General features: G+C 65.3%; 54 protein-coding genes (2 of these 54 cut by a window edge). 29 read left to right on the top strand and 25 right to left on the bottom strand.

Annotated features, from left to right (window positions below):
- A protein-coding gene (locus ACK6C6_RS23605) for a GNAT family N-acetyltransferase (protein ID WP_409269585.1) crosses the window boundary here: on the top strand, positions 1–253 show its 3' portion. 269 nt of this gene lie to the left of the window's left edge; 253 of the gene's 522 nt are visible here — the last part of the coding sequence; the start codon falls outside the window, past its left edge; the stop codon is at positions 251–253.
- Positions 254–301: 48 nt separating this feature from the next.
- Here ACK6C6_RS23605 and ACK6C6_RS23600 read toward each other — a convergent pair whose 3' ends face one another.
- Complete coding sequence (locus tag ACK6C6_RS23600) at positions 302–1,861, bottom strand: S8 family serine peptidase (protein ID WP_409269584.1); 1,560 nt, start codon at positions 1,859–1,861, stop codon at positions 302–304.
- Positions 1,862–2,221: 360 nt separating this feature from the next.
- Here ACK6C6_RS23600 and ACK6C6_RS23595 point away from each other — a divergent pair, with 360 nt between their 5' ends.
- Complete coding sequence (locus ACK6C6_RS23595; protein ID WP_209589604.1) at positions 2,222–3,328, top strand: S-(hydroxymethyl)glutathione dehydrogenase/class III alcohol dehydrogenase; 1,107 nt, start codon at positions 2,222–2,224, stop codon at positions 3,326–3,328.
- Positions 3,329–3,674: 346 nt separating this feature from the next.
- Positions 3,675–5,495 carry a M56 family metallopeptidase gene (locus ACK6C6_RS23590; RefSeq protein ID WP_409269583.1) on the top strand — a complete coding sequence of 607 codons (1,821 nt, stop codon included), beginning with the start codon at positions 3,675–3,677 and terminating at the stop codon, positions 5,493–5,495.
- A 107-nt stretch (positions 5,496–5,602) separates the two neighbouring features.
- Here the strand turns inward: ACK6C6_RS23590 and ACK6C6_RS23585 are convergent, their stop codons facing one another.
- Complete coding sequence (locus tag ACK6C6_RS23585; RefSeq protein WP_081925909.1) at positions 5,603–6,151, bottom strand: SRPBCC family protein; 549 nt, start codon at positions 6,149–6,151, stop codon at positions 5,603–5,605.
- A 184-nt stretch (positions 6,152–6,335) separates the two neighbouring features.
- Between ACK6C6_RS23585 and ACK6C6_RS23580 the strand changes: the two genes are divergently transcribed.
- Positions 6,336–6,776 (top strand): GFA family protein, encoded by a 441-nt coding sequence (locus ACK6C6_RS23580; RefSeq protein ID WP_409269582.1) that lies wholly within the window; start codon positions 6,336–6,338, stop codon positions 6,774–6,776.
- A gap of 28 nt (positions 6,777–6,804) precedes the next feature.
- Here the strand turns inward: ACK6C6_RS23580 and ACK6C6_RS23575 are convergent, their stop codons facing one another.
- The gene (locus ACK6C6_RS23575) at positions 6,805–7,302 is read right to left on the bottom strand and encodes a hemerythrin domain-containing protein (RefSeq protein ID WP_409269580.1); all 498 of its coding nucleotides are present in this window, start codon (positions 7,300–7,302) and stop codon (positions 6,805–6,807) included.
- Between the two features lie 130 nt (positions 7,303–7,432).
- Between ACK6C6_RS23575 and ACK6C6_RS23570 the strand changes: the two genes are divergently transcribed.
- Positions 7,433–9,745, top strand: coding sequence for a UvrD-helicase domain-containing protein (locus ACK6C6_RS23570; RefSeq protein WP_036210549.1), 2,313 nt, complete (start codon positions 7,433–7,435; stop codon positions 9,743–9,745).
- 122 nt (positions 9,746–9,867) lie between these two features.
- Here the strand turns inward: ACK6C6_RS23570 and ACK6C6_RS23565 are convergent, their stop codons facing one another.
- Genes ACK6C6_RS23565 through ACK6C6_RS23555 form a run of 3 tightly spaced genes read right to left on the bottom strand, consistent with a single transcriptional unit; the run spans position 9,868 to position 12,150 of the window.
- Positions 9,868–10,653: a BPSS1780 family membrane protein gene (locus tag ACK6C6_RS23565; protein WP_409269579.1), complete on the bottom strand. Its 786-nt coding sequence runs from the start codon at positions 10,651–10,653 to the stop codon at positions 9,868–9,870.
- Positions 10,650–11,609, bottom strand: a complete 960-nt coding sequence (locus ACK6C6_RS23560; protein WP_409269578.1) for a homoserine kinase — start codon at positions 11,607–11,609, stop codon at positions 10,650–10,652. Before ACK6C6_RS23560 ends, ACK6C6_RS23565 begins: the two co-directional genes overlap by 4 nt.
- Before the next feature lie 52 nt (positions 11,610–11,661).
- Complete coding sequence (locus ACK6C6_RS23555; RefSeq protein WP_409269718.1) at positions 11,662–12,150, bottom strand: hypothetical protein; 489 nt, start codon at positions 12,148–12,150, stop codon at positions 11,662–11,664.
- A 146-nt stretch (positions 12,151–12,296) separates the two neighbouring features.
- On the opposite strand from ACK6C6_RS23555, the gene polA reads away from it, so the two are divergent.
- Both polA and ACK6C6_RS23545 read left to right on the top strand, forming a co-directional pair.
- A complete protein-coding gene (gene polA / locus ACK6C6_RS23550; protein WP_409269576.1) occupies positions 12,297–15,071 on the top strand; it encodes a DNA polymerase I in 2,775 nt (924 codons plus the stop codon).
- A gap of 25 nt (positions 15,072–15,096) precedes the next feature.
- Entirely contained in the window at positions 15,097–16,083 is a 987-nt protein-coding gene (locus ACK6C6_RS23545) for an aldo/keto reductase (protein ID WP_409269575.1), read from the top strand.
- 26 nt (positions 16,084–16,109) lie between these two features.
- Here ACK6C6_RS23545 and ACK6C6_RS23540 read toward each other — a convergent pair whose 3' ends face one another.
- Positions 16,110–16,529 carry a hypothetical protein gene (locus ACK6C6_RS23540; RefSeq protein ID WP_409269573.1) on the bottom strand — a complete coding sequence of 140 codons (420 nt, stop codon included), beginning with the start codon at positions 16,527–16,529 and terminating at the stop codon, positions 16,110–16,112.
- Positions 16,530–16,691: 162 nt separating this feature from the next.
- On the opposite strand from ACK6C6_RS23540, the gene ACK6C6_RS23535 reads away from it, so the two are divergent.
- The 7 genes from ACK6C6_RS23535 (at position 16,692) to ACK6C6_RS23505 (ending at position 24,304) form a co-directional block, all read left to right on the top strand.
- A complete protein-coding gene (locus ACK6C6_RS23535; RefSeq protein WP_409269572.1) occupies positions 16,692–17,831 on the top strand; it encodes a DUF5700 domain-containing putative Zn-dependent protease in 1,140 nt (379 codons plus the stop codon).
- Between the two features lie 46 nt (positions 17,832–17,877).
- Positions 17,878–18,531, top strand: a complete 654-nt coding sequence (udk, locus tag ACK6C6_RS23530; RefSeq protein ID WP_409269571.1) for a uridine kinase — start codon at positions 17,878–17,880, stop codon at positions 18,529–18,531.
- A gap of 160 nt (positions 18,532–18,691) precedes the next feature.
- Positions 18,692–19,894 (top strand): DUF4382 domain-containing protein, encoded by a 1,203-nt coding sequence (locus tag ACK6C6_RS23525; RefSeq protein WP_409269570.1) that lies wholly within the window; start codon positions 18,692–18,694, stop codon positions 19,892–19,894.
- 74 nt (positions 19,895–19,968) lie between these two features.
- A complete protein-coding gene (locus ACK6C6_RS23520; RefSeq protein WP_409269569.1) occupies positions 19,969–20,853 on the top strand; it encodes a dienelactone hydrolase family protein in 885 nt (294 codons plus the stop codon).
- A 113-nt stretch (positions 20,854–20,966) separates the two neighbouring features.
- Positions 20,967–21,704, top strand: a complete 738-nt coding sequence (locus tag ACK6C6_RS23515) for a ZIP family metal transporter (RefSeq protein ID WP_229413098.1) — start codon at positions 20,967–20,969, stop codon at positions 21,702–21,704.
- A gap of 129 nt (positions 21,705–21,833) precedes the next feature.
- Positions 21,834–23,918 (top strand): TonB-dependent receptor domain-containing protein, encoded by a 2,085-nt coding sequence (locus ACK6C6_RS23510; protein ID WP_409269566.1) that lies wholly within the window; start codon positions 21,834–21,836, stop codon positions 23,916–23,918.
- A complete protein-coding gene (locus tag ACK6C6_RS23505) occupies positions 23,918–24,304 on the top strand; it encodes a MerC domain-containing protein (protein WP_409269565.1) in 387 nt (128 codons plus the stop codon). Before ACK6C6_RS23510 ends, ACK6C6_RS23505 begins: the two co-directional genes overlap by 1 nt.
- Before the next feature lie 4 nt (positions 24,305–24,308).
- Here the strand turns inward: ACK6C6_RS23505 and ACK6C6_RS23500 are convergent, their stop codons facing one another.
- The 5 genes from ACK6C6_RS23500 to ACK6C6_RS23480 are packed head-to-tail and all read right to left on the bottom strand — an operon-like array spanning position 24,309 to position 28,210.
- Complete coding sequence (locus ACK6C6_RS23500; RefSeq protein ID WP_027865755.1) at positions 24,309–24,686, bottom strand: Fur family transcriptional regulator; 378 nt, start codon at positions 24,684–24,686, stop codon at positions 24,309–24,311.
- Between the two features lie 6 nt (positions 24,687–24,692).
- Entirely contained in the window at positions 24,693–25,277 is a 585-nt protein-coding gene (locus ACK6C6_RS23495) for a hypothetical protein (protein ID WP_209589589.1), read from the bottom strand.
- A gap of 16 nt (positions 25,278–25,293) precedes the next feature.
- A complete protein-coding gene (locus ACK6C6_RS23490) occupies positions 25,294–26,160 on the bottom strand; it encodes a sulfurtransferase (protein WP_409269563.1) in 867 nt (288 codons plus the stop codon).
- An 8-nt stretch (positions 26,161–26,168) separates the two neighbouring features.
- Positions 26,169–27,095 carry a DMT family transporter gene (locus ACK6C6_RS23485; RefSeq protein ID WP_409269562.1) on the bottom strand — a complete coding sequence of 309 codons (927 nt, stop codon included), beginning with the start codon at positions 27,093–27,095 and terminating at the stop codon, positions 26,169–26,171.
- Positions 27,096–27,109: 14 nt separating this feature from the next.
- Complete coding sequence (locus ACK6C6_RS23480; RefSeq protein ID WP_292038076.1) at positions 27,110–28,210, bottom strand: aromatic ring-hydroxylating dioxygenase subunit alpha; 1,101 nt, start codon at positions 28,208–28,210, stop codon at positions 27,110–27,112.
- A 337-nt stretch (positions 28,211–28,547) separates the two neighbouring features.
- Between ACK6C6_RS23480 and ACK6C6_RS23475 the strand changes: the two genes are divergently transcribed.
- The 3 genes from ACK6C6_RS23475 to dxs are packed head-to-tail and all read left to right on the top strand — an operon-like array spanning position 28,548 to position 31,552.
- Positions 28,548–28,793 carry an exodeoxyribonuclease VII small subunit gene (locus tag ACK6C6_RS23475; protein WP_027865751.1) on the top strand — a complete coding sequence of 82 codons (246 nt, stop codon included), beginning with the start codon at positions 28,548–28,550 and terminating at the stop codon, positions 28,791–28,793.
- The gene (locus ACK6C6_RS23470; RefSeq protein ID WP_409269561.1) at positions 28,790–29,680 is read left to right on the top strand and encodes a polyprenyl synthetase family protein; all 891 of its coding nucleotides are present in this window, start codon (positions 28,790–28,792) and stop codon (positions 29,678–29,680) included. The genes ACK6C6_RS23475 and ACK6C6_RS23470 overlap by 4 nt, the downstream gene beginning before the upstream one ends.
- Positions 29,681–31,552, top strand: coding sequence for a 1-deoxy-D-xylulose-5-phosphate synthase (dxs, locus tag ACK6C6_RS23465; RefSeq protein WP_209589583.1), 1,872 nt, complete (start codon positions 29,681–29,683; stop codon positions 31,550–31,552). It begins immediately after the preceding gene.
- A gap of 134 nt (positions 31,553–31,686) precedes the next feature.
- Here the strand turns inward: dxs and ACK6C6_RS23460 are convergent, their stop codons facing one another.
- Together ACK6C6_RS23460 and ACK6C6_RS23455 are read right to left on the bottom strand one after the other, a co-directional pair.
- Positions 31,687–32,385 carry a 2OG-Fe(II) oxygenase gene (locus ACK6C6_RS23460; protein WP_409269560.1) on the bottom strand — a complete coding sequence of 233 codons (699 nt, stop codon included), beginning with the start codon at positions 32,383–32,385 and terminating at the stop codon, positions 31,687–31,689.
- A gap of 16 nt (positions 32,386–32,401) precedes the next feature.
- Positions 32,402–32,956, bottom strand: coding sequence for a cob(I)yrinic acid a,c-diamide adenosyltransferase (locus ACK6C6_RS23455; RefSeq protein ID WP_027865747.1), 555 nt, complete (start codon positions 32,954–32,956; stop codon positions 32,402–32,404).
- A gap of 102 nt (positions 32,957–33,058) precedes the next feature.
- Here ACK6C6_RS23455 and ACK6C6_RS23450 point away from each other — a divergent pair, with 102 nt between their 5' ends.
- The 5 genes from ACK6C6_RS23450 to ACK6C6_RS23430 all read left to right on the top strand — a co-directional run bounded on the left by ACK6C6_RS23450 (position 33,059) and on the right by ACK6C6_RS23430 (position 39,356).
- A complete protein-coding gene (locus ACK6C6_RS23450; RefSeq protein ID WP_409269558.1) occupies positions 33,059–34,540 on the top strand; it encodes an FAD-linked oxidase C-terminal domain-containing protein in 1,482 nt (493 codons plus the stop codon).
- Between the two features lie 3 nt (positions 34,541–34,543).
- Positions 34,544–35,590 (top strand): glycolate oxidase subunit GlcE, encoded by a 1,047-nt coding sequence (gene glcE / locus ACK6C6_RS23445; protein ID WP_409269557.1) that lies wholly within the window; start codon positions 34,544–34,546, stop codon positions 35,588–35,590.
- 1 nt (position 35,591) lies between these two features.
- Positions 35,592–36,818 carry a glycolate oxidase subunit GlcF gene (gene glcF / locus ACK6C6_RS23440; protein ID WP_409269555.1) on the top strand — a complete coding sequence of 409 codons (1,227 nt, stop codon included), beginning with the start codon at positions 35,592–35,594 and terminating at the stop codon, positions 36,816–36,818.
- A gap of 78 nt (positions 36,819–36,896) precedes the next feature.
- Positions 36,897–37,211, top strand: coding sequence for a hypothetical protein (locus tag ACK6C6_RS23435; protein WP_409269554.1), 315 nt, complete (start codon positions 36,897–36,899; stop codon positions 37,209–37,211).
- A 96-nt stretch (positions 37,212–37,307) separates the two neighbouring features.
- Positions 37,308–39,356: a glycoside hydrolase family 97 protein gene (locus tag ACK6C6_RS23430; RefSeq protein WP_409269552.1), complete on the top strand. Its 2,049-nt coding sequence runs from the start codon at positions 37,308–37,310 to the stop codon at positions 39,354–39,356.
- Between the two features lie 130 nt (positions 39,357–39,486).
- On the opposite strand, the gene ACK6C6_RS23425 is transcribed toward ACK6C6_RS23430, so the two are convergent.
- Positions 39,487–39,966 (bottom strand): glutathione peroxidase, encoded by a 480-nt coding sequence (locus ACK6C6_RS23425; RefSeq protein WP_409269551.1) that lies wholly within the window; start codon positions 39,964–39,966, stop codon positions 39,487–39,489.
- A 158-nt stretch (positions 39,967–40,124) separates the two neighbouring features.
- On the opposite strand from ACK6C6_RS23425, the gene ACK6C6_RS23420 reads away from it, so the two are divergent.
- Positions 40,125–42,440, top strand: a complete 2,316-nt coding sequence (locus ACK6C6_RS23420; RefSeq protein ID WP_409269550.1) for a TonB-dependent receptor domain-containing protein — start codon at positions 40,125–40,127, stop codon at positions 42,438–42,440.
- An 88-nt stretch (positions 42,441–42,528) separates the two neighbouring features.
- Positions 42,529–43,215, top strand: a complete 687-nt coding sequence (locus tag ACK6C6_RS23415; RefSeq protein WP_409269549.1) for a pentapeptide repeat-containing protein — start codon at positions 42,529–42,531, stop codon at positions 43,213–43,215.
- A 13-nt stretch (positions 43,216–43,228) separates the two neighbouring features.
- On the opposite strand, the gene ACK6C6_RS23410 is transcribed toward ACK6C6_RS23415, so the two are convergent.
- From ACK6C6_RS23410 to ACK6C6_RS23390, 5 genes are all read right to left on the bottom strand, one after another.
- Entirely contained in the window at positions 43,229–43,858 is a 630-nt protein-coding gene (locus ACK6C6_RS23410; protein WP_409269548.1) for a hypothetical protein, read from the bottom strand.
- A gap of 109 nt (positions 43,859–43,967) precedes the next feature.
- Positions 43,968–45,650 (bottom strand): methyl-accepting chemotaxis protein, encoded by a 1,683-nt coding sequence (locus ACK6C6_RS23405; RefSeq protein WP_409269547.1) that lies wholly within the window; start codon positions 45,648–45,650, stop codon positions 43,968–43,970.
- 21 nt (positions 45,651–45,671) lie between these two features.
- A complete protein-coding gene (locus ACK6C6_RS23400; protein ID WP_409269546.1) occupies positions 45,672–46,136 on the bottom strand; it encodes a chemotaxis protein CheW in 465 nt (154 codons plus the stop codon).
- Positions 46,137–46,356: 220 nt separating this feature from the next.
- Positions 46,357–47,493, bottom strand: coding sequence for a PilT/PilU family type 4a pilus ATPase (locus ACK6C6_RS23395; RefSeq protein ID WP_409269545.1), 1,137 nt, complete (start codon positions 47,491–47,493; stop codon positions 46,357–46,359).
- 19 nt (positions 47,494–47,512) lie between these two features.
- A complete protein-coding gene (locus ACK6C6_RS23390) occupies positions 47,513–48,556 on the bottom strand; it encodes a type IV pilus twitching motility protein PilT (protein WP_027866974.1) in 1,044 nt (347 codons plus the stop codon).
- A 55-nt stretch (positions 48,557–48,611) separates the two neighbouring features.
- Here ACK6C6_RS23390 and ACK6C6_RS23385 point away from each other — a divergent pair, with 55 nt between their 5' ends.
- Both ACK6C6_RS23385 and proC read left to right on the top strand, forming a co-directional pair.
- Positions 48,612–49,316, top strand: a complete 705-nt coding sequence (locus ACK6C6_RS23385; RefSeq protein WP_209587821.1) for a YggS family pyridoxal phosphate-dependent enzyme — start codon at positions 48,612–48,614, stop codon at positions 49,314–49,316.
- Between the two features lie 11 nt (positions 49,317–49,327).
- Positions 49,328–50,158 carry a pyrroline-5-carboxylate reductase gene (gene proC / locus ACK6C6_RS23380; protein ID WP_409269544.1) on the top strand — a complete coding sequence of 277 codons (831 nt, stop codon included), beginning with the start codon at positions 49,328–49,330 and terminating at the stop codon, positions 50,156–50,158.
- Between the two features lie 111 nt (positions 50,159–50,269).
- Here the strand turns inward: proC and ACK6C6_RS23375 are convergent, their stop codons facing one another.
- From ACK6C6_RS23375 to ubiA, 4 genes are read right to left on the bottom strand one after another with little or no spacing between them, the layout of a single operon-like run.
- The gene (locus ACK6C6_RS23375) at positions 50,270–50,572 is read right to left on the bottom strand and encodes a hypothetical protein (RefSeq protein WP_409269543.1); all 303 of its coding nucleotides are present in this window, start codon (positions 50,570–50,572) and stop codon (positions 50,270–50,272) included.
- Positions 50,562–50,939, bottom strand: coding sequence for a phage holin family protein (locus ACK6C6_RS23370; protein WP_036210648.1), 378 nt, complete (start codon positions 50,937–50,939; stop codon positions 50,562–50,564). Before ACK6C6_RS23370 ends, ACK6C6_RS23375 begins: the two co-directional genes overlap by 11 nt.
- Before the next feature lies 1 nt (position 50,940).
- Positions 50,941–51,261: a YqjD family protein gene (locus tag ACK6C6_RS23365; protein ID WP_051996413.1), complete on the bottom strand. Its 321-nt coding sequence runs from the start codon at positions 51,259–51,261 to the stop codon at positions 50,941–50,943.
- 43 nt (positions 51,262–51,304) lie between these two features.
- Entirely contained in the window at positions 51,305–52,159 is an 855-nt protein-coding gene (ubiA, locus tag ACK6C6_RS23360) for a 4-hydroxybenzoate octaprenyltransferase (RefSeq protein WP_209587825.1), read from the bottom strand.
- A gap of 206 nt (positions 52,160–52,365) precedes the next feature.
- Here ubiA and ACK6C6_RS23355 point away from each other — a divergent pair, with 206 nt between their 5' ends.
- The 3 genes from ACK6C6_RS23355 to ACK6C6_RS23345 all read left to right on the top strand — a co-directional run bounded on the left by ACK6C6_RS23355 (position 52,366) and on the right by ACK6C6_RS23345 (position 55,023).
- A complete protein-coding gene (locus tag ACK6C6_RS23355; protein ID WP_409269542.1) occupies positions 52,366–53,880 on the top strand; it encodes a PhoX family protein in 1,515 nt (504 codons plus the stop codon).
- A gap of 28 nt (positions 53,881–53,908) precedes the next feature.
- The gene (locus ACK6C6_RS23350; protein WP_409269540.1) at positions 53,909–54,478 is read left to right on the top strand and encodes a PEP-CTERM sorting domain-containing protein; all 570 of its coding nucleotides are present in this window, start codon (positions 53,909–53,911) and stop codon (positions 54,476–54,478) included.
- 71 nt (positions 54,479–54,549) lie between these two features.
- Entirely contained in the window at positions 54,550–55,023 is a 474-nt protein-coding gene (locus ACK6C6_RS23345; protein ID WP_409269539.1) for a YaiI/YqxD family protein, read from the top strand.
- 12 nt (positions 55,024–55,035) lie between these two features.
- Here the strand turns inward: ACK6C6_RS23345 and ACK6C6_RS23340 are convergent, their stop codons facing one another.
- A protein-coding gene (locus ACK6C6_RS23340; RefSeq protein WP_209587829.1) for a hydrogen peroxide-inducible genes activator crosses the window boundary here: on the bottom strand, positions 55,036–55,088 show its 3' portion. It continues 889 nt past the right edge of the window; only the last 53 of its 942 coding nucleotides appear in the window; its start codon lies off the right edge, out of view; the stop codon is at positions 55,036–55,038.

Raw genomic sequence — 55,088 nt, 5'->3', positions numbered from 1 at the left:
TTTGTTCCAGATGTGGGTGGCGCCGGAATGGCGCGGCCGCGGCGTGGCGGCGGCCTTGCTGATTGATGCGCTCGGCTGGGCGAGAACGCGCGGAACCCGGGTCGTGCACCTAGGCGTGAACAGCGAGAATGCAGGCGCGCTCAGGCTGTACGAGCGTGCCGGCTTCCACCCGATCGGCGAGCCCTATTTGATGCGGGAGGGCGCCGCGCACATGGAACAGGAAATGCGCCTGCTTCTGGGCGGCGCAGCATAAAAAAATGGGACGCCCGGAGGCGTCCCATTGTCATTGCAGCGCCAGGGCTTAGTTACCGCAGCCCAGCGAAGCGATGCGGTCGCGTGCGGCCTTGGCCTGCACCAGGCCGAAGCCGTACTTGGTGTCGCGGCCGGCGGTGCCCAGGTCGAGCGCGCTCTTGGTGAGCGAAGCGCGCATCTGCGCGGCGGTACAGGTCGGGAAGTAGCTCCACACCAGGGCGGCGACGGCCGACACGTGCGGGGTCGCCATCGAGGTGCCGTCGAAGTAGGCGTAGTTGCTGGCGCGGATGCCGACCGTCGCGCTCTGGCCCAGCTGCTGCTTCATCGCCGCGCCTTCGGTATCGGTCGCGGTGACCGACGGGATGTTGGTCACGGTGGTGCCCAGGGTGCCGCCGAAGGCGCCTGCCACGTTGTTGTACACCACGGCGCCGACGCCGCCGCTGTTCTGGCAATTCGAGACCTTGGTGGCGAAGTCCACGGTGCCGCGCTGGATCAGGCAGACCTTGCCCGAGACGGCGGTGTTGACCTTGTCGCCGATGCCGAAGTCGGCCAGCGGTGCGGTGGCGGTCTTGACCGGCGAGCCTTCCATCGCGCCCGGGGCGTAGGTGCTGCTGCCGACGGTCAGGACGGCTTCCTGGCCGGTGCCCATCGGCACGGTCGACAGGACGCTGACGCCGGGACCGGCCAGTTCGACGCTGCTGTTGTACTGCGAGAAGGTGGCCCACTGCTTGTTCTCGTCGACCGCGCCGACCATGATCACGCTGGCGTAGCCGGCAGGATAGGAAACCACCGTATTGCCGTCGTTACCGGCCGCAGCCAGGCTCAGGACTCCTTTGGAATACAGGGTGTCGAAAGCTTTCTGTTCGGTGGTGCTCTTGCGCCCGCCGCCCAGCGACATGCTGATCACGTTGGCGCCGGCGGCGCCGCACTTGTTGGCGGCCGAGGCCAGGGTCGAGGAATAGGCCCAGCCATCCTTGCCGAACACCTTCACGATGTGCAGCTTGAGCTGCTTGTTGGCGGCCACGCCGACCACGCCGCCCGCGTTGTTGATGGCGGCGATGGTGCCGGCCACGTGGGTGCCGTGGCTGTTCTCGTCGGTGTACCACCAGCCGGTGCCGGCGTCGTATTCGCCGGTGACCGGGTTGGCCGACAGGTCTTCATGGTTGCGGTCGTAGCCCGAGTCGATGATGCAGACCTTGCGGTTGGCGGCGCTGGCGTCCGACAGCAGGTCGGCCTGCACCTGCTTGATGCCGTAAGGGACCAGCTGGCCCGATGCGTACGGGGTGCCGGTCGACGGCGAGGTAAGCGCGAAGGGCTTGCGGATCACGTCTTCTTCGATGTATTCGACGTTCGGGTTGTTCTCCAGTCCTTTCAGCGCGACCGCCGGGACCTCGATGGCCATGGCGTTCATGCCGAAGATTTCGTGCTTGACCGAGCCCTTGGACGCTGCCACCACCGACTTCACCTTGGCAGCGGCACCCGGCTTGAAGGCGACGATGACGCGGGTGGTGTCGGGAGCTGCGGCCTGCGCGTTGCCGAAGACGCCGGCAGCGACCAGGGCTGCCAGGCAAACGCGAAGGGAGGATGCGCGAGTGTTTTTGTCTACCATGTATCTTCTCCGTTTGAAAACAAAGTTATTGCGCCTTTGCTCTGTAGGCTTCGTGCGCTGTTGTGCCACCTCATGGGTGGTGAAATTAGTGTATTTCAAAAGCTTGTATATATGCATACCGAGTTCAACTGTGCGCAGGCAACACTTGATCAGGCACAGCTCGCTACCGATTGTCCATACAAGCCGTCTGTACAACGTGGTATCGTTTCTCCCAAATATCCGCAGCAAACGCACCGTCTGAACCATCCAGCGTGCGCAAACGCCATGGCGCGCCACGCGCATGCCCACTCCTTGTTATCATTTCAAACTTTACGGCGTTGCAATCCGGCGGCGTCCGACGCTCGGTTCAGGAAGGAAAACATGAAGACCAAGGCTGCAGTTGCATGGAAGGCGGGCCATCCGCTCACGATCGAAGAAGTCGAACTCGAAGGCCCGAAGGCCGGCGAGGTGCTGGTCGAGGTCAAGGCGACCGGCATCTGCCACACCGACTACTACACGCTGTCCGGCGCCGATCCGGAAGGCCTGTTCCCGGCCATCCTCGGCCATGAAGGCGCGGGCGTGGTGGTGGACGTCGGCCCGGGCGTCACCAGCCTGCGCAAGGACGACCACGTCATTCCGCTGTACACCCCGGAATGCCGCCAGTGCAAGTTCTGCCTGTCGCAGAAAACCAACCTGTGCCAGGCGATCCGCTCCACGCAAGGCCGCGGCCTGATGCCTGATGCGACTTCGCGCTTCTCGCTGGACGGCAAGCCGCTCTACCACTACATGGGCACCTCGACCTTCTCGAACTACATCGTGGTGCCGGAGATCGCGCTGGCCAAGGTGCGTTCGGACGCGCCCTTCGACAAGATCTGCTACATCGGTTGCGGCGTCACCACCGGCATCGGCGCGGTGATCTTCACGGCGAAAGTGGAGGCGGGCGCCAACGTGGTCGTGTTCGGCCTGGGCGGCATCGGCCTGAACGTGATCCAGGCGGCCAAGATGGTGGGCGCCGACAAGATCATCGGCGTGGACCTGAACCCGGAACGCGAAGCCATGGCGCGCAAGTTCGGCATGACCCACTTCATCAATCCGACCAAGGTCGAGAACGTGGTCGATGCGATCGTCCAGCTGACCGACGGCGGCGCCGACTACAGCTTCGAATGCGTCGGCAACGTCACCACCATGCGCCAGGCGCTGGAGTGCTGCCACAAGGGCTGGGGCCAGTCGATCATCATCGGCGTGGCGGCGGCCGGCCAGGAAATCTCGACCCGTCCGTTCCAGCTGGTGACGGGCCGTGTGTGGAAGGGCTCCGCCTTCGGCGGCGCGCGCGGCCGCACCGACGTGCCGAAGATCGTCGACTGGTACATGGAAAACAAGATCAACATCGACGACCTGATCACCCACCACCTGCCGCTCGAGCGCATCAACGAAGGCTTCGACCTGATGAAGTCGGGCGAGTCGATCCGCTCGGTCGTGGTCTTCTGATACCCGCCGTCCGGCATCCTCGACGCGGCCTCCGGGCCGCGTTTTTTTATTTTTACACCGGGGTCAGGTCTGACATTTGGACACGAACTCGAGCATGAATGCGTTGTATTGCTCAGCTTGTGTCCGAATGTCAGACCTGACCCCCGGCTGCGTTCGGCCTCCGGGCCGCGTTTTTTCATTCTGCCCCGCCATTTCGGCCGCCTGTCGCACCGGGCTGGCCCTCATCCCCGCACACGCCTAGAGTAACTGCATCGCCGGACAGGTCCGGTCCAAAGTAGAAAAAAAGTTCTAGACATTTTTATCTAGAACTTTTAATCTAGTTGCTAACGATGAGGGGACACACCCGATGGACGAATGGTTCGGTACGGCGGCAAGCAGCCTGGCCTGGGCGCTGATCGATTTCCTGTGGCAGGGCCTGCTGGTCGGCTGGGTGGCCGCGCTGCTGCTGGCGCTGATGCGCAAGGCGCGGCCGCAGGCGCGCTACCTGGTGGCTTGCGGCGCGCTGCTGCTGTGCGCGGCCCTGCCGCTGGCCGGAATGGTCGCGCGCATGGCCGAGGCGGACGCCGGCGCGGCCAGTTCCGCCCTGCCCGTGGCAGCGGCGAGCGCGGTGGCGGGCGCCGTGTCGGCGCTGCCGGTGGCCGCCATCGATGCCGGCAAGTTCGCAGGCTGGGAATCCGTCCTGCAGGAGCGCCTGCCGCTGGTGCTGCTGCTCTGGGCGCTGGGCGCCGGCCTGCTGGCCCTGCGCATGGTGCTCGGGCTGGCCTGGGTGCGCCGGCGGACCCGGGCGGGGCAGTACCGGCTCGACCCCGCCTGGCAGGCGCGGCTCGACAGGATGGCGCGGGGCATGGGCATCGCCCGCCGCGTCACCCTGGGACTGGTCGACGACCTGGCCAGTCCAGTGACGGCCGGCTGGTGGCGCCCGGTGGTGCTGGTGCCGGCAGCGCTGGTGTCGGGCATGCCGCCGCAGCTGCTGGAAGCGCTGCTGGCGCACGAACTGGCGCACGTGCGCCGCTGTGACTACGTAGTGAATTTGATCCAGAGCGCGATCGAGATCCTGCTGTTCTACCACCCGGCCGTGTGGTGGCTGTCGAACCGGATCCGCGAAGAGCGTGAACAGATTGCAGATGATGTAGCCGCAAGCACGCTCGGCGAACCGCGGCGCCTGGCACTTGCATTGTCCGAACTGGACCTGTTCCAGTTCACCCCGCAACTTGCCCCAGCAGCACATGGAGGAAATCTTATGTCCCGCATCAAACGCCTGGTTCGTCCCGAAACCGAACCGCTGAACTGGAAGCTGGCGCTTCCGATCCTGGGCCTGGCCACCGCGGCAGTCTTCTATTCCTGGTCGGCGCCGGCCCATGCCGAGGCCGAGCAGCCGGCCCCGGCCCCAGCCCCGCGTGCCGAGCCCGCGCCCCGTCCGCAAGCCGCGCCGGCCGAGCGCCGCGTGGTGCGCAAGGACGGCAGGGAAGAGCCTTATGCCGTGGTGCGCGCCAACGACAAGAACACGAGCATGACCGGCAGCAGCGACGACTGGGACGACATCAAGGAAGCCAAGCGGCGCATTGGCGGCGACTTCCTGTGGTTCCGCGAGGGCGGCCAGGCCTGGTACATCCAGGATGCCGGCGTGCTGGCGAAGGTCGATGCCGCCTGGGCGCCGATGAACCGGCTGGGGGCGCAGATGGACGTGTACGGCAAGGAGATGGACGTGCACGGCAAGAAGATGGATGCGCTCGGCAAGGACATGGACGTAGCGGCGCGCGGCTTCAAGCCGGACGAGGGCAAGCTGCGCGCGGTCGAGGAGCGCATGGAAGCGCTGGGCGAAGAAATGGAGAAGCTCGGCAAGCAGCTGGGCGCGACCGACAGCGTCAAGGAGCGCGAGCGCATCCAGGGCCGCATGAGCGAAGTCGGCCAGCAGATGTCGGCGGCGGGGCAGGAGATCAGCCAGCTGCACAACGGGCCGGGCATGCGCGAGGCGCAGAAGTCGATGGACGCGATCGGGCGCCGCATGAGCGAAGCCGGCAAGCCGATGGATGCGATCGGCAAGAAGATGGGCGCGCTCGGCAAGGAGATGGAGCGCGAGAGCAAGGCGGCCGACAAGACGGTGCGCGCCCTGATCCGCGAAGCGCGCGAGAAGGGGCTGGCAAAGCCAGTGCCGCAGGCGGGCTGACAATCAAGAAAACGGCCTGCCGCTCGGAGCGACAGGCCGCAATTTTACCAACTGGTCAAAAAACGCCGGTGTGCTGCCTCAGCAGCGTAGCGGCGCCGCGACCGGTCTTACTGCTGCGCGATCTTGCCGCGCCATGCACCGGTTTCCGAGCCGCGCTTCTCCAGCAGTTCCTTGAAGTTCTGCAGGTTGCCACGCAGTTCCATGCGAACGGCGCCCATGGCGTCGCCGACGGATTCGATCGCGTTTTCCGGTTCATAGTCCATTTGAACCATGACGCGGCAGCAGTTGTCCGAGATCTTGTGGAAGGTAGCGACACCGCCGTTCTTCACGCCGGTGACGCTGCGCCAGGCGATGCGCTTGTCCGGGATCTGTTCGGTGATTTCGGCATCCCACTCCTTCTCTTCGCCGGCCACGTTGGCGCGCCAGTGCAGGTGCTTGTCGTCGAGCTGGCGGATTTCCTTGACGCTCTTCATGAACTGCGGGAAGTCCTCGAACTGCGTCCACTGGTTATACGCGGTCTTGACCGGAACGTTGATCTCGATGGATTCCGAGACCGACGAGCTGGCGCCATAGCCGCTGCGGTTTTGCTTGAGTTTTTTGGACAGCATCATGCCGCCGACGGCAAGTGCGGCAACGGTAACTACGCGGTTCAGCATAAGTATTCTCCTTTGGCTGGGAAGCCGCTCGCATCTGCAAAATGTTGGCCCGAAACAAGGGATGCGAGACTGATTGCTTCGTAAGGTAATGGTCTGACGGGCCACGCGAACTGTCGCGAATCTCTCGTTAAAATAAGCGAAAAGACAATTGGGCGGCGCGCGAAACGATGGGGCGCTTATACTGATGAGTCTGTTGTTGGCCGCCAGAAAGGAGACCAGGATGAACTTGCAGGGAGGATGTTTCTGCGGTGCAGTTCGGTACACGGTAAGGGGCGAAATTTTCAACAGCACACTGTGTCACTGCACTGATTGCCGTCGGGTATCGGGCGCGCCCGCCCTGGCCTGGTTCAGCGCGCGCCGCGCCGACTTCCGCTTCACGCATGGGGAGCCGCAGCGCTTCGCTTCGAGCGAACACGTGCTGCGCAGTTTTTGCCCGCAGTGCGGCACCACCCTCACTTTCGAAGACGCCCGCTGGCCGGAAGAACTGGACATCGCCAGCGCCAGCCTCGACGACCCCGAACAGGCGCCGCCAGGCGACCACACTTTCGTGCGCAGCCGCCTGAGCTGGATGAAACTGGACGACGGCCTGCCCGCGTACCCGACGACACGGTCGGCCGGAAAATAGCAGCCGCCATATCGCCGGGCCTGCAGCCCTAGCGCCGCCGGATGCTGCCGTCGCTGATCTGGGCCTGCGTGTGCACCAGGTTGGCCTCGAAGGATTGCATCTGCAGGCCAACCGCCGTCAGGTCCATGCCCGAGCTTTCGATGCGCGGGAACAGCTCGTTCTCCTCTTGCTGGATGTGGGCTGTGACGGCTGTGATCAGTTCGCGCATCAGGGTGTCGCTGTGGCTGTCGTCGAGCGACATGCCCTCCAGCGTCGCGACCAGGTCGTCCACCTTCAGGTGGTCCTGCTCGAAGTGGCTGATCAGGGATGCGTCGATGTTGCGCACCGCCGGGTAGACGATCGATTCCTCCAGCCGCGAGTGCATGTGCAGGGCCTGCAGGATCTGGGTCCCGGCCTGCTTCTTCACTTCCTGGCTGTCGCTGTTGAGATACTTGTCGGCCAGCGCACGCACCATGTCGTGGTCGCGAATCAATGCCTTGACCGGCTGGTCGACCGGAAACGTGCCTGCTGCTTTGTCGGCTGCCATACCATCCTCCCTGTCGTATGTACGAATGTGGCCTTTCAGGCTAGTATAGGCGATGGATAAAACAAGGATCGCGTGGTTTTCGCCGCATAGCTGGATGGGCATACAGTAATCACAGCGTTATAATGGCCGGATGCAGAATCTCCTCCATAACCTCAATCCCGAACAGCTCGCCGCCGTCACCCTGCCGTCGCAGAGCGCGCTGATCCTGGCCGGCGCCGGTTCCGGCAAGACGCGTGTGCTGACGACCCGCATCGCCTGGCTGATCCAGACCGGGCAGGTGTCGCCCGCCGGCATCATGGCGGTGACCTTCACCAACAAGGCGGCGAAGGAGATGCTGACCCGCTTGTCCTCGATGCTGCCGATTAATACGCGCGGCATGTGGATCGGCACCTTCCACGGTCTGTGCAACCGGCTGCTGCGCACCCACTACAAGGACGCCGCGCTGCCGCAAGCCTTCCAGATCCTCGATTCGCAGGACCAGCTTTCGCTCATCAAGCGCATGCTGAAGGCGGCCAACGTGGACGATGAAAAATACCCGGCCAAGGCGCTGATGTACTTCATCAACAACGCCAAGGAGCAGGGCCTGCGCGCCAATCGCCTGGAACCGAACGACCCGATCGAGCGCCGCATGATCGAGCTCTACGAACTGTACGAAGGCCAGTGCCAGCGCGAAGGCGTGGTCGATTTCGCCGAGCTGCTGCTGCGCTCGTACGAACTGCTGGCCAGGAACGGCCCGCTGCGCCACCACTACCAGATGCGCTTCCGCCACATCCTGGTCGACGAGTTCCAGGATACCAACGACCTGCAGTACAACCTGCTGAAACTGCTGGCCGGGCATGACGAGGAGGGCGGCGGCGCCATCTTCGCGGTGGGCGACGACGACCAGAGCATCTACGCCTTCCGCGGCGCCAACGTCGGCAACATGCAGGCCTTCGAGCGCGAATTCCGCGTCAAGAACCTGATCAAGCTGGAGCAGAACTACCGCTCCTTCGGCCACATCCTCGACAGCGCCAACTACCTGATCGCCAACAACACCAAGCGTTTGGGGAAGAACCTGCGTACCGACGCGGGGCAGGGCGAGCAGGTGCGCGTGTACGAAGCGGCCAGCGACCTCGAAGAAGCGCAGTGGATCATCGAGGAAGCCAAGAGCCTGATGAAGGACGGCCTGTCGCGCAGCGAGATCGCGATCCTGTACCGCTCCAACGCGCAAAGCCGCGTGATCGAGCATGCGCTGTTCGCGGCCGGCCTGCCCTACACCGTGTACGGCGGCCTGCGCTACTTCCAGCGCGCCGAGGTCAAGCACGCCATCGCTTATCTGCAGCTGATGGACAACCCGCACAACGATTCGGCTTTCCTGCGCGTGGTGAACTTCCCCACGCGCGGCATCGGTGCGCGTTCGATCGAGCAGCTGCAGATGGCGGCCGACTCCTACGGTATTTCGCTCTACGCGGCGGTGCCCTACATGACCGGCAAGGCCGGCGGCGCGCTGGGGAATTTCGTGAAGCTGATCGAATCGGCGCGCTTCGAGACCCAGCAGCTGCCGCTGCCGGAACTGGTGAGCGTGGTGCTGGAACGCAGCGGCCTGCTGCAGCACTACCAGAACGAAAAAGAGGGCGCCGACCGCATCGAGAACCTGGAGCAGATGGTCAATGCCGCCACCCAGTTCGTGCAGGAAGAAGGCTTCGGCCAAGGCGCCCCGGCCCACCTCGGCCCGCAGGCGCTGCCCCAGATCGGCGAAGCCATCGTCAACCAGGACGGCATCGAGATCCTCGATTCCGACGCCCCGCTGGCCAGCGTGATGTCGCCGCTGTCGGCCTTCCTCACCCACGCATCGCTGGAAGCGGGCGACGCCCAGGCCCAGGCCGGGCAGGACGCCCTGCAGCTCATGACCGTGCACTCGGCCAAGGGCCTGGAATTCGACGCCGTGTTCATCACCGGCCTGGAAGAAGGCCTGTTCCCGCACGAGAGCAGCGCGCGCGAACTCGATGGCGTGGACGAAGAGCGACGCCTGATGTACGTGGCGATCACGCGTGCGCGCAAGCGTTTGTACATGAGCTTTACCCAGCAGCGCATGCTGCACGGCCAGACACGCTTCAACATGAAGTCGCGCTTCTTCGACGAACTGCCGGAAGAATCGATCAAGTGGCTGTCGCCGCGCGTCCAGACCAACTGGTTCGCCGGCCGCAAGCAGACCACGGCCTGGGACGACGCCGCCTTCCGCGACGGCTCGGACAACAAGATCGCGCAGCAGATCACCCAGAAGTCCGGCAACGGCTCCGGCTGGCGCGTGGGGGAGAGCGTGTCCCACGCCAAGTTCGGCGAGGGGGTGATCGTGAATATCGAGGGCGGGGCGGGCGCGGCGCGCGCCCAGATCAACTTCGGCGCGGCGGGGATGAAGGTGCTGGATCTGTCGGTGGCGAAGCTGGAGCGCGTCGGCCGCTAACTGCTTTTCGTAGGGTGGGCGGCTTTGCCGCCCACGCGTTCAACCGGCTGAGAGATCATCCGGCCGGGGTCCTCACCCGATAACTATCACCGCGTGGGCGGGAGACCCGCCCACCCTACGGTTTATTTGCTCAGGTTGACCGGGCCGGCCTGCGACCCACCATCCACCGGCTTCCCGAAAATCTGCCGGTACCCCACATACATCGCGCACTGCAGCAGCAGGATGAACAGGAAGATCAGCCACATGATCACCACGCGCGTCATGTTCGAGGCGCCCAGCAGCAGGGTGATCACCATGCAGATGCCGAAGAAGATCGCGAACCAGGCCAGCAGCAGCACGATGAACACGCGGGCGCTGCGCACCACGGCGAAGAAGCTGTAGAACACCGCTTTACCGGCCGTCATCTTCTGCCAGTAGGTGAGCGGGGCGGCGAAACACAGCGACATCAGGGCCGCCACGTCCAGCCCGAAAATCATGAACATCGCCAGGATGTCCGAGCCCGCCACCTGCGGCTGCCCGCCTTCGCGTCCCTGGCGCGCCACCTGTTCCCAGAAGCCCGGATCGACCGCGAAGCGCGTGATCACGGCCATCAGGAGCGACACGGCCAGGTAGATCAGGCCCACCTTGCACAAATCCTTCACCACCGGCTGGCGGAAGCCCGTCAGCAGCACACCGGGCGTGACCCGTTCGCCGTTCTCGATCATCAGGCAGGCCTTCATGAAGGCCATCGAGAACGACGGGATCAGGACCACCGCGATCATCGGCCCGAGCAGCGGCACGGCACTGATGCCGATGCTGATCAGGATGTTCGCGAACAGCAGCGTGGTCAGCGCGGCCGGTTGTTTGCGGAACAGACCGGCGCCTTGCTTGAGCCAGTGCCAGCCGGTGATTGCAGGAATAGAGTTCATGTAGGCAGTTGGGGCGCGCCGCGTTCGATGCGGGCGCGCAGGATGCGTTCGAAGTGGGTGGGGTCGTGGGGCGTGAGCAGTTCTGCTTCACGCGGAATATGCAGATCATACAGGCGCGACAGCCAGAAGCGCAGCGCGCCCGCACGCAGCATCGGCAGCCAGGCAGCCTGTTCTTCCTGGGTGAACGGGCGCACGGCGTGATAGGCCTCGAGCAGGGCGCGCACGCGTGCCTCATCGAGCACGCCGCTTGCCAGGTCGACGCACCAGTCGTTGACGGTCACGGCGACGTCGAACAGCCAGGTGTCGACGCCGGCAAAGTAGAAGTCGAAGCAGCCGCTCAGGCGCTCGCCTTCGAACATCACGTTGTTGCGGAACAGGTCGGCGTGCACCGGGCCGCGGGTGAGCGCGGCATAGGTGGCGGTGCGCGCGAAGTCGCTCTGGAAGCCGACTTCATTGCGCAGCAGGTCCGCTTCGGCTTGCGAGATCAGCGGCAGCACGGTGGGCGCGGTCGCCGTGATCCAGTCCAGGCCGCGCAGGTTGGGCTGGTGCAGGGCGAAGTCTTGCCCGGCCAGGTGCATGCGCGCCAGCATGCCGCCGACTTCGGCGCAGTGCGCCGGTTGCGGATCGAGCTGCGAGGCGCCGCTCAGGCGGCTGACGATGATGGCCGGCTTGCCCTGCAGGGTGACGACCAGTTCGCCGTCGATCGTCGGCACCGGCGCCGGCACCGGAATGCCGCGCTCGGCCAGGTGGCGCATCAGCTGCACATAGAAGGGCAGTTGTTCGAAGCGGAGGTTCTCGAAGATGGTCAGCACGAATTCCCCACGCTCGGTGGTGAGGAAGAAGTTGCTGTTATCGATGCCGGAGGAAATGCCCTGGAGCGCGAGGGCGTCGCCGAGGGGGAACTGCTTGATCCACTGGGAAAGGTCGTCCAGCGAGACCGCGGTAAAAACTGCCATGAGCTAGCAACAAAGTGAGGGTCGGCTGCGGCCGGTGGCCGCAGCGTCAGGATTATTTTTTTTCGACGGGTTCCAGTGGTGGCGGGGGCGGCACATCGGCGCGCGCGGGCACGCCTGCCTTGGCCGGCGCAGGCGACGGGGCCGTGTTGGCCTGGTCGGTCTGCTGCTTTTTCGGATTGCCGAAGTCGAATTCCATGACCTGCCATTGTGGGGCGCGGATCGCGCTGCTCTGGGCGTCGCCGGGTTGGGCGTTTCCTGGTGCAACGTTGGGTTTCATGATGTAGCGGCTCTTGCCGCTTTGCACTTCCACTTCGGTGACCGAACCGTCGTTGCCCCGCTTTTCGGTGATGCGGGTGCGTTCTTTCGGCGGAATGGTGGTCGCCGGCGTGTCGCTGCCCGGCTCGATACGCTCGAGCTGGGGCGGGGTTTGCGCCGGGCGCTGTTGGGCGGGAGCCTGCTGTTGTGCCTGCGCCGCGGCCAGGCCGGTGTGCGCGATGAGGCACAGCGTCAGAAGTTTCAGGCGGGAAGATGTGCGCAACATGATGGTCACCTTGTGTCGTTTGGTTCATTGTAACAAACAGACACGCTTCCCTGTGAAAAGTGTGTGGAAGTTCGGCCAGGCCGATTCTGCGATAATGCCGGACACTTTGGCGCGGTCGCGCCGGCCTTATTTTGAGATGTCTCCCTATGGAAAATACCCTGCTGCTCGTTGACGGCTCCAGCTACCTCTACCGCGCCTACCACGCGCTGCCCGACCTGCGCAGCCCGGACGGTTTCCCGACCGGCGCCATGCACGGGATGGTCAACATGCTGCGCCGCCTGCGCGCCGACTACCCGGCCGCCTACATCGCCTGCGTGTTCGACGCCAAGGGCAAGACCTTCCGCGACGACCTCTACCCGGAATACAAGGCCACCCGCGCCTCGATGCCGGAAGACCTGGGCAAGCAGATCGAACCGATCCACGAAGTGGTGCGCCACCTCGGCTGGCCGATCCTGATGGTCGAGGGCGTCGAGGCCGACGACGTGATCGGCACCCTGGCCGTGCAGGCCGCCGCGCGCGGCATGAAGACCATCATCTCGACCGGCGACAAGGACCTGGCCCAGCTGGTCAACGACAAGGTCATGCTCGTCAATACGATGAGCAACGAGAAGCTGGACGAGGCCGGCGTGCTGGCCAAGTTCGGCGTGGCGCCGAACCGCATCATCGACTACCTCACCCTGATCGGCGACACCGTCGACAACGTCCCGGGCGTGAGCAAGTGCGGCCCGAAGACGGCGGTGAAGTGGCTGACCCTGCACGGCTCGCTCGACGGCGTGATCGAGAACGCCCATGCGATCGGCGGCGCGGTCGGCGAGAACCTGCGCGCCGCGCTCGAATGGCTGCCGAAGGGCCGCGAGCTGATCACCGTGAAAACCGACTGCGACCTGGTGAGCCACGTGGTCTCCTTCGAGGAAACCCTGGTCGGCCGTCCCGAAGACGCCGAGGCGCTGCGCGACTTCTTCCAGCGCTACGGCTTCAAGACCATGCTGCGCGACCTGGGCGGCGCAGCCCGTGCCGACGGCGCAGTGGCGCCGGCGCGCGGCGCGGGTCCCGGCGGCGCACCGCTCAATTCCCCCGAAGGGGCATCCGGCACGCTGCCCGGCATGGCCATCATCAAGGGCGAATATGAGACCATCCTCACCGACGAACAGCTGGACAAATGGCTGGCGCTGATCGACGCGGCCGAACTGACCTCGGTCGACACCGAGACCACCTCGCTCGACCCATTGACGGCCGAGATGGTCGGCATCTCGCTGTCGGTGGAGGCCGGCAAGGGCGCCTACATCCCGGTGGCGCACCGCTACGCCGGCGCGCCCGACCAGCTAGGTCGCGAGCACGTCCTGGAGCGCATGCGTTCCTGGCTGGAGAACCCGGCCAAGCCCAAGCTGGGCCAGAACCTGAAGTACGACATGCACATCTTCGAGAACCACGGCATCAAGTTGAAGGGGATCGTGCACGACACCCTGCTGCAGTCCTACGTGTTCGAGTCGCACAAGCCGCACGACATGGACACCATGGCGATGCGCCACCTCGGCTACACCACGATTCCATTCGTCGACGTGTGCGGCAAGGGCGCCAACATGATCTGCTTCGACCAGGTCGAGCTGGGCCGCGCCACCGAGTACGCCGGCGAGGATTCCGACATCACCCTGCGCCTGCACCACACCATGCTGCCGCACGTCGAGAGCGACGCCGGACTCACCCGCATCTACCGCGAGATCGAGATGCCGACCATGGAAGTGCTGCAGAAGATCGAGCGCAACGGCGTGCTGATCGACTCGGAACTGCTGGCGGTGCAGTCGGGCGAGCTGGGCGCGCGCATGCTGGAGCTGGAACAGCAGGCCTATGAACTGGCCGGTGGTCCCTTCAACCTCGGTTCGCCCAAGCAGATCGGCGAGATTTTCTTCGTCAAGCTCGGCCTGCCGGTGATCAAGAAGACCGCCACCGGCGCGCCGTCCACCGACGAAGAGGTGCTGCAGAAGCTGGCCGAGGACTACCCGCTGCCGAAGATCCTGCTCGAGCACCGCGGCATGTCCAAGCTGAAGTCGACCTATACCGACAAGCTGCCCAAGATGGTCAATCCGAAGACCGGCCGCGTGCACACCAATTATGCGCAGGCGGTGGCGATCACCGGCCGCCTGTCCTCGAACGAGCCGAACCTGCAGAATATCCCGGTGCGTAACGCGGAAGGGCGCCGCATCCGCGAAGCCTTCATCGCGCCGCCCGGCAGCGTGATCGTCTCGGCCGACTATTCGCAGATCGAGCTGCGCATCATGGCGCACATCTCGGGCGACCCGGCCATGCTGAAGGCCTTCGCCGAAGGCGAGGACATCCACCGCGCCACCGCCGCCGAGATCTTCGGCATCCCGCCCGAAGAAGTGCAGAGCGAGCAGCGCCGCTACGCCAAGGTGATCAACTTCGGCCTGATCTACGGCATGAGCGCCTTCGGCCTGGCCCAGAACCTGGGCATCGAGCGCGGCGCGGCGTCCAACTACATCGAGCGCTACTTCGCCCGCTTCGCCGGCGTGAAGCAGTACATGGACGAGACCCGCCTGCAGGCCAAGGCGCGCGGCTACGTGGAGACCGTGTTCGGGCGCCGCCTGTGGCTCCCCGAGATCAACTCGCCGAACGGCCCGCGCCGCGCCGGCGCCGAACGCGCGGCGATCAACGCGCCGATGCAGGGCACCGCGGCCGACCTGATCAAGCTGGCGATGATCGCGGTGCAGAATTGGCTGGAAACCGACAAGCTCGGCACCCGCATGATCATGCAGGTGCACGACGAACTGGTGCTCGAAGTGCCCCAAGCCGAGCTGGAACTGGTGCGCGTAAAGCTGCCGGAACTGATGGCGGGCGTGGCCACGCTGAACGTGCCGCTGGTCGCCGAGACCGGCGTGGGACCGAACTGGGAGCAAGCTCACTGAGCTTGCGCTAACAAAGGATCGACATATGCAAGAACGAAAACTGGGCCGTACCGGCGTCAAGGTTTCTGAAATCGGTTTCGGCGCCTGGGCCATCGGCGGCGCCTGGGGCGACGTCAGCATGGAAGATGCCAAGGCCGCCCTGCATGCGGCCCTGGACCAGGGCTGTACTTTCATCGATACCGCCGACGTCTACGGCGACGGCCGCTCGGAACAGATCATCGCGGAGGTGCTGGCGGAACGTGGCGGTGAAAAGCCGTTCGTTGCCACCAAGGCGGGCCGCCGCCTGGCTCCGCACATGGCGGAAGGCTATACCAAGGCGAACCTGAGCGACTTCGTGGAGCGCTCGCTGCGCAACCTGCGTGTCGATTGCCTGGACCTGGTGCAGCTGCATTGCCCGCCGCCCGCGGTGTTTTACCGGCCCGAGGTCTTCCAGGCGATGGACGAGCTGGTTGCCGAGGGCAAGGTGCGGCATTACGGCGTTTCGGTCGAAAAGGTGGAAGAGGCGCTGAAGGCCATCGAATACCCGAACATGGCGACCGTGCAGATCATCTACAACATCTTCCGCCAGCGTCCCGCCACGCTGTTCTTCGAGCAAGCGAAGAAGCGCGATATCGGCGTGATCGTGCGGGTACCGCTGGCTTCGGGACTCCTGACCGGCAAGATGAGCGCCGATACCGCATTCGCCGCCGACGACCACCGCGCCTTCAACCGCAATGGCGAGGCATTCGACAAGGGGGAAACCTTCGCCGGCGTTCCCTACCCATTGGCCTTGGAAGCGGTCGAGCACATCCGCAAGCTGGTCCCCGGCGACGCGTCGATGGCGCAATTCGCCCTGCGCTGGATCCTGATGGAAGAGGGCGTCAGCACCGTGATCCCGGGAGCCAGGAACGCCGCGCAGGCAAGGTCGAACACCGAAGCGGCCGCGCTGGCGCCGCTCGCGCCGGAAGTCATGTCCGAACTGCGTGCACTCTACCGCGAGATGATCGCGCCTCACGTTCATCATCTCTGGTAGCCGGGCTTTCGCCCAGGCCGGCACCTTCATTCGGCCAGTTGCAGGCCGTTCTCGTCGCACCAGCGCCGCAGCGCGCTGCGGGTGGCTTCCGCATGAAAACGTTCCCAGGCTTCGCCCGCGCCGCGCTCCTCCAGCAGGCGGGCGAAGCCTTCGGTGTTACGGTCGCGGAACATGTCGCGCACGGCCTCCTGCTCGTCGGCCAGGTGGGTAGCCGCAAAGCGCAGCACCAGCCCGTCTCCGATGCCGAGCGTGCCCGCGGGCGGTACGGAAACGTAGCGCGCGTCGTCGCCGGACGCCGAGGGCGTTGGCGCCTCCTCGTCCATGTACTCGTCGTTCAGGAGGTGGATCATGCCTGTTTCGCGCGACACCATGGCCGTGACCGACCCGCCGCCATCCTCGACCATCATGGCCGCTCCTTCGAGTTCATCCAGATTGACTGTTGACATGGCTAATCCTGTGCGAGTAGTCAGAGGAAGCAGTATGAAGCGCCTGCGTGCGACGGGTGCGCACGGTTAGCGGCAAAGTGAGCTTCCGTGACTTTTTCTGCGTGGCAAGGTGCTATGCTGGGTTCAACGGCCGGGCTCGGCCGTCGGCTCCCGGGAACTGAAATGCGCAAACTCATCTTGATTGGAATCGCGGCGCTCGCCATCGTCCATCCGCTCCGGGCGGCACCGGCGGCCGGCAACAGCCCATCCTCGGCCAAACCGGCTGGTGTGGCGCAAGCGGTGACGGTGACGGTCGACACCGATTCCACCAAAGCCGTGCTCGACGCGGTCCTGAACCCTGCGCTCACCATGGCGGAAGCGCTGCGCATCGCCGCCTTGCCCGGCAACCAAGGGCTGATCCGCAAGGCACGTTCCTATGGCCGGCCAGGCACGGACGAGCTGTTCGCGAAAGCGCTGGTGGCCGCGGCACAGCGCGACGATGCCGCGGAGGATCCCGGCAAGTTTCGCTTCGGGCCGGTACGCGAGCATGCTGCGCAGATCAGGGCCACCCTGGCGAAGCTGGAGGATCCCGCTTCCCATCTGCTGGCACGCGTCAAGGCCAGGATTGCCGAGTTCACCCCGTCCAGCCTCGGCGGACATGTGACGGGCTATCTGATCGTTGGCGGAACTTCGGGCGGCTTCGCCTTCGGCGGGCCGGAGTTTTTCCTCAACCTGGACAGGTTCCCGTCCGCGGCGCTCGCCGCCACGATCATGGAGCATGAGCTGTTCCACGCGATCCAGGGCATTGCCCGGGCATCGTCGCCTACGGCGGATGCCGCCTGCCTGGCGAAGATCCCGCACAGCGAGGAGCTGTCGCGGCTATTCATGTCCCTCGAGATGGAAGGCAGTGCCAGCCTGGTTGGCGATGTTTCCGCCATCCCCGCAGGAATCGACGAGGAAAGCGACAAGGTGCGCAAACAGACGCTTCGCAGGATCGACCAGGTCGGCCAGAGCATCACGCTGCTGGAGCTGTCGACCCACGGCCTGAGGACCGGGGCGCAGGTCAGCTACGGCGACATCTATGCGCTGGGCTTCTATGGCGACGAGGTGCTCTATGCCCTCGGTTACGTCATGGCCCGCGCCATCGCCTCCGAGGAAGGAAAGGGCGCGATTGCCGCGTTGACCGGACGGCCCGGCGCGCTGTTCGTGCAGCGCTACCGCAAGCTGAAAAACTACGGCAAATCGGAGGATGTTCCGGTGCTGTTTCCTGCAACATTGCAAGCTGCGGAACAGCTTGCGGCCTGTGCGGAAGGCGCGCGCTGATCGAGCGCCCCTGTCGGCATGATCGCCGCTCCGGTATCATGCGGGGATGAATGCGATTTCTTTTCAACCGTTTGTCATTGGTGTCGCCGGCGGCAGCGGCAGCGGCAAGTCAACGGTGACCCAACAAGTACTGGCCTCGTTCGGCGCCGAGATGGTGTCGGTGGTGATGCAGGACGATTACTACCGCGACCAGTCCGACCTCACCCCCGAAGTGCGCCGCAGGCAGAATTACGACCATCCGGACGCCTTCGACTGGCCTCTGCTGGTGGAGCACGTTCGGGCCCTGCGCAATGGCGAAACGATCCAGATGCCGGTGTACGACTTCACGATCGACAACCGCTCCAACCAGACCATCCCCGTCAAGCCGGCCCCGGTGATCGTCATCGAAGGCCTGTTCGCCCTGTATGACGCCGATCTGCGCGACATGATGTCGCTGAAGATCTTTGTCGACACCGCCGCCGACGTCCGCTTCATCCGCCGCATGCAGCGCGATGTGGCCGAACGCGGACGCTCGGTGGAGAGCATCGTCAACCAGTACCTGGAAACGGTACGCCCGATGCACAAGCAGTTCATCGAGCCGACCAAGCGCAATGCCGACGTCATCCTGCCGCACGGTGCGAATGGTCCGGCAGTCGATGTGATTACCACCAAGGTGGCGAGCGTCATCGGCCAGCTGAAGCGGCGTTCGACCGATCACTGACAGCCTGTTCCGTTGCATTTCGGGCAGCTAAACGCTGCTCATCTGTAAAGACTGTAAGCAACTGTTTCAAAGTGCGTAAGGTCACGTAACAGTTGCTTTTTGGAATGCTAGGATCCTTTCGAAGCTGCTTTTGGCAGACCCAAGAAAGGTAATCCATAACATGTTCCAGACCAAAGCCCGCATTGCCCTCGTCGGCGCCACCGCCCTCAGCGCCGCTGTCCTGTCCGCCTGTGGCGGCGGTGGCGGCAGCGAAGCCTCGCCCAGTACTCCCGTCAGCACCCTCGGCACCCTGGCCGTGTCGATGACCGACGACCCGGCCTGCGGCTTCGACGCCGTCAACGTCACCGTTTCGAAAGTGCGCGTACACCGCAGCGAAGGCGCGTCGGAGCTCGATACCGGCTGGACCGACATCACGGTGAACCCGGCGAAGAAGATCAACCTGCTGAACCTGAGCAACGGCGTGCTCGAAGCGCTTGGCCAGACCTCGCTCGAAGCAGGGCGCTACACCCAGCTGCGCCTGGTCTTGGACAGCAATGGCAACACCGTGGTGCCGACCGCCGGCAAGACCGAGCAGCCGCTCGAGACGCCAAGCGGCATCCAGAGCGGCATCAAGCTGGTCGGGAATGTCGAGGTGACGGCCGGCCGGAAGACCGACGTCGTGCTCGACTTCGACGCCTGCAAGTCGGTGCTCACCCGCGGCAAGGGCAGCTATGCGCTCAAGCCCGTGGTGAAGGTGGTGCCGGCGACCCTGAACGGCATCTCCGGTTTCGTCAGCACCGCACTGCTGGGCCGCAGCGTGCAGGTCTCGGCGCAGCAGAACGGCCAGATCGTCAGCGCCACCACGCCGAACCCCAGCACCGGCGAATTCGTGCTCTCGCGTCTCGCGCCGGGCAACTACGACGTCGTCATCACCGCCAACGACAGCGCGGCCAGCGTGGTGGCAGGCGTGCCGGTTGCCTCGACCAGCAGCACCACGGTCCTGAGCACCTCGGCAGCGCCGATCCTGCTGGCGCCGGGCAACACCGGTTCGATCGGCGGCACCGTGACCATGACGCCGTCCGGTACCGAAGCCGCTTACGTCTCGGCCAAGCAGAGCTTCGCGGCCGGTCCGACCGTCACCATCAAGTACCAGGGCGCCGACCTGGCCGGCGGCGCCTACACGATCGCCAGCCTGCCGGTGACGGCGCCGCAGTTCGCGACCTATACCAGCACGCTGCCGCTGGCCTTCAGCGCCAGCACCGCGGCGCCGGCCGGGAAGTACCGCGTCGAGGCGGCAGCCACCGGCTATGTCAGCAAGTCGGTCGACAACGTCGACATCGGCACCGCCAACCAGTCGAACGTCAATTTCGCATTGACTCGCTGAGCTCGACAGCAAACGTGCGCCCCTCCGGACTTTGCTAAGATAGCAAGCCTGTCCAACACAACCGGAGGGGCCACATGAAAGATCTCATTCGCGATGCCGAAAGCCTGCTGTCCGCCAGTTCCTTCAGCGAGGGCGTCGACCGCCGCGTCTTCCTGAAAGCCGCCGCGGGCGGCGGATTCGCCGTCGCCGCGCTGCCGGTGGTGGCGCAGACCCAGATCCAGACCAGTACCGAGGGCCTGGACGCCGCCGACCACATTGTCGTCGTCAACGGCCAGGACGTGCCGGTCTACCGCGCCCAGCCCAAGGACCGTACCAACCTGCCGGTGGTGCTGGTCATCTCCGAGATCTTCGGCGTCCACGAGCACATCAAGGACGTGGTGCGCCGCTTCGCCAAGGCCGGCTACCTGGCCGTGGCCCCGGACCTGTTCGTGCGCCAGGGCGACGCCACCAAGGCCCCGGACACCGGCACCCTGATGAAGACCATCATCGCCAAGGTCCCGGACGCCCAGGTCATGACCGACCTCGACACCATCGTCAAGTGGACCAAGCAGCGCGGCGGGAACACCGCCAAGCTGGGCATCACCGGTTTCTGCTGGGGCGGCCGCATCACCTGGCTGTACGCGGCGCACAACCCGGACGTCAAGGCCGGCGTGGCCTGGTATGGCCGCCTGGTGGGCGAGACCAACCCGCTGCAGCCGAAGCACCCGATCGACATCGCCCAGAACCTGAAGGTGCCGGTGCTCGGCCTGTACGGCGCCAAGGACAACGGCATCCCGCTGGATTCGGTGGAGCGCATGCGCAAGGCGCTCGACGCCGGCAACAGCCGCTCGATGATCCACGTGTACCCGAACTCGGGCCACGCCTTCCACGCCGACTACCGCCCGAGCTTCAATGCGGCCGACGCCAAGGACGGCTGGGCCAAGGCGCTGGACTGGTTCTCGAAGCACGGCGTGGCCTGATCTTGCACAGGCGCGGACCGGGCAGGGTACAATGCCCGGTTTGCTGCTCTGCGCAAGACCAGAACTAGAGGCCTCAAATCGACCCCGTCCTATCTTCCATCCTGCTGGCGACCGTGATCGCCGGCGTCGCCAGCATCACCGGCGCTGCCGTGTTTTCGTTCGCGCTGCTGTCGAAGGTGGTCGAACGGATGGTCAGCCTGTCGGTCGGCATCATGCTGGCCACCTCGTTGCTGCACGCGCTGCCGGAAGCCTTCGAATCGGGCGCCGACCCGCGCAGCCTGTTCGCCACCCTGCTGGGCGGCCTGCTGGCTTTCTTCGTGCTGGAGAAGCTGGCGATCCTGCGCCACTCGCACCACCACGAGGGCGACGGCCACCACCACGCGCACGGCCATGACGCCCACCAGGCCGGCAAATCCGGCTGGATGATCCTGCTGGGCGACGCGATGCACAACTTCACCGACGGCATCCTGATCGCCGCGGCCTTCCTCGCCAATCCGGAACTGGGCATCGTCACCGCGCTGGCCATCGTCGCCCACGAGATCCCGCAGGAGATCGGCGACTTCATCGTGCTGCTCAACGCCGGCTTCTCGCGCCTGCGCGCCTATGTCTTCAACCTGCTGTGCAGCCTGATGGCGGTGGCGGGCGGCCTGCTCGGCTACTTCACGCTGGACCAGGCCAGCGGCCTGATTCCCTACGTGCTGGTGTTCGCCTCCTCGGGCTTCATCTACATCGCGGTCAGCGACCTGATGCCGCAGATGCAGCGCCGCGCCACGGTGCGCGAATCGGTGCCGCAGGTGGCCCTGATCGCGCTCGGCGTGGCGATCGTGGTGATGCTGAACCACGCTTATTAAGCGACATCTTCCTTTCTCCTGAAGCTCGCGACTCCCCGCAAGGGGAGTGCGCATGCCCGCGTCCGCCTGTTGCGCTGCTAATGATAATGACTTATCATTACCGCAGAACTCAACAAAGGAAGCCTTGCCATGTCCACTTCGACCTTCCCCCGCACGCCGCTCGCGCTGGCGATCCTGTTTGCCTTCGGCGCCCCGCTGGCGCACGCGCAGAACGACAGCCGCCTGCAGGCCGATCCCGACACCGTCCCGACCGTGGTGGTCTCCGCCAGCGCCCTCGGCGTGGTGAGCGACGACATGATCACGCCGGTGACCTCGCTCGGCGGCGGTGAACTGGTGCGGGTGCGCGAGTCGACCCTGGGCGAGACCCTGGCCAACCAGCCGGGCATCAACTCGAGCCACTTCGGCGCGGGCGCCAGCCGCCCGGTCATCCGCGGCATGGACGGCCCGCGCGTGAAGATCCTGTCGGACGGCGCGGAAGTGCAGGACGCCTCCACCATCAGCCCCGACCACGCCGTCGGTTTCGAACCTGTCCTGGCCGAGCGCATCGAAGTGCTGCGCGGCCCGTCGGCGCTGGCCTATGGCGGCGGCGCGGTCGGCGGCGTGGTGAACATCCTGGACCGCAAGATCCCGACCCGGGTGCCGGAGAATGGTGTCGAAGGCAGCGCCGAAGTACGCGCCAATTCGGTGGCGCGCGAGAAGACCGGGGCGTTCGAGGTGACCGGCGGCAGCGGCAACTTCGCCGTCCATGCCGAGGGCGTCAAGCGCGACGCCGGCGAATACCGCGTCGGCAAGGGCTGGGATGAAGGCAAGCGCGTCCCCGGCAGCTACAAGGACACCGAGAGCGGTACCGTGGGCCTGTCCTGGGTCGGCGAGCGCGGCTACCTGGGCGCGGCCTACACCAAGGAGCGCACCGAATACGGCATTCCCGGCCACAACCATGAATTCGAAAGCTGCCATCCGCACGGTGACCACCTGCATTGCGGCGGCCACGACGACCACGATGACCACGCCGGCCACGACCACGATCACGAGCATGGCCACGAAGAGGTGCCGGTCGTGAAGCTGGACAGCGACCGCTGGGACCTGCGCGGCGAGTACCGCAACCCGTTGCCGGGCTTCGCCAAGGCGCGCCTGCGCGCCTCGCTCACCGACTACCGCCACGACGAGCTGGAAGAGGGCGTGGTCGCCACCAGTTTCATGAACAAGGCGCACGACGCCCGCGTCGAGCTGGAACACAATCCGGTCGCGGGTTGGCGCGGCGTCGTCGGCGCGCAGACCACGCGCCGCGATTTCCGTACCGAGGGCGACGAAGCCTATGTGCCGCCGACCGTCACGAAGAAGCACGCGGTGTTCGTCACCGAGGAATACAAGCTGGACAACTGGCGCTTCGAAGCCGGCGCCCGCCACGAGTGGCAGGACATCCGGGTCGACAGCGCAAGCCAGCGCGATACCGACGCACGCGGCACCTCGGTGGCGCTGGGCGCGGTCTGGAAGTTCCAGCCGCAGTACTCGCTGCGTGCCGGCATCGCCCGCAGCCACCGCCTGCCGACTTCGGAAGAACTGTATGCGGACGGCGTGCACCTGGCCACCGCGACCTACGAGATCGGCAACCAGAACCTGGGCAAGGAGACCTCGAACAACATCGACCTCACCCTGCGCAAGTTCGAAGGCAACACGACCTTCTCGCTGAGCGCCTTCCACAACCGCGTCGACAACTACATCTACGCGCATACCCTGGACAACCACGAAGGCTTCCAGCTGGTCGAGTACACCCAGCGCGACGCCACCTTCACCGGCCTGGAAGGGGAGCTGCGCCACAAGTTCTCGAAGGTCGTGGAAGGCACGCTGTTCGGCGACTACGTGCGCGCCCGCTTCGATGGCGCTAGCGAAGGCAGCCGCAACATCCCGCGCATTCCGGCGCACCGCATCGGCGTGCGCCTGAATGCGGACTGGCAGGCCTGGCACGGCATGGCCGAGCTGGTCCGCGTCGGCAAGCAGGACAAGGTGGCGGATTTCGAAGGGACGACCGGCGGCTATAACATGCTCAATCTTGGCACCCACTACACCACCCGCATCGGCGGCGTGCCGGCCCAGCTCTACGCCCGCATCAACAACCTGACGAACGAACTGGCCTTCAGCCATACCTCCTTCATCAAGGAAGCGGCGCCGCTGCCTGGCCGTAACATCACCGCCGGACTGCGATTCATCTTCTGATGAAAACCCTGATCCGGTTCGCCGACTACGCCGGCATGGCGGCGTCGGCCCTGTGCCTGGTGCACTGCCTGGCGATGCCGCTCCTGATCGCGGCATTTCCTCTGCTGGGTCTGGGCGGGGAGCACCATGCGCTGCACGATGCCTTGCTGCTGGGCGTGACGGTGCCGGTGCTGCTGGCGCTGGTGCCGGGCTACCTCAAGCACCGCGATCCGGTTGCCTTGTCACTGGGGCTGGTGGGGCTGGTCACCTTCCTGCTGGCGGTGTTCGTCGTCGGGCCGCAGCTGGGGGACATGGCGGAGACGGTGGCGGCGGTGCTGAGCAGCGTGCTGCTGCTGGGGGCGCACCTGCGCAACCACCGTTATTGCAAGGATTGCCGTAGTTCGTAGGGGCTCAGCGTGAACGGCAGGCGCTGCACAAGCCGTACAGCGTCAGCTCGTGCGATTCGAGCACGAAGCCCTCCGGCGTCAGCTTCTGCATGTCGCCCGGACAGGCGTGCACCTCGTACACCTTGTCGCACGAGCGGCAATGGAAGTGGTGATGGTGGCCGTGCCCGGCGATCTCGTAGCGGTCGCCCCCGCCCGGCAGGGACACCGTGGTGATCTCGCCCGCTTCCAGCATCGACTTGATGTTGCGGTAGATGGTCGCCATGCCGATGCCGGGCACCACGGCCTGGGCCTGCTCGAGGATTTCCTGCGGCGCTAGCGGACGCCCGGCGTCTTCCATGCACTGGTGGATTGCCTTGCGCTGGCGCGTATTGCGTTGTTCCATGGCGGCTTACTTTTTCGCGCGCAGCGATTCGAGTTCGGCGCGCAGGGCGCTGCGCTCGGCGTAGGACTTGTCCAGCTGCGCGCGCAGGGTCTTCACTTCGTTCTCGAAGTTGTCGCGTGCGGTGGTGGCGCCCACCAGTTCCATCTCGGCGGCCAGGCGCGCGTCCGATTCGCTTGCCTGGGCCGCGACATTGCGCTCGAGCTGGGCGCGCAGGTCGGCCAGTTGCCGGTCCTTGCCGTCGATCGCCAGCTGGTCCTTGGCCTTGCTCACCAGCGCCTCGGTGGCGACCTGGCGCGCGTCGCGCAGTTCCGCCGTCAGGCGTTCGATCTCGGCCTGGTGTTCGCTGGAGGCTGCCAGGGCCTGGTCGCGTGCGGCTTCGAGCTCGGCGCCGGTCTCGCGCAGGGCGGCCGCATCGGCTTCGAGGGCGGCCAGCGCGTCGCGCACCGGCGCGGCGGTCTGCTCGGCCACCTGCTGCACCCAGCCGCTCAGGGCGGCGGCTACCGCTTCGGGAATCTCCAGCGCCGGGGCGCCTGCGTTCATCTTGTCTTCGTTCGACATTGCTGCGTGCTCTTTCGTTGCTGCTTTTTTCATCAGGATGGCTCCCGGCTCAAGCCTCGCCTTTGGCAACAGGGCGGCCGGTATCGTTCTTGCCGTCGCCCACCCATTCGCTCCACGACCCCGGATACAGCGCCGCCCCCGGCATGCCGGCGACTTCCAGCGCCAGCAGGTTGTGGCAGGCGGTGACCCCCGAGCCGCACTGCATGATGGCCCGTGCCGGGTCGTCGACCAGCGGCGCGAATTCGTCCCGCAGCGTGGCCGCATCCTTGAAACGGCCGTCCGCCTGCAGGTTGTCCTTGAAGAAGCGGTTGCGGGCGCCCGGGATATGGCCGCCGATCGGGTCGATGGTCTCGTTCTCGCCGCGGAAGCGGTCGGAGGCGCGTGCATCGATGACGATACGTTCGCCCTTGTCCACGTTCTCCATGACATCCGCCACGGTCACGGTCGGCACGAAGGGCGCGCGGACCGTGATGCTGCCGCGCGGCTTCGATACGACATCAAGCGTGAGCGGCTTGCCGATCGCCTGCCAGGCCGCCATGCCGCCGTCCAGCACCGCCACCGCCTCGTGGCCGAGCCAGCGCATCAGCCACCACAGGCGCGCGGCGAACATGCCGCCGTGGGCGTCGTAGGCCACGACCTGGGAGTCGTCGTCGATACCCCAGCCGCGCAGGGTTTCAAGCAGCGCTTCTTTTTCCGGCAAGGGGTGGCGGCCGCGGAACACGCCGTCCGGGCCGTGCTTGGCGCCCGACAGCTGGGTGTCGATGTCGCCGAAGACCGCGCCCGGCAGGTGGCCGGCGGCGTAGCCTTCGCGGCCGGCCGCCAGGTTCATCAGGTCGTGGCGGCAGTCGACCACCACCCAGTTGGGATTGTCGATGTGCGCGGCCAGGTCTTGCGCCGAAATCAGTGTCGTATACATGTCGCTCCTCAAGTCTCGCTGGCGATCGGATCGGTGTCCTTGACCACGGCGCCCTTGGCCGTGCTGCGTGTATTGTAGAACGTCGCGGCGATGCCGGATGCAAGGATCACGGCGATGCCCAGCCAGACGTGCCAGTCGAAGCTGTCGCTCCACAGGGCCAGGCCCCACAGGCTGGAAAACACGATGCCCGTGTACTGCAGGTTGGCCACCACCAGCACCTTGCCGACGCGGTAGGCGCGCGTCATCGCGATCTGGGCCAGCAGGCCGAAGATGCCGACCGCCAGCAGCAGGGCGCCGCTGTACAGGGTATGGCTCTGGAACACGGCGCCCGGACCGGCCCCGCTGTCGCCCGCCAGCGTGCCGAACAGGCCGGCAATGGTGGTGCTGAGCGAGAAGTAGAACACCACGCGGTATTCGGGTTCGCCCATCTGGCCGAGTCTGCGCACCTGCATGTAGGCCGCCGCCGAGATCAGCGACGAGGCGATGCCTGCCAGGCCACCGATCCACTGCTTGGTTTCGATCGCCGGCTGCAGCACCAGGGTCACGCCGAAGAAGCTCATGGCGATCGCCAGCACCAGCGGCCATTCGGGCAGCTTGGTGCCGCTCCACCAGCCGTGCGCGAACATCCAGGCCGCGATCCAGATCGGCGCCATGTAGTTGAGCGTGACCGCGGTGGCCAGCGGCAGGCGCGAAATGGCGAAGAACCACAGCCATAGCGAGACGACGCCGACGACGCTGCGCCAGACGTGGGCTGCCACAAAAGGAGTCTTGAAGGTGCCGCCTTGGTGGCGCACCGCCACCAGCAGCACCAGCGTGCCGATGAGGCCGCGGTACATCAGGAGTTCGGAGGTGGAGTAGAACTCGGAGGCCAGCTTCACGCCCGCGCCCATGGCGGCGAACGCGAAGCTGGCGAACAGCATCCAGAGTGAAGCCATTACATTACCGGTAATTACAGCTCAAGTTTGCTTCGGTACCACTCGTGGAAGTGCTGCATCCCGTCTTCCATCGGCGACTGGTAAGGGCCGACTTCGTTGACGCCGCGCTCGAGAAGGATCTTGCGGCCGGCATCCATGCGCAGCGCGATCTCGTCGTCCTCGACCGCGGTTTCCATGTAGGCGGCGCGTTCGGCCTCGACGAATTCGCGCTCGAACAGCACGAACTCTTCCGGGTAGTAGAACTCGACCACGTTGCGGGTCTTCTGCGGGCCGATCGGCCACAGGGTCGATACCACCAGCACGTTCGGATACCACTCGACCATGATGTTCGGGTACAGGGTCAGCCAGATGGCGCCGTACTTCGGCGGCTGGCCGTTGTTGAACTTCAGGACCTGTTCCTGCCACTTCTTGTAGGCCGGCGAACCCGCCTTCTGCAGCGCGCGGTTCACGCCCACGGTCTGGACGCTGTAGTCGCGGCCGAATTCCCACTTCAGGTCGTCGCACGAGACGAAGTTGCCCAGGCCCGGGTGGAAGGGCTCGACGTGGTAATCCTCCAGGTAGACCTCGATGAAGGTCTTCCAGTTGTAGTCGCACTCGTGGATTTCGACGTGGTCGAACATGTAGCCGCTGAAGTCGAGGTCCTTGGTGACCTCCATGTTCTTCAGCTTCTCCATGACGTCGTAGCCGTTCTGCTCGAACAGCAGGCCGTTCCAGTTCTGCAGCGGCGTCTTCGACAGGTTCAGGCAGGGCGTCTCCGGGAAGTGCGGAGCGCCGATCAGCTGGCCTTTCAGGTCGTAGGTCCAGCGGTGCAGCGGGCAGACGATGGTGTTCGCATTGCCGCGGCCATTGAACATCAGCGCCTGGCGGTGACGGCAGACGTTGGACAGCACTTCGATGCCGCCCGCGTTGCGGACCAGCATGCGGCCTTCGTTTTCGGATGCAAGTGTCGCGAAATCGCCTACCTCAGGCACCATCAATTCGTGGCCGACGTAGCGTGGGCCCTTGTGAAACAGCTGCTGCAGCTCGCGCTGCATCAGCGCATCGTCAAAGTAGACGTTTACCGGAAGCTGAGCGCACGAGCGCGCCAGCTTGGCGTGGGTAGCCAGATCGGACATCCCAACCCCCCTTTAATTTAACAGTACCAAAGAAGAGAAAGAATCCAAAGACCAGTATCTTGGAATGAGGATTACGGTATTTCGGACAGAACCGAAGATTATACCTCGGAAACAAGCTCAGGGGTCAGGGCCCATCGCGTGCGAGAGACGAAACCGCGCAAATAAGTAGTTGAATAATCACGGGTTTCATTGGGAGCAGGCGCAATCGCAGCAGAAGATTCAATTACAGCAAGTTGCGTTCGATGCAATGTGCGCCCCTTGAGGGGAAGGATTGGACTAAAATACGCGATTGGACTGTCCCATGGCGCACCCTTGCGCCGTCCCCTATTACATAGCTATGGCAAATATGACAAACGGCGCGCCGCCGGAATCCTTCGAGGGCGCGATGGCCGAGCTGGCCCAGCTCGTGTCGCAGATGGAATCCGGCCAGCTTCCGCTCGAAGCCTCGGTGGCCGCCTATGCGCGCGGCTCCGAGCTGGTGAAGTATTGCGCGGCCCAGCTGGAAAAGGTCGAGTCCCAGGTCAAGGTGCTCGAAGGCGACATGCTCAAGCCCTTCTCGGCCGAAGGCGAGGGCGAGCAATGACGCAGCCATTCCAGGACTGGATGCAGCAGGTGCAGCAGGACGTCGAGCATGCGCTCGAGACCTTCCTGCCGGCTGCCACCACCATCCCGCACAAGCTCCACGAAGCGATGCGCTACACCACGCTGGGCGGCGGCAAGCGCATCCGTCCGCTGCTGGCCTATGGCAGCGGCGCCCTGTTCGGCGGCGACGTCGACGCGCTGGCGCGCGTGGCCGGTGCCGTCGAGATGATCCACGTGTACTCGCTGGTGCACGACGACATGCCCTGCATGGACGACGACGACCTGCGCCGCGGCAAGCCGACCGTGCACGTCGCCTACGACGAAGCGACCGCGCTGCTGGTCGGCGACGCGCTGCAGGCCCAGGCTTTCGAGACCCTGGCCGGCATCGCTACCGTGCCGCCCGCGCGCCAGGTCCTGATGCTGCGCCTGCTGGCCGAGGCGGCGGGCTCGAGCGGCATGTGCGGCGGCCAGGCAATCGACCTTGACAGCGTCGGCCTGGCGCTTCAGCGCGAGGAACTGGAGCGCATGCACCAGCTCAAAACCGGAGCCATGCTGCGCGTTTCGGTGATCCTGGGCGCGCTTGCCGGCCGTGATTTGTCGCCCACCGAACTGGAAGCATTGAACGCCTATTCGAAGGCGATCGGCCTGGCTTTCCAGGTGGTGGACGACGTGCTGGATGCGACGGCCGATTCGGCCACGCTGGGCAAGACCGCGGGCAAGGACGCGGCCGACAACAAGCCGACCTATGTGTCGATCCTTGGGCTGGACCAATCGAAGGAACTGGCCGAGCAATTGCGGCGTGAAGCGCACGATGCGCTGGCGCCATTCGGAGAACAAGCACTGCGGCTGCGCGAACTCGCGGACCTCATCGTGCAGCGGAAGGCATAAATGAACCTGCTAGAGACCATCAACGACCCCGCGGACCTGCGCAAGCTGCCGCGCACGCAACTGACCCCGCTCGCCACCGAGCTGCGCCAGTTCCTGCTCGACTCGGTGTCGAAGACCGGCGGCCACCTGTCCTCGAACCTGGGCACCGTGGAACTGACCATCGCGCTGCACTACGTCTACAACACCCCGCACGACCGCATCGTGTGGGACGTGGGCCACCAGACCTATTCGCACAAGATCCTCACCGGCCGCCGCGGCCGCATGCCCAGCCTGCGCCAGCTGAACGGCCTGTCGGGCTTCCCGAAGCGCGACGAAAGCATCTACGACACCTTCGGCACCGCGCACTCGTCGACCTCGATCTCTGCTGCTTTGGGGATGGCCCAGGCGGCCAAGCTGAAAGGCGAAGACCGCCACGCGATCGCCGTGATCGGCGACGGCTCCATGACCGCCGGCATGGCCTTCGAAGCCCTGAACAATGCGGGCGTCGAGGAAGACTGCAACCTGCTGGTGGTCCTGAACGACAACGACATGTCGATCTCGCCGCCGGTGGGCGCGCTCAACCGCTACCTGGCGCGCCTGATGAGCGGCCAGTTCTATGCCGCGGCCAAGAACGTGGGCAAAAGCGTCCTGCCGGGTCCGGTGCTGGATCTGGCTCGCAAGCTCGAGGAACACGCCAAGGGCATGGTGGTTCCGGCCACCATGTTCGAGGAGTTCGGCTTCAACTACATCGGCCCGATCGACGGCCATGACCTGGATTCCCTGATCCCGACCCTGGAGAACATCAAGAAGCTCAAGGGCCCGCAGTTCCTGCACGTGGTGACGAAAAAAGGGCAGGGCTACAAGCTGGCCGAGGCCGAGCCGATCCTGTACCACGGCACCGGCAAGTTCAACCCGACGGAAGGCATCAAGCCGGCCACTGCGCCGAGCAAGATCACCTATACCGAAGTGTTCGGCAACTGGCTGTGCGACATGGCGGCCGTCGACAAGCGCCTGGTCGGCATCACGCCGGCGATGCGCGAAGGCTCGGGCATGGTGCGCTTCCATCAGCAGTATCCGGAGCGCTACTTCGACGTCGGCATCGCCGAGCAGCATTCGGTGACTTTCGGCGCCGGCATGGCCACCGAAGGTTTGAAACCGGTCGTGGCGATCTACTCGACCTTCCTGCAGCGCGGCTACGACCAGCTGATCCATGACGTGGCCCTGCAGAACCTGGACGTGACCTTCGCGCTCGACCGCGCAGGCCTGGTGGGCGCCGACGGCGCCACCCACGCCGGCAACTACGACCTGGCCTACCTGCGCTGCATCCCGAACATGGTCGTCATGGCCGCCTCGGACGAGAACGAATGCCGCCAGATGCTGACCACCGCCTACCACTACCCGGGTCCGGCCGCGGTGCGCTATCCGCGCGGCGCCGGCGTCGGCGCGGCGATCCAGGAAGAGCTGAGCTCGATCGAGATCGGCAAGGGCGAGGTGCGTCGTGAAGGCAAGGGCATCGCCATCCTGGCCTTCGGTTCGATGGTGGCGCCGAGCATCGCCGCCGGCGAAGAGCTGAACGCCACGGTCGCCAATATGCGCTTCGTGAAGCCGCTCGACGTGGAACTGGTCAAGCGCCTGGCGAAGGAGCACGACTACCTGGTGACGGTGGAAGAGGGTTGCGTGATGGGCGGCGCGGGCAGCGCGGTGATGGAAGCGCTGGCGGCGGAAGGGATTGCCAAGCCGGTGCTCAATCTCGGCTTGCCGGACAAGTTCATCGACCAGGGGGACCCGGCGGCGCTGCTGGCGTCGGTGGGGCTGGATGCCAAGGGCATTGCGGCGTCGATTCGTCAGCGGTTTGCGGCTGGCGAGCCGCGCCTGGTCGTCAACAACACCTGATTACCGTAGGGTGGGCGGCTATGCCGCCCACGCGGCGATAGTTATCGGCTCCGTTATCGCACCCGATGATCTAGCTGCAAGCTATCACCGCGTGGGCGTAGTTCAGGCCACTGACCTGAACTACCCTGCCCACCCTACGAACCACCAAACAGTGCTTCGGCCCTCTGGAACAAAATCCACGAGGTCGCAATATACTTGTCCCCGCTCCGCGACACATGCCCCTTGTGGGTATGCGTGAACCCCGCCGGCGCAATGATCAAGCGCCCCTTGCGCGCCTCGACCTTGCGCCCCTGGTACAGGAACTCGGTCTCCCCGCCATCGGCCACGTCGTTCAAATAAAACTGCCACAGCAGCACCCGGTGCAGGGTTTCGCAGCTGGCGTTCTGCGGATAGATCTCGGAATGCCAGTGGTGGTAGCCCCCGGTCCCTTGCAGGTACTTCTGCAGGTTGACGTTCCCGACCCGGTAGATCGACTGCATCAGCGCCACCACGTTCGGCGTGCCGAACTCGTCGAAATTACCAAGTGACAGCGTCACCGGTTCGCCCGTCTGCGGATGCGCCACCTGCGGGGACAGCGCGCCGATCAGGAGCATGCGGTACTTGTCCATGTACTGCGCCAGGTGGCGCGCCATGGTCTGCGTCAGCAGGGCGCCGACGTCGTCCCATTCCGCATGCCCGTTGATGGTCAGGTCGTAGCTGTCCTTCTTGCTGACGTCCACGCCGTTGCCGGTGCGGCCGCGCGCGACCTTGCCGCTGGCGTCGAAGCGCGCGCGGATCGCGTCGCACTGCTCGGCGGTGAGGGCATTGTCGTAGATGCCGATGAAGTCTTCCATACGCCGGTTTCCTGCCTCAACCGCGCTTGCGCTCGTGCTGCCACAGCACGTCGCTGCCGCCGGCGAAGCGGTTCAGCACGCGCGCCAGCACGAACATCAGGTCGGACAGGCGGTTCACGTACTGGCGCGGATGCGGGCGGATCTGCTCGGCGTGCGACAGCGCCACGATGCTGCGCTCGGCGCGGCGGCAGACGGTGCGGCACACGTGGGCGAGGGAAGCAGCGCGCGAGCCGGCCGGCAGAATGAATTCCTTCAGCACCGGCAGGTCGGCGTTGTACTTCTCGAGCAGGCCGTCCAGGCGCGCCACGTGCTCGTCCTTGATCATCTCGTAGCCCGGGATGCACAGCTCGCCGCCCAGGTCGAACAGGTCGTGCTGGATCGAGATGAGTTCCTCGCGCAGGTCGCCCGGCATCTCTTCGCACAGCAGCAGGCCCACGAAGGAGTTGAGCTCGTCCACTTCGCCGAGCGAATGGATGCGTGCGCTGTCCTTGCCGGTGCGGCTGCCGTCGCCCAGGCCGGTGGTGCCGTCGTCGCCCGTGCGGGTGGCGATTTTGGAAAGTCGATTGCCCATGATGCAGCCTTATGCAATATAGTAAAAAAACGATAGGGCGAGCATACGATAAAACGCAGCGCTTGTGCCCCGCTTGTGCCTGAAATTGCCTACAATTCAACCATGAGCGCCATACAATCCACTCTCGCCGGAAGGCGCGACCAGGTCGCGGCAAGCCTGCGTGCGCGCCTGCCTGACGGCTGCGTCCTGTCCGACCCCGAAGACACCCGTCCCTACGAATGCGACGGCCTGGCGGCCTATCGCCAGCTGCCGATGATCGTCACCCTGCCCACCAGCGAAGAGCAGGTGCTGGCGATCCTGAACACCTGCCGCGAGCTCGGCGTGCCGATCGTGCCGCGTGGCGCCGGCACCGGTCTCTCGGGCGGCGCGCTGCCGATCGCGGACGGAGTCGTGATCTCGACCGCGCGATTGAACCGCATCGTGCGCCTGGACCCGTACGCGCGCACCGCCGTGGTCCAGCCGGGCGTGCGCAACCTCGCCATCTCCGACGCAGCCTTTCAACACGGCCTGTACTACGCGCCCGATCCCTCGTCGCAGATCGCCTGCACCATCGGCGGCAACGTGGCCGAGAACTCGGGCGGGGTGCATTGCCTGAAATACGGCCTGACGGTGCACAACGTGCTGCGCGTGCGCGTGGCCACCATCGAAGGCGAGATCATCGAACTCGGCAGCGAAGCGCTGGATGCGCCCGGCCTGGACCTGCTGGCCGTGTTCATCGGCTCGGAAGGCATGCTGGGCATCGTCACCGAGGTGACCGTGAAACTGGTGCCGAAACCTGCGGTGGCCCAGGTCGTCATGGCTTCGTTTGATGACGTCATCACCGCCGGCAATGCGGTGGCCAGCATCATCGCCGCCGGCATCATCCCGGCCGGGCTGGAGATGATGGACCGCACCTCGGTGCGCATGGTCGAGCCTTTCGTGCGTGCCGGTTACGATACCGACGCGGCCGCCATCCTGCTGTGCGAGGCCGACGGCACCGCACTGGAAGTGGCGGAAGAAATCGAACGCATGAAGGCGGTCTTCGAAGGCGCCGGCGCCACGGCGATTGCCGTCTCGCAGAGCGAGGCCGAACGCATGCGTTTCTGGTCCGGCCGCAAGAACGCCTTCCCGGCGGCAGGGCGCATCTCGCCGGACTATTACTGCATGGACGGCACCATTCCGCGCAAGCAGCTGGCGCGCGTATTGAAGGGCATCGAGGAAATGGAAACGACCTTCGGCCTGCGCTGTTCGAACGTGTTCCATGCGGGCGACGGCAACATGCATCCCCTGATCCTGTTCGATGCGAACCAGCCGGGCGAGTTCGATCGCGCCGAAGCTTTCGGGGCGGCGATCCTCGCGCTGTGCGTCGAGGTGGGCGGCACCATCACCGGCGAACACGGCGTGGGCATGGAGAAGATCAACTCCATGTGCGTGCAGTTCGGCCGCAAGGAGCTCGACGCCTTTTTTGAAGTCAAGCGCGCCTTCGATGCACCCATGCTGCTCAATCCGGACAAGGCCATCCCGACCCCGCACCGCTGCGCCGAATTCGGCAAGATGCACGTGCATGGCGGCGAGCTGCCGTTCCCCGACCTCCCGCGCTTTTAACACATGCAATCGATCGAACAATTCCAGCAACGGGTGCGCGCCGCCGCAGCCGACAAGACGCCGCTGCGCATCCGTGGCGGCGGCAGCAAGGACTGGTACGGCCAGCGCCTGGAGGGCGAGATCCTCGACACGCGCGGCTATGCCGGCATTGTCGACTACGAGCCGACCGAACTGGTGATCACGGCGCGCTGCGGCGCGCCGCTCGCCGAAATCGAAGCGGTGCTGGCCGAACGCAACCAGATGCTGGCCTTCGAGCCGCCGCACTTCGGCGAGGGGGCTACCCTGGGCGGCGCCATCGCCGCCGGCCTGGCCGGCCCGCGCCGCGCCGCCAGCGGCGGCGTGCGCGATTTCGTGTTGGGCGCGAAGCTGCTGGACGGGAAGGGCGATGTGCTCACCTTCGGCGGCCAGGTGATGAAGAACGTGGCCGGCTACGACGTCTCGCGCATGCTGGCCGGTTCGCTCGGCACCCTCGGCCTGCTGCTGGAAGTGTCGGTCAAGGTCTTGCCCAAGCCCTTTGCCGAAACCACGCTGTGCCTGGAACTGTCCGAGGTCGAGGCCATCCGCAAGCTGAACGAATGGGGCGGCCAGCCGCTGCCGCTGTCCGCCAGCTGCTGGCACAACGGCAGCTTGTGGCTGCGCCTGTCGGGCGCCCAGGCCGCGGTGGATGCGGCCGTGCGCCTGATCGGCGGCGAGACCATGCCCAACCCGGCATGCTTCTGGGAAGAGCTGCGCGAACAGCGCTTGCCCTTCTTCGGCGGCGAGGAGGCATTGTGGCGCCTGTCGCTGCCCTCCACGACGGATACGCTCAAGCTCGGCGGCGTGCAGCTGATCGAGTGGGGCGGCGCCCAGCGCTGGCTGCGTAGCGACCGCGATGCCGCCACGATCCGCGCTACGGTATCCGCCGCCGGCGGCCACGCGACCCTGTTCCGTGGCGGCGACAAATCCGTGGGCGTGTTCCAGCCCTTGCAGCCGGCGGTCGCGCGCATCCACGAACGCCTGAAGAATTCCTTCGATCCGGCGCACATCTTCAATCCGGGACGACTGTACTGATATGCAAACCAACCTGGCCGATTTCATCAAGGACACCGCGGACGGCAAGGAAGCGGAAAGCATCCTGCGCGCCTGCGTGCACTGCGGCTTCTGCACCGCCACCTGCCCGACCTACCAGCTGCTGGGCGACGAGCTCGACGGCCCGCGCGGCCGCATCTACCTGATCAAGCAGGTGCTGGAAGGCGCGGAGCCGACCCGCAAGACCCAGCTGCACCTGGACCGCTGCCTCACCTGCCGCAACTGCGAAACCACCTGTCCGTCGGGCGTCAAGTATGGCCGCCTGGTGGATATCGGCCGCCGCGTGGTCGAGGAACGCGTGCCGCGCCCGCTGAAAGACCGTGTCAAGCGCAGCACGCTCAAGGAGTTCCTGCCCCGTAGCGCACTGTTCAAGCCGGCCTTCAGGGCAGGGCAGCTCGCCCGCCCGGTGCTCGCCAAAGGGCTGCAGGACAAGCTGCAGCCCGCACGCAGCGCCGGCGCCTGGCCCACCCGGACCCATGCACGCAAGATGCTGGTGCTGGAGGGCTGCGTGCAGCCGGCGATGGCGCCCAACATCAACGCCGCCACCGCGCGCGTGCTCGACGCCTTCGGCGTGCAGCTGATCACGGCGCCGAAGGCCGGCTGCTGCGGCGCCGTGCGCTACCACTTGAACGACCAGGCTGCCGGCCTGGAGGACATGCGCCGCAACATCGACGCCTGGTGGCCCTGGGTGGAGCAGGGAGACATCGAGGCGATCGTCATGACCGCTTCCGGCTGCGGCGTCACGGTCAAGGAATACGGCCACCTGCTGGCGCACGACGAGGCCTATGCGGCCAAGGCCGGACGCATTTCGATGCTCACGCGCGACCTGTCCGAAATCCTGCCGGAGTTCGAGGAGCAGATCGCCGCGAAGCTGCAAGGGAAAATCGCCAAGCGCGTCGCCTATCACCCGCCCTGCACGCTGCAGCACGGCCAGCAGATCCGCGGCAAGGTCGAGGGCGTGCTGCGCGCCGCCGGCGTCGACGTCACGCTATGCGCCGAGAGCCACCTGTGCTGCGGCTCGGCCGGCACCTATTCGGTACTGCATCCGGAGATCGCGCACGAACTGCGGGACCGCAAGCTGGCCAATCTGGAGGCCTGCAAACCGGACGAAATCGTGTCCGCCAACATCGGCTGCATGACCCACCTGCAGTCGGGGACGCAGACGCCGGTCACGCACTGGATCGAGCTGATCGACCGGGCGCTGGACTGATTCGCGGGCGGCACGGCACGCGCCGTGTACCGGCCCCACCGTGCTAGGATCGCCTCGTTTGCATGCAAAGGATCGATCTTGAGTTTCATTTTCCAACTTGTCCGCGAAGACGAAGGCCTGCCGCCCATGGTCGTCTTCGAGGACTCCACCACGCCCGGCCTCGTGCCCGTATGGGAGGAAGCCGGCGTCTATGACGCGCTGTACAACAGCGACGGCAGAGTGGCACGCGACGTATCGCGCGCCATTTCCTATGGCCTCGACCGCGTCACCGAAGACACCTCGCTCGCTCAGCTGATGCCGCCGGGCGTCTCGCAGGGGGAGGCCATCCGATTCCTCGAGAACGTGAACCGCGCCTGCATCACCCACGGCGCCGCCTGGATCCGGACGCGTTGATTTGGTAGTCGAGTTACATCTTTTTGTCGTACTATGTGATGCTCAGCCGTAGTAGAGGTAGTTTTCCTACGGCGCATTACACGACAAGGAGACCCGATGCACTTCCACCGCACATTTGCCACGGCCGCAGCCGTGGCAGCATCCTGCCTGCTGGCCCTGCCGGCCTGGGCCCAGAAACTGATCGCCAGCGCGGCCTCTCCGGGCAATGTCATCAGCGTGGAAGTGCAGGTCGACGGCATGGGCAAGCTCGCCTATGGCGTCAAGCGCAAGGGCAAGGAGCTGATCGCCCCCTCGCGCCTGGGCTTCAACCTGGCCAATGCACACAAGCTCGACGGCGGCTTCAGCCTGCGCAAGCAAGCCGTCAGCGACCATGACAGCACCTGGGAGCAGCCCTGGGGCGAGCGCCGCTTCGTGCGCAACCATTACCGCGAGCTGCGCGTCGACCTGGAGCAGAGGAACCGCGCCGGCCGCCAGCTGGCGGTGGTATTCCGCATCTACGACGACGGTGTCGGCTTCCGCTACGAATTCCCGGCCCAGCCGCAGCTGAAGGAAGCCGAGATCATCGACGAGCTGACCGAATTCACGGTGGTCCAGCCGGCCACCGCCTGGTGGATTCCGGCGGCCGAACTGCCGGGACTCGAAGAAGAGATCCGCAAGGCGCCGCTCAAGGAAATCGGCATCGCCAATACGCCGCTCACCGTGCGTCTGGATGACGGCACCCACATCGCCTTCCACGAAGCGGCGCTGGTCGACTACGCCACCATGTGGCTGCGCAAGGTCGACGGCCAGAAGCTGCGCGCCATGCTGGCGCCGTCGCCGAGCGGCCCGGCAGTAGTGCGCAAGGGCGCCTTCACCACGCCATGGCGCACCATGCAGATCGCGGACAACGCGGCCGGGCTGTACATGTCCGACCTGGTGCTGAACCTGAACGAGCCGAACAAGCTCGGCGACGTGAGCTGGGTGAAGCCCTCGAAGTTCGTCGGCGTCTGGTGGCAGATGCACCTGCAGAGCGGCACCTGGAACGCCGGCCCGAAGCACGCGGCCACCACCGCCAACACGAAGAAGTACATCGACTTCGCCGCCCAGAACGGCTTCCGCGGCGTGCTGGTCGAGGGCTGGAACAAGGGCTGGGAGAGCGACTGGGGCCATGGCGGCGCCGACTTCAGCTTCACCCAGCCTTACCCCGACTTCGACCTGCCGGGCCTGGCCGCGTATGCCAAGTCGAAAGGCGTGCGCCTGATCGGCCACCACGAAACCGGCGCCAACATCGTCGCCTACGAAAAGCAGATGGATGCGGCGTACAAGCTGTATGCGAAGCTGGGCGTGGACAGCATCAAGTCGGGCTATGTGCATGAAGCCGGCAGCGCCCTGTTCACGGGCCGCGACGGCAAGCCGCGCTACGGCCACTACGATTCGCAGGAAGGCGTGAACCACTTCCTGAAGGCGGTGACCGAGGCGGCCAAGTACAAGCTGTCGATCGACACCCACGAGCCGGTCAAGGACACCGGCCTGCGCCGCACCTACCCGAACTGGCTCACGCGCGAAGGCGCGCGCGGCGTCGAGTACAACGCCTGGGGCAATCCGCCGAACAGCGTCGACCACGAGGCCAAGCTGGTGTTCACCCGCATGCTGAGCGGCCCGATGGACTACACGCCGGGCGTGCTGAGCCTGGTGGGCGCGGACAACAAGGTCTTCAACTCGACCCAGGCCAAGCAGCTGGCGAACTTCGTCGTGATCTATTCGCCGATCCAGATGGCGGCCGACCTGCCGGAGAACTACGCCAAGTATCCGGCGGCCTTCAAGTTCATCAAGGACGTGCCGACCGACTGGGCCGACACCCGTGTGATCAACGGCGAAGTGGGGCAGTACGCGACCATCGCCCGCAAGGACCGCGCGGGCGACGACTGGTATGTCGGCGCGGTCACCGACGGTGAAGCGCGCACGCTGGCGCTGCCACTGGACTTCCTCGACAAGGGCAAGCGTTATACCGCCGAGATCTACCGCGACGGCGACGCGGCCGATTACCGCAGCGAGCGCCGTTTCGACCTGGTGACGGAGACGAAGACCGTCACCGCGGCCGATACCCTGCAGCTGCGCCTCGCCCCGGGCGGGGGCCAGGCGATCCGCCTGGTGCCGCAACCCTGATTTTCGTAGGGTGGGCGGGTCTCCCGCCCACGCGGTCAAACGGCTGCAAGATCATCCGGTCGTGACCTTCAGCCGATAACTATCACCGGGTGGGCAAGAAACTTGCCCACCCTACAACTGCAATCCGTTATTACGCCAGCTGCTTCTCGATATCGCCGGCGATTTCGCTCGGCGCCGTCTGCGGCGCATAGCGCTTGACCACCTCGCCGTCGCGCCCGACCAGAAACTTGGTGAAGTTCCACTTGATCGCTTCGGTGCCTAGCACGCCCGGCTTCTCGCCCTTCAGGTGCTTGAACAGCGGGTGGGCGCCGTCGCCGTTGACGTCGACCTTGGCGAACATCGGGAAGCTCACGCCGTAGTTCTTCTCGCAGAAGGCGCCGATCTCGGCTTCCGTACCCGGCTCCTGCTTGCCGAACTGGTTGCAGGGGAAGCCCATCACCACCAGCCCGCGCTCGCCGTACTGGCGGTGCAGCTCTTCCAGGCCCTTGTACTGCGGCGTGAAGCCGCAGGCGCTGGCGGTGTTCACGACCAGGAGCACCTTGCCGCGGTAAGCGCTCAAGTCCATCGGCTTGCCGTCGAGCGTGGTGGCGCTGAAATCGAATACGTTCATGGTTGAGCCCTCGTCTGGAAAACCAGAAGTGTATGTCATGGCGGCGCAACACGTATGCATGCCCCGATCGCTCAAGTCGGTGCTTGTTATCTTTTGTTACAAACGATAAGAAGTTGGCATGCGACAATCGCGCTCGCCTATATTGCAGAGCCGCTTCCATGCCTACCAATTCACACTTCGCCAGCCACTCCCGTCATCCGCGCCGTTCGCTGATCGCGCATCTCGTCGCAGGTACGCTGCTCGCCCCGTTCGCGGCGAGCGCGCAGCAGGCCCCTGCCGTGCAGGAGCAGGCGAAACAGCAGGCGCCGGTCCAGGCCCAGCCAGCCCAGGCAACTGCTGCGCCGCCGGCGCAGACGCCGGTCGAGTCCACCGTGACAGTCAGCGCGACCCGCACCCAGAACCGCATCGACCGCCAGAGCTATGACGTCAAGGCCGATCCGGCGACCTCGAATGACACCGTGGCCGACACCCTGAACAAGGTGCCCTCGGTTGCCGTCGACGCCGACGGTAACGTCACGCTGCGTGGCCGCAACGTGCAGATCCTGGTGGACGGCAAGCCCTCGGCGATGATGCAGGGTGGGAACCAAGGCGCCGCGATCAATGCGCTGCCGGCGGCCGACCTGGAGTCGGTAGAGGTCATCAACAACCCGGGCGCGCAGTTCGGCAACGAAGGCGGCGGCGGATCGGTGATCAACCTGGTGATGCGCCGCGAACGCAGCCCAGGCCTTTTCCTGGGTCTGAACGGGAACGTCGGCACCGAAGGCCGCAACAGGACGTCCGCCTTCGTCAACTACACGCAAGGCCGCTACACCGTGCGGGGCGGCCTGTCCCGTATCGAGAGCAAGAACGAAAACACCAGCACGAACCGCCGCGAGCGCATCGATCCGGCGACCGGCGCGATCGCGCGCAGCGATCAAGAAACCAGCCGCGTAGATAGGACTGAATCGGTCAACATGAACGGCCAGGTAAGCTACAACTTGGGCGACAAGGACGTGATAGCCGCCGGCATGAATTATCAGGACAACTCGAGCGGTAACGAGTCTTCGGAGAGCTACCGCAGCACCAGGGCGGCCGGCACCGTCGACAACGAATACCTGCGCCGGGGCCTGAGTGAGGGCAAGTCCCGCAGCTACGGATTCAACACGGGCTTCGAGCACAAGGGCGACGCGCCGGGCGAGGTCTTCAAGCTGGATCTGCGCCTTTCCGGCAGCGACCGTGACAATGCCTCGCGCGCTGCCAGGGCTTATACCGTGCGTCCGCCCAATGTCAGTGTGATTGGCGACCGCCAGGCCAACCTGGCCGATACCCGCATTGCGGACTTCACCGGCGACTACGAGTTGCCGGGCGAACGCGGCGTGCTGAAGATGGGCTACAAGGTGGCGCGCAACAGCAGCACTTTCGACAACGCCCGCTTCGACATTGACGGCAACGGCGTCGAGAGCATCAACCGCAACACCACCAACCGCTTCGAGCTGGACGACACCACCTACGCGCTGTACGGCACTTACCAATGGCGCGTGAATCAGGATTGGGGAGTGCTGGGCGGCCTGCGCGCGGAGTACGCGGACCTCGACATGAACCAGGTGACCACCGGCGTGCGCGCGAGCAACCACTATTTCGACGCTATCCCGAGCGCCTTCGTCACCTATGGCCTGTCCGACGACACCACGCTACGGCTGAGCTACGCGCGCCGCATCCGCCGTCCCGGCCAGAACGAACTGAACCCCTTCGTGGTCTACCGCGACGAGCTGAACATCTCTTCGGGTAATCCGAACCTGCAGCCGTCCAGTACCGATTCCCTCGAACTCGGCGTCGAGACCAAGTTGGGCAAGGTCGAAACTACTGTGCGCCTGTTCATGCGCAACGAAAGCGACCTGATCAACGAGCGCCGGATCCTGCTTGCCAACGACGTGCTCCTGACCACGCGCGAGAACGCCGGCACTGCCCGTTCAGGCGGCCTGGAGTTCAATTTCAACGGTCGCGCGACGCCGGCGTTGACGCTCAACCTGAACGGCAACGTCAACTATTCGGAACAGACCGTGCTTGGCCGCGCCACCGACGACAAGCGCAGCGCAACCTCGCTCAACCTGCGCGGGCGCGTGAATTACCAGTTGAACCAGGCCAGCAGGATCATGCTAAACCTGAACGCCCAAGGCAAGACCCTGTTCGGCGAAGGCTACCGCCAGCCGCAACGCTGGGCCGACCTCAACTACAGCCACAGGCTGACGCCGGCGCTGACCCTGAGCGTCAACATCAACGACCTGTTCGATTCGCAGAAGACGGAGACGATCACCGAGACCGACCGCCTGCGCGAATACAACCTGCGCTATGGCAATGGTCGTACTGCCTTCGTTGGCTTGAGCTACACCTTCGGCAGCTTCGGCGGCCCCGGCGGACAGCGCCGCCCGATGATGTTCGGCGGTCCTGGCGGTCCGGGCGGCGGCCGCGGTCCTGGCGGCCCCGGCCCCGGCTGATCAAGGCCTCTAGAGAAGCACTTCAAACGGGGATGCGGCGGCGCGGCCGGGCGTGTATGCTGTCCGGCCGAACCACCGCACCCTTGCCATGTCCCGCACCACCATCACCCTCAGCGGCGAAGCCCTCGACCGCGCCCGCATCGAATCCTCCCTCGCTTCCGGCAGCCTCCTCGTGTTCGAGGACTGCGACTTATCAAGCCTCGACCTGTCGCGCCTCGACCTGCAGGACTGCGTGTTCCGCTCCTGCCAACTGGCGGAAACCTCGTTCTATGCGGCCAAGCTGGCGCGCACGCGCTGGCAGCGCTGCCGTGGCGGGCACGCCGATTTCGAGTCCGCCGACCTGGTCGACGCGCTCTTCGCATCCTCCGACCTGAACAACAGCAGCTGGCGCCGCGCGCGCCTGGCGTCCGCCTCCTTCCGCAGCTGCAAGCTGACCGGCGCGCAGTTCGAGGAAACCAGCCACCTGGCGCTCAGCTTCGAAGACACGCTGCTGGTCGGCGCCGACCTGCGCCGCATGTCCTTCCGCAAGGCGAAACTCGTGGGGCTCGATTTCGCGGATGCCGACCTGTCGGGCTGCGACTTCCGCGAAGCGGTGTTCGAAGGCGGCAGCCTGCGCGACGCCCACATCAGGGACACGCGCTTCGAGGGCGCGGACCTGCGCGAAGCCGATATCGGCGGCTTGAAGCTGGCGAACGCGAAGCAGTTTCTTGGTGCGACCATCTCGGTGCGCCAGGCAGCCGAGATGGTGCGGGAGATGGGCTTGAACGTGGCTTGAAGCGGAACCGGCTCTACTTGAAGTCCGGCCTGAAGGTCTTGGCCGGCGCGGTGCATTCATCGACCGGCTCCGGTTTCATTCCGTCCTTGTTGCGGATGTAGCATTCGTCGAACACCGAACAATAGCAAGCCGTCTGGCTGATGTCTTTCATGCTGCGGTGGAGGGCGTCGAAGATCGGATTCGGCGTCTTCGGCTCGTCCGCCGCGAACATCGAGATCATGTCGCCGGGGCGCACCAGTGAACCGACCACGTTGCCGCGCCGGTTCAAGGCAATGTCCGGCTCCGGCCCCATGTTGCAGCAGGCGGCCAGCAGTTCGCTCAGGTCGGCCATCGGCTTGCCCTTGTAGCTGAGCTGCACCCATTCGATCCGGGCTGGGCCGATCCCGCTGTTGACCAGCATGTATTCGACGCGTTTGTGGGATTGTCCGGTGACCGGATCCTTCTCCAGGCTGCTCATGTTGCGCATCAGCTCCAGGTAGGGATAGCTGTTGGCGGCAACCAGCTTTTCCATCGAATGCGCCGAGTGCAGCGCCAGCCAGAGCGAAACCAGCGAGACGACACCGGCCGCGATGGCAAGCGAGATGTCGAGCCAGCGGATGCCGGTGCCGTGGGGGTGATGATGTTGGTGACTTTCGTGTTCCAAGTGCCGCTCCAGAGCGTTGCCAAAACTTAAATTCTAGCAACTTGATCGAGGCAGCAGCATGAACGGGAGAAAAGAATGCGGCCCGCATAGCGGCCGCATTCGCCTTCGCTCAGAAGGTTTCCCATTCCTCCTCGCGCACGGCGGCCTTGCGTGGCGCCGGCCTGAAGGCAGGCGCCATCAGGCGCGTTGCCGGCCTGGCCTGCACGGCAGGCGCAGCCACCGATGGCGCCCGCGCATCGAGCTTGAATACCGACACCAGTTCGGCCAGCTTGCCGGCCTGGTCCTGCAGCGACTCGGCCGCTGCCGCCGCTTCTTCCACCAGCGATGCGTTCTGCTGGGTCACCTGGTCCATCTGGCTGATTGCCATGTTGATCTGCTCGATGCCCTCGGTCTGCTCCAGGCTGGCCGACGAGATCTCGCCCATGATGCCGGTCACGCGGCGCACGCTGTCGACGATCTCGTCCATCGTGGCGCCGGCACGGTTGACCAGCTTGGCGCCGGCGTCGACCTTCTCCACCGAATCGTCGATCAGGAGCTTGATCTCCTTGGCCGCGCTTGCCGAGCGCTGCGCCAGGGTACGCACTTCGGAGGCCACGACCGCGAAGCCGCGGCCCTGTTCCCCGGCGCGCGCCGCTTCCACGGCGGCGTTCAGGGCCAGGATATTGGTCTGGAAGGCGATGCCGTCGATGACCGCGATGATGTCGACGATCTTCTTCGAGGAGTCGTTGATCGAGGCCATGGTGTCGACCACCTGCGCCACCACGGCGCCGCCGCGTCCGGCCACTTCCGAGGCCGAGGTCGCCAAGCTGTTGGCCTGGCGCGCATTGTCGGCGTTCTGCTGGACGGTCGAGGTCAGCTCTTCCATCGAGGAGGCGGTTTCTTCCAGTGAGCTGGCCTGTTCCTCGGTACGCGAGGACAGGTCGAGGTTGCCGCTGGCGATCTGGCGCGATGCCGAGGCGATGGCGTCGGTGCCGTTGCGTACTTCGCCGACGATCTGCGCCAGGCTGTCGCGCATGCTCTTCATGGCGAACAGCAGGCTCGAGCGGTCGCCCGGGCGCAGCGCCACGTCGACACTGAGGTCGCCCGCAGCGATGCGGCTGGCGATGTCGCTCGCATAGGCCGGCTCGCCGCCCAGCTGGCGGGTCAGGCTGCGGGTGATCACGACGCCCAGGCCGACGCCGAAGACGGCGCTGCCCAGCACCAGCATCAGCATCATGACGCGGCTCGATTCGTACAGGGCGGCCGCATCCTGGGCCGCTTCTTCCGCATTGCGTTCCTTGATGCGGGTCAGGCTGCTCATGCGGGTGTCGAGCTCGTTGGCCCTGGGGGCGACGGTCAGCAGCAGGTAGTCGACGGCGCTGCGTTCCTGCTGCAGGCCATCGGCCAGGGCGCGCCGGATGACTTCTTCCACCAGCGCTTCGTACTCCTGCACGCCGCGGTCCACGTCGGCAAAGCTGCGCTTGCCCTGTTCGGAGAAGAACAGCCCGCGCGCCTTGTCGAGGTTGGCGTGCAGCCCGGTGCGCGCCTTGGCGATGCTGGCGATGGCCGCGTCGCGGTCCTTGTCGCTCGAGGCCAGCAGCACGTTGCGCATGTAACGGCCGATGTAGACGAGGTTGATGTTGGCTTCCTTGACGTAGGAGATGCCGAGCAGCTCACGGGTATAGAGCCGGTCCGTGCGCGCATTCATCTGCGACATGTTGTAGATGCCGATGGCGGCCACCACGGCGCCGAGGATGGACAGGGTCAGGAAGCCTGCGATCAGACGGGTGCCGACCTTCATTTGCTTGAACATGGGATTCGGTAGGAAATAGGGTTAGGCCGCGAGGCGCTCAATCAGGCCGAGTTCGCTCGATGCCATCAGTGCTTCGATGTCGAGCAGGATCAGCATGCGTTCGTCGATGGTGCCGAGGCCGAGCAGGAAGTCGGCGCCGAAGCTGCTGCCCATCTCGGGCGCGGGGCGAATGTCGGTGGGGCCGAGGCGGACCACGTCCGAGACACCGTCCACCACCATGCCGATGACGCGACCACCGACGTTCAGGATGATCACGACCCTGGGCTGCTTCCTGGTGGCAGTGATGCCGAAGCGCAGGCGCAGGTCGACGATGGGGACGATGATGCCGCGCAGGTTGACCACGCCCTGAATGAAGTCGGGCGCATTGGCGATGCGGGTGAGGGGATCGTGTCCGCGGATTTCCTGGACCTTCAGGATATCGACACCGTACTCTTCCTCGCCCAGGCGGAAGGCGAGTGCTTCCAGAGGCTTGTTTTCTGTACTCATACTATGGCTTTGCAATAAAAACTGCAGCAATGTTATATAAAACAACACATATGTTTCATATGGGAATCATTGTGCATGCGAATTATCCATCAATTTAGTCAGTATTTCTGTAGGACAACTCCTATTTTTGATGAATTCATCGTATTAGTTGCTGTTTCGAGGAAGTGAAAAGGGGCGACACGAGTGTCGCCCCTTCTTGGTCGAGGAGAGGTGCTGGCGCTCAGACGATGCCGAGGTGGTCCATCCCGGTCGAGAAATCGCGGTTCTTCGCATGCTTGCTGTTGAGCTTGATGTTCAGGCGCAGGTCGTTCACCGAATCCGCATTGCGCAGCGCATCCTCATACGAGATCTTGTCCGCCTCGTACAGGTCGAACAGGGCCTGGTCGAAGGTCTGCATGCCCAGTTCGCGCGACTTCTTCATGATCTCCTTGATCTCGTGGACGTCGCCCTTGAAGATCAGGTCGGAGATGAGCGGGGAGTTCAGCAGGATCTCCATCGCCACCACGCGGCCTTTGGCCTCCTTCTTCGGGATCAGGCGCTGCGAGATCAGGCCCTTCAGGTTGAGCGACAGGTCCATCAGGAGCTGCTGGCGGCGCTCCTCCGGGAAGAAGTTGATGATGCGGTCCAGCGCCTGGTTGGCGCTGTTGGCGTGCAGGGTGGCCAGGCACAGGTGGCCGGTCTCGGCAAACGCGATCGCGTGCTCCATGGTCTCGCGGTCGCGGATCTCGCCGATCTGGATCACGTCCGGCGCCTGGCGCAGCGAATTCTTCAGCGCCGCCTCGAAGCTGTCGGTGTCGACGCCCACTTCGCGCTGGGTGATCACGCAGTTCTTGTGCGGGTGGACGAATTCGACCGGGTCCTCGATCGTGATGATGTGGCCGTAGCTGTTCTCGTTGCGGTAGCCGACCATCGCCGCCAGCGTGGTCGATTTGCCCGAACCGGTGGCGCCGACCATGATGACCAGGCCGCGCTTGGTCATGATCACGTCCTTCAGGGTTTCCGGCAGCTCGAGATCTTCGAATTTCGGGATGGTGGTGGTGATCACGCGCAGCACCATGCCGACGCAGCCCATCTGCATGAAGGCCGAGACGCGGAAGCGTCCCAGGTCGCCCGGGCTGATCGCGAAGTTCGCTTCCTTGGTCAGCTCGAAGCCGGCGGCCTGCTTGTCGTTCATGATGGCGCGCGCCAGGTCGGCGGTATGGGTGCCGCTCAGTGCCTGGCTCGAGACCGGCGTCATCTTGCCGTCGATCTTGATCGCCGGCGGGAAGCCGGCCGTGATGAACAGGTCCGACCCGCCCTTGCTGGTCATCAGGCGCAGCAGGTCGAACATGAACTTGGATGCCTGGTCGCGTTCCATCGTTGCTCCTCGCTTTTTCTTAACCCGGGAAGTTTTCAGGGATCTTGGCGGCGGCGCGGGCGGCGGCGCTGGAGATCACGTTGCGGCGCACCAGGTCGGTCAGGTTCTGGTCGAGCGTCTGCATGCCGACGCTGCTGCCGGTCTGGATGCTCGAGTACATCTGCGCGATCTTGGCTTCGCGGATCAGGTTGCGGATCGCCGGGGTGCCGATCATGATCTCGTGCGCCGCCACGCGGCCCGAGCCGTCCTTGGTCTTGAGCAGGGTTTGCGAGATCACGGCCTGCAGCGACTCCGACAGCATCGCGCGCACCATCTCCTTTTCTTCGGCCGGGAACACGTCGACGATACGGTCGATGGTCTTGGCGGCCGAGGAAGTGTGCAGGGTGCCGAATACCAGGTGGCCGGTCTCCGCCGCCGACAGGGCCAGGCGGATGGTTTCCAGGTCGCGCAGCTCGCCCACCAGGATGCAGTCCGGGTCTTCGCGCAGCGCCGAGCGCAGTGCGTTGTTGAAGGACAGGGTGTGCGGGCCGACTTCGCGCTGGTTGATCAGGCACTTCTTGGAATCGTGCACGAATTCGATCGGGTCCTCGATGGTGAGGATGTGGCCGTATTCGTTTTCGTTGAGGTGGTTGACCATCGCCGCCAGCGTGGTCGACTTGCCCGAGCCGGTGGGGCCGGTCACCAGGACCAGGCCGCGCGGCTTCAGGGCCAGCTCGCTGAAGATCTTCGGCGCGTTCAGCTCTTCCAGCGACAGGATCTTGGATGGAATGGTACGCAGCACCGCGGACGCGCCGCGCTCCTGGTTGAAGGCGTTGACGCGAAAGCGCGCCAGGCCGGGAATCGCGAACGAGAAGTCGCACTCCAGCACTTCCTCGTACTGCTTGCGCTGGCCGTCGTTCATGATGTCATAGATCATGCCGTGCACGTCCTTGTGCTCCAGCGGCGGCAGGTTGATGCGGCGCACGTCGCCGTGCACCCGGATCATCGGCGGCAGGCCGGCCGAGAGGTGCAGGTCAGATGCCTTGTTCTTGACAGAGAAGGCAAGCAGTTCCGAGATGTCCATTTATAATCCTGTGGCGTGTGCGAAGCACTCAAAATATTTCCTGTAGAAAATCATTATGTCCATAATCGCTGGGAACTTGCAAGCTGTCGAAGCGACAATCCAGGCCGCCTGTAGCGCTGCCGGAAGGGGCAGGAACGAGGTCCAGTTACTGGCCGTTTCCAAGACCTTCCCTGCGGAAGCCGTGGTCGAAGCGATGGCCGTGGGCCAGCGCGCCTTCGGCGAAAACTACCTGCAGGAAGCGCTCGACAAGATGCAGGAAGTGGCGCGCCTGCAACCGGATGCCCCGGTCAGCTGGCATTTCATCGGTCCGATCCAGAGCAACAAGACGCGGCCGATCGCCGCCCATTTCAACTGGGTGCACACGGTCGATCGCCTGAAGATCGCCCAGCGCCTGTCCGAACAGCGTCCGTTGGAGCTCGGTCCGCTCGACATCTGCCTGCAGGTGAACATCAGCGGGGAAGCCAGCAAGAGCGGCGCCGGCGAAGCGGAACTGCCGGAGCTGGCGCGCCAGGTGGCCGCCTTGCCTAACCTGCGCCTGCGCGGCTTGATGGCGATTCCCGAAGCGAGCAATGACCCGGCGCAGCAGCGCGCCGCGTTTGCCCGCCTGCGCGGCCTGTTCGAGGATCTGCGCGCCGACGGCCTGGCGCTCGACACCCTGTCGATGGGCATGTCGGGCGACCTGCAAGCGGCCATCGCGGAAGGCGCGACCATCGTCCGCATCGGCAGCGCCATCTTCGGCGCCCGCCATTACGAGCAATAAAAAGGAACAGCATGAAGATTGCATTCATCGGCGGCGGCAACATGGCCACGGCCCTGATCGCCGGCCTGGCCGGACAACTCACCGGCGCCGGCAGCCTGCACGTGGTGGACCCCAATACCGAGGCGCTCGAGCGCCTGGCCAGCCAGTACGGCGTGAGCACGGCGTCAAGCATCGACGTGCAGGTGGGCGCCGCCGACGTCGTCGTGCTGGCGGTGAAGCCGCAGCAGATGCGCGAGGTCGCGGCTTGCCTCAAGCCGCTGCTCGCGAATGTTCCAGATAAGCAGCCCCTGGTGCTGTCGATCGCGGCGGGCATCCGCATCGCCGACCTGTCGCGCTGGCTGGGCGGCTACACCCGCATCGTGCGCTCGATGCCGAACACCCCGGCGCTGATCGCCATGGGCATCACCGGCATGGTGGCCGCAAGCGAAGTCGACGAGGCCCAGCGCTCGGCGGCCGACAAGGTGATGCGCGCGGTCGGCCAGACCGTGTGGCTGAAGGACGAGAGCCTGATCGATCCGGTGACGGCGGTGTCGGGCAGCGGCCCGGCCTATGTCTTCTACTTCCTCGAAGCGATGCAGCAGGCGGCGCTGGAGATGGGACTGGACGCGGAGCAGGGCAGGCAGCTGGCGCTGGCCACCTTTACCGGCGCGGCGCAGCTGGCGGCGCAATCGGGCGATCCGGTCGAGGTGCTGCGCCAGCGCGTGACCTCGAAGGGCGGCACGACGCATGCGGCGATTACCAGCATGGAAGCGGCGGGGGTGAAGGACGCGATCGTCTCGGCGATGAAGGCGGCGGCGGATCGCGGCCGCGAGCTCGGGGACGAGCTGGGCAAGGATTCGTAGGGTGGGCAGGTTTCCTGCCCACGCGGTGATCGCTACCGGCTCCGCTTTCGTACCGGATGATCTTGCTGCTAACTATCACCGCGTGGGCGGACAAGCCGCCCACCCTACGGTTCAATGGACCTCGAAGCCCTTCCACCTGAGCACAGGCAGCAGCTTCTGCGCGAACTTGTAGGCCGAAACGACCGCCGTCACCGTGCCTACCGCCCATTTCGGCTTGGTGAGGAACAGCCCCGCAGCCACGCCGGCCACGATCAGCGCCGTCTTCTGGTGCCTGGCCGCATAGGCCGGGATCAAACCCAGCGTCTGCGGCGAGGACAGCATGGCCACTTCCTGCGCCACCTGCGCGCGCTGGTCGGCGCAGCGGGCAACCAGGGCCTCGCGGCGCGCCGCCAGTTCCAGGGATTTAGACGCCATGGAGGTCGTCTCCCTTCAGGGCCGCCGCATCCTTGCGCAGTTCCGCCAGGGTGGCCGGCAGCATCGGCGGACGCGCGGCCAGGCCGGCGCGCAGCCTCATGACAGCGAACAGGGTGCCCAGGATGAACAGCACGGCCATGCCGCCGACCGCAGCCAGGCGGTGGGTGTCCCAGAACAGCACCAGCACGAACAGGATGACCAGGCCCAGCGCGAACAGCCCCAGCACCGCGGCCGCGACGGCCCAGGCGAGGTAGCCGAACAGGCGCTGGGCGCCTTCCTGCAGCTCGATGGCGGCCAGCTCGAGGCGCGTGCGCGCCAGGTCGAGCACATTGGCCCCGATCCTTCTCACCGCCGCCGTGATGCTCATCTTAGCGGCGGGCGATCAGCATGCCGATCACGACGCCGACGGCGGCGCCCAGGCCCACGGACTTCCATGGGTTCTCGTGCACGTATTCGTCGGTGACGCGCGCCGCTTCCTTGGTCTTTTCGACCACGGTCTGCTGGTATTCACCCAGGCTTTCCTTGGCGGTCGACAGGGTCTGCTCGAACTTGGCCTTGGCGGCCTTGAGCTCGTCGCCGGTCAGCTGGCCGCCGTTGCGCAGCCAGGCTTCGGCGTCCTGGATCACGGTCTTCAGGTCGGACAGCAGCTGGTCGCGGGTACCGGTTTGGGTAGGGATCTTTTCCATCATGATAGGCCTCGTCAAAGAAGGGTTGAATGCTTTTTGTGCAATATTACCTGAATGCATAGTCTAGCGCGACACCAATGAACAGTGCGGCGCCAAGCCAATTGTTGTGACGGAAAGCCTTGAAGCAGGCCATGCGTTCGCGGTCGCGGATCAGGGTGTAGTGGTAGAGCGCCATGCCGGCCGCGACCACGACGCCGCCCACGAACCACCAGCGCAGGCCCAGGTACCAGCCGCACACCAGGTCGATGGCCAGCGCCGCGCCGTAGCACAGCATGACTGCGGCCACGTCGAAGCGCCCGAAGGTGATGGCCGAGGTGCGCATGCCGATCTTGAGGTCGTCGTCGCGGTCGACCATGGCGTATTCGGTGTCGTAGGCGACGGCCCAGAACACGTTTGCCACCAGCAGCCACCAGGCCACTGCCGGCACCGTGTCCTGCACGGCGGCCCAGGCCATCGGGATGCCGAAGCCGAACGCGATGCCCAGGTAGGCCTGCGGGATCGCGAAGAAGCGCTTGAAGTAGGGGTAGGTGCCGGCCACGATCAGGGCCAGCACCGACAGCTGCTTGGTCAGCGTGTTGAGCGGCAGGATCAGCAGGAAGGAGAGCAGCGCCAGCACCCCCGCCACCATCAGCGCCTCCCAGGCGCGGATCTTGCCGCTGGTGAGCGGGCGGTCGACGGTGCGCTTGACGTGCTTGTCGAAGTCGCGGTCGGCATAGTCGTTGATGGCGCAGCCGCTTGAGCGCATCAAGGCGGTGCCGACGACGAAGATGGCCAGCACGGTCATGTCCGGCACCCCGTCGGACGCCATCCACAGGGCCCACAGGGTCGGCCACAGGAGCAGGAGGATGCCGATCGGCTTGTCGGCTCGGATCAGGCGGAAATAGAGCGCCAGCTTGTTCATGATGTTGCGTCTTGTCGAGCAAGAACTGTTGAGCAGAAGACAGGGATTCTAAAGCCTTTTGGCGGAAGCGGCCGACGCGCGTCTCCAATCCGGAAAGTTGCCATTTTGTTGTCATCGAACCGACATCTTTGTTTGTTTTAATGCATCGGCTCGCAACGCACGGATGAGCACCAGCCCGCCGTTCACCACCCATTGGAGAAGCAAGCATGACCGACAAGGACCTCACCCCACCGAACTCGCCGCTGAGGCGCAACCTGCTCAAAGGCCTGGCCGGCTCGACCGCGCTGCCCTTCATCGGCGCCTTTGCCGCACTGCAGGCGCAGCAGGCCATGGCGGCCAATGGCGCCACCACCCTGGTCGACAGCCCCTACGGCCCGATCGCCCCGGTCAAGGACCTGGCGACCGGTCTGCCGCTGCTGCAACTGCCGGCCGGCTTCACGTATAAAAGCTTCGGCTGGCGCGGCGACCGGATGAGCGACGGGAAGACCTGTCCGGGCGGCCATGACGGCATGGGCGTGGTCCTGTCGCGCAAGCTGGGCCGCAGCACCGAGCTGGTGCTGGTGCGTAACCACGAAATCGGCGGCACCTCCCCCGGCAACTTCCTGGATGCAGTCGGCGTCTACGATAGCGGCGCCGTCAGCACGGGCACGAGCAACCGCTTCGGGGGCGGTACCACCAACCTGCTGTTCCGCGACGGGAACTGGGTCAGCATGACGCCCAGCCTGGGCGGCACCCAGACCAACTGCGCGGGCGGCATCACTCCCTGGGGCACCTGGCTCAGCTGCGAAGAAGTCGGTTCGGACAATGTCAGCGCCGCGGGCAAAAAGCACGGCTACGTGTTCGAAGTCCATGCGGACCCGGCGCTCACCACCGGCCAGCCGATCAAGGACATGGGGCGCTTCGCGCACGAAGCCGCCGCTGTCGATCCGGCCACCGGCATGGTCTACCAGACCGAGGATTCCTCGGGCAAGTCGGGCTTCTACCGCTACATCCCGGACATCCGGACCGGCGCCTACGGCAGCCTGGCCCTGGGCGGCGTGCTGCAGATGGCCAAGGTCAAGGGCGTCAACAACGTCAACCTGGCCACCATGCCGGTCGACGCCACCGTGGAACTGGAGTGGGTCAACATCGCCGACCCGGACGCCAACCGCGGCGACGCCACCGGGCCGAGCGGCGTGCGCATCACGAATGCCGCCGGTCCTTTCGTGCAGGGCTGGGTGCAGGGCGCCGCGCGCATGAATCGCGGCGAGGGCATCTGGTACGCGCAAGGCAAGGTCTACGTGATGGATACCGCGGGCGGCGCCGTGTCGCGCGGCACCATCTGGGAACTCGACCTGGCCACGCAGGTGCTCAAGTGCATCTACTCGAGCCCGAGCGCCCTGGTGGGGAACATGGGCGACAACCTGACGGTCAGCCCGCGCAATGCCATCCTGATCTGCGAGGATGCCTCGACCGCCGCCACCGACGCCTTCGGCTTCGGCCAGCGCCTGATGGGCCTGACCGGCGCGGGCGACGCCTACATCTTTGCCAAGAACAACATCAACCTGAGCGCCGCCCAGCTGACGGGCGCAGGCAAGCTGGCCTCGCTCGCCGGCGACCAGCGCGGCAACGAATTCGCCGGCGCCTGCTTCGACCCGACCGGCCGCTACCTGTTCGTCAACATCCAGACCCCGGGCGTCACCTTCGCGATTACCGGTCCGTGGGCCCTGGGCCCTTTATGAGCGCATTCCCGACCAAACGGAGAACCCCATGAAATTGACCAAACTGTGTGCATTCGCCGGCGCCCTGGTGCTGTCCGGCGCCGCCAACGCCGCCCTCCTGACCGGCAGCGCCGGCGCCAACCCCGTCGAGGATTTCAGCGGGGCGGGCAGCGTGGCCTTCAACCTCGACCTGCGGGACTTCAGCAGCAGCACGTTGAACTTCGTGCTGGAAGCGGATGACCTGCAAGGGCCGCTCAGCTTCGATGCGCTGGTGCGCAACCTGGCCGGGGCCGACCTTGGCCGCTTCACTTTCAGCCTGCAGGGCATCCGCTTCGCCGGCGCCGGCAGCGTCACGCCGGCCTTCGGCAACATCAAGGCGATCGATGCGGGCGCCACCACCGCCGTGATCCACTTCGCCACGCCGGAGTACGCCGAGTTCCAGTTCGGCGACGTGTTCGGCGCTGCCGGCCAGGACTGGCTGCTCGACACTACCGGCCTGCAGGCAGGCGACCGCTTCAGCATCACCGCCACCGTGCCGGAACCCTCGACCGCCGCGCTGATCCTCCCGATGCTGTGCATGGCCGGCTTGGCTGCCGCGCGCCGCCGCAGGAAGGACTGAGCACTTATCCAGCTGTGAAGGGAAGGGCTTGCCGGTACAATCGGTCTCCTGCCGACAAGCTCTTCTTCATCATGCACATCTGGGTCGATGCCGACGCCTGCCCGGGCGTCATCAAGGACATCCTGTTCCGCGTGGCCGAGCGCCTGCAGCTGGGCGTCACGCTGGTGGCCAACCAGCTGATCCGGGTGCCCGGTTCGCGCTTCATCCGCGCCCTGCAGGTGCCAAGCGGCCCGGACGTGGCCGACGCCGAGATCGTCGCGCGCGTGAACGCGGGCGACATCGTCGTCACCGGCGACATCCCGCTGGCGGCGCAGGTGCTGGAGAAGGGCGGGCTGCCGCTCAATCCACGCGGCGAGTGGTATACCAAGGACACGATCGCCCAGCAACTCACGATGCGCGCCTTCATGGAAGAGCTGCGCGGCAGCGGCGTCGATACCGGCGGGCCGGCCGCCTTCAGCCAGGCCGACAGCCGGAATTTCGCGAATGCGCTGGACCGGCAGCTGGCGCGCTCGCGCGCGCCTGCGCCGAAAACCGGCCAGCAGTAAGGCGCGAGCCGGTCAGGCGGCAGCTTCGAGCGCCACCATCTCCACGCCGGGCAGCTTGCACTCGC

The sequence above is a fragment of the Massilia sp. BHUDP2 genome, from assembly GCF_046236355.1.
Taxonomy (GTDB): Bacteria; Pseudomonadota; Gammaproteobacteria; order Burkholderiales; family Burkholderiaceae_D; genus Telluria; species Telluria varians.
Note: the sequence above shows the minus strand (reverse complement) of the source record. Positions and strands in the feature narration are given on the sequence as shown.

Bases quoted from the DNA above. Each gene is read 5' to 3' on its own strand.
- glcE (WP_409269557.1), top strand. From the start codon at position 34,544: ATGCAATCGATCGAACAATTCCAGCAACGGGTGCGCGCCGCCGCAGCC.
- ACK6C6_RS23490 (WP_409269563.1), bottom strand. From the start codon at position 26,160: ATGTATACGACACTGATTTCGGCGCAAGACCTGGCCGCGCACATCGAC.
- ACK6C6_RS23545 (WP_409269575.1), top strand. From the start codon at position 15,097: ATGCAAGAACGAAAACTGGGCCGTACCGGCGTCAAGGTTTCTGAAATC.
- ACK6C6_RS23585 (WP_081925909.1), bottom strand. From the start codon at position 6,151: ATGCTGAACCGCGTAGTTACCGTTGCCGCACTTGCCGTCGGCGGCATG.
- ACK6C6_RS23570 (WP_036210549.1), top strand. From the start codon at position 7,433: ATGCAGAATCTCCTCCATAACCTCAATCCCGAACAGCTCGCCGCCGTC.
- ubiA (WP_209587825.1), bottom strand. From the start codon at position 52,159: ATGAACAAGCTGGCGCTCTATTTCCGCCTGATCCGAGCCGACAAGCCG.
- ACK6C6_RS23450 (WP_409269558.1), top strand. From the start codon at position 33,059: ATGAGCGCCATACAATCCACTCTCGCCGGAAGGCGCGACCAGGTCGCG.
- udk (WP_409269571.1), top strand. From the start codon at position 17,878: ATGAATGCGATTTCTTTTCAACCGTTTGTCATTGGTGTCGCCGGCGGC.
- ACK6C6_RS23555 (WP_409269718.1), bottom strand. From the start codon at position 12,150: ATGTTGCGCACATCTTCCCGCCTGAAACTTCTGACGCTGTGCCTCATC.
- ACK6C6_RS23365 (WP_051996413.1), bottom strand. From the start codon at position 51,261: ATGATGGAAAAGATCCCTACCCAAACCGGTACCCGCGACCAGCTGCTG.
- ACK6C6_RS23390 (WP_027866974.1), bottom strand. From the start codon at position 48,556: ATGGACATCTCGGAACTGCTTGCCTTCTCTGTCAAGAACAAGGCATCT.
- ACK6C6_RS23510 (WP_409269566.1), top strand. From the start codon at position 21,834: ATGTCCACTTCGACCTTCCCCCGCACGCCGCTCGCGCTGGCGATCCTG.
- ACK6C6_RS23575 (WP_409269580.1), bottom strand. From the start codon at position 7,302: ATGGCAGCCGACAAAGCAGCAGGCACGTTTCCGGTCGACCAGCCGGTC.
- ACK6C6_RS23475 (WP_027865751.1), top strand. From the start codon at position 28,548: ATGGCAAATATGACAAACGGCGCGCCGCCGGAATCCTTCGAGGGCGCG.
- ACK6C6_RS23425 (WP_409269551.1), bottom strand. From the start codon at position 39,966: ATGAACGTATTCGATTTCAGCGCCACCACGCTCGACGGCAAGCCGATG.
- ACK6C6_RS23595 (WP_209589604.1), top strand. From the start codon at position 2,222: ATGAAGACCAAGGCTGCAGTTGCATGGAAGGCGGGCCATCCGCTCACG.
- ACK6C6_RS23400 (WP_409269546.1), bottom strand. From the start codon at position 46,136: ATGAGTACAGAAAACAAGCCTCTGGAAGCACTCGCCTTCCGCCTGGGC.
- ACK6C6_RS23375 (WP_409269543.1), bottom strand. From the start codon at position 50,572: ATGGCGTCTAAATCCCTGGAACTGGCGGCGCGCCGCGAGGCCCTGGTT.
- ACK6C6_RS23495 (WP_209589589.1), bottom strand. From the start codon at position 25,277: ATGAAAAAAGCAGCAACGAAAGAGCACGCAGCAATGTCGAACGAAGAC.
- ACK6C6_RS23350 (WP_409269540.1), top strand. From the start codon at position 53,909: ATGAAATTGACCAAACTGTGTGCATTCGCCGGCGCCCTGGTGCTGTCC.
- ACK6C6_RS23470 (WP_409269561.1), top strand. From the start codon at position 28,790: ATGACGCAGCCATTCCAGGACTGGATGCAGCAGGTGCAGCAGGACGTC.
- ACK6C6_RS23600 (WP_409269584.1), bottom strand. From the start codon at position 1,861: ATGGTAGACAAAAACACTCGCGCATCCTCCCTTCGCGTTTGCCTGGCA.
- ACK6C6_RS23525 (WP_409269570.1), top strand. From the start codon at position 18,692: ATGTTCCAGACCAAAGCCCGCATTGCCCTCGTCGGCGCCACCGCCCTC.
- ACK6C6_RS23535 (WP_409269572.1), top strand. From the start codon at position 16,692: ATGCGCAAACTCATCTTGATTGGAATCGCGGCGCTCGCCATCGTCCAT.
- ACK6C6_RS23565 (WP_409269579.1), bottom strand. From the start codon at position 10,653: ATGAACTCTATTCCTGCAATCACCGGCTGGCACTGGCTCAAGCAAGGC.
- ACK6C6_RS23385 (WP_209587821.1), top strand. From the start codon at position 48,612: ATGTCCATAATCGCTGGGAACTTGCAAGCTGTCGAAGCGACAATCCAG.
- ACK6C6_RS23540 (WP_409269573.1), bottom strand. From the start codon at position 16,529: ATGTCAACAGTCAATCTGGATGAACTCGAAGGAGCGGCCATGATGGTC.
- ACK6C6_RS23460 (WP_409269560.1), bottom strand. From the start codon at position 32,385: ATGGAAGACTTCATCGGCATCTACGACAATGCCCTCACCGCCGAGCAG.
- polA (WP_409269576.1), top strand. From the start codon at position 12,297: ATGGAAAATACCCTGCTGCTCGTTGACGGCTCCAGCTACCTCTACCGC.
- ACK6C6_RS23500 (WP_027865755.1), bottom strand. From the start codon at position 24,686: ATGGAACAACGCAATACGCGCCAGCGCAAGGCAATCCACCAGTGCATG.
- ACK6C6_RS23420 (WP_409269550.1), top strand. From the start codon at position 40,125: ATGCCTACCAATTCACACTTCGCCAGCCACTCCCGTCATCCGCGCCGT.
- ACK6C6_RS23370 (WP_036210648.1), bottom strand. From the start codon at position 50,939: ATGAGCATCACGGCGGCGGTGAGAAGGATCGGGGCCAATGTGCTCGAC.
- dxs (WP_209589583.1), top strand. From the start codon at position 29,681: ATGAACCTGCTAGAGACCATCAACGACCCCGCGGACCTGCGCAAGCTG.
- ACK6C6_RS23415 (WP_409269549.1), top strand. From the start codon at position 42,529: ATGTCCCGCACCACCATCACCCTCAGCGGCGAAGCCCTCGACCGCGCC.
- ACK6C6_RS23430 (WP_409269552.1), top strand. From the start codon at position 37,308: ATGCACTTCCACCGCACATTTGCCACGGCCGCAGCCGTGGCAGCATCC.
- ACK6C6_RS23395 (WP_409269545.1), bottom strand. From the start codon at position 47,493: ATGGAACGCGACCAGGCATCCAAGTTCATGTTCGACCTGCTGCGCCTG.
- ACK6C6_RS23560 (WP_409269578.1), bottom strand. From the start codon at position 11,609: ATGGCAGTTTTTACCGCGGTCTCGCTGGACGACCTTTCCCAGTGGATC.
- ACK6C6_RS23485 (WP_409269562.1), bottom strand. From the start codon at position 27,095: ATGGCTTCACTCTGGATGCTGTTCGCCAGCTTCGCGTTCGCCGCCATG.
- ACK6C6_RS23355 (WP_409269542.1), top strand. From the start codon at position 52,366: ATGACCGACAAGGACCTCACCCCACCGAACTCGCCGCTGAGGCGCAAC.
- ACK6C6_RS23580 (WP_409269582.1), top strand. From the start codon at position 6,336: ATGAGTCTGTTGTTGGCCGCCAGAAAGGAGACCAGGATGAACTTGCAG.
- ACK6C6_RS23345 (WP_409269539.1), top strand. From the start codon at position 54,550: ATGCACATCTGGGTCGATGCCGACGCCTGCCCGGGCGTCATCAAGGAC.
- proC (WP_409269544.1), top strand. From the start codon at position 49,328: ATGAAGATTGCATTCATCGGCGGCGGCAACATGGCCACGGCCCTGATC.
- ACK6C6_RS23405 (WP_409269547.1), bottom strand. From the start codon at position 45,650: ATGTTCAAGCAAATGAAGGTCGGCACCCGTCTGATCGCAGGCTTCCTG.
- ACK6C6_RS23520 (WP_409269569.1), top strand. From the start codon at position 19,969: ATGAAAGATCTCATTCGCGATGCCGAAAGCCTGCTGTCCGCCAGTTCC.
- ACK6C6_RS23505 (WP_409269565.1), top strand. From the start codon at position 23,918: ATGAAAACCCTGATCCGGTTCGCCGACTACGCCGGCATGGCGGCGTCG.
- glcF (WP_409269555.1), top strand. From the start codon at position 35,592: ATGCAAACCAACCTGGCCGATTTCATCAAGGACACCGCGGACGGCAAG.
- ACK6C6_RS23455 (WP_027865747.1), bottom strand. From the start codon at position 32,956: ATGGGCAATCGACTTTCCAAAATCGCCACCCGCACGGGCGACGACGGC.
- ACK6C6_RS23480 (WP_292038076.1), bottom strand. From the start codon at position 28,210: ATGTCCGATCTGGCTACCCACGCCAAGCTGGCGCGCTCGTGCGCTCAG.
- ACK6C6_RS23590 (WP_409269583.1), top strand. From the start codon at position 3,675: ATGGACGAATGGTTCGGTACGGCGGCAAGCAGCCTGGCCTGGGCGCTG.